This is a genomic window from Streptomyces sp. NPDC047002, from assembly GCF_040704505.1.
Taxonomy (GTDB): Bacteria; Actinomycetota; Actinomycetes; order Streptomycetales; family Streptomycetaceae; genus Streptomyces.
Genome location: NZ_JBEYWC010000012.1, coordinates 115,344 through 171,490, shown reverse-complemented (window position 1 = coordinate 171,490; position 56,147 = coordinate 115,344). Strand labels below are relative to the sequence as shown.

General features: G+C 75.0%; 51 protein-coding genes (2 of these 51 cut by a window edge). 31 read left to right on the top strand and 20 right to left on the bottom strand.

What is annotated here, in order from left to right; translation table 11 throughout:
• From AB0910_RS14580 to AB0910_RS14565, 4 genes are all read left to right on the top strand, one after another.
• Positions 1-880, top strand: partial view of an ABC transporter ATP-binding protein gene (locus tag AB0910_RS14580; RefSeq protein WP_366744937.1) — the 3' portion only. It extends 179 nt beyond the left edge of the window; 880 of the gene's 1,059 nt are visible here — the last part of the coding sequence; the start codon falls outside the window, past its left edge; its stop codon occupies positions 878-880.
• Positions 861-2,663, top strand: coding sequence for a gamma-glutamyltransferase family protein (locus AB0910_RS14575; protein ID WP_366744936.1), 1,803 nt, complete (start codon positions 861-863; stop codon positions 2,661-2,663). Before AB0910_RS14580 ends, AB0910_RS14575 begins: the two co-directional genes overlap by 20 nt.
• Positions 2,664-2,668: 5 nt before the next feature.
• Positions 2,669-3,973, top strand: coding sequence for an alpha/beta fold hydrolase (locus AB0910_RS14570; protein ID WP_366744935.1), 1,305 nt, complete (start codon positions 2,669-2,671; stop codon positions 3,971-3,973).
• Between the two features lie 69 nt (positions 3,974-4,042).
• Entirely contained in the window at positions 4,043-4,171 is a 129-nt protein-coding gene (locus AB0910_RS14565) for a hypothetical protein (protein WP_366744934.1), read from the top strand.
• A 58-nt stretch (positions 4,172-4,229) separates the two neighbouring features.
• On the opposite strand, the gene AB0910_RS14560 is transcribed toward AB0910_RS14565, so the two are convergent.
• The 8 genes from AB0910_RS14560 to AB0910_RS14525 all read right to left on the bottom strand — a co-directional run bounded on the left by AB0910_RS14560 (position 4,230) and on the right by AB0910_RS14525 (position 12,464).
• Positions 4,230-5,846: a metallophosphoesterase family protein gene (locus AB0910_RS14560; RefSeq protein WP_366744933.1), complete on the bottom strand. Its 1,617-nt coding sequence runs from the start codon at positions 5,844-5,846 to the stop codon at positions 4,230-4,232.
• 102 nt (positions 5,847-5,948) lie between these two features.
• Positions 5,949-6,431, bottom strand: coding sequence for a hypothetical protein (locus tag AB0910_RS14555; RefSeq protein WP_366744932.1), 483 nt, complete (start codon positions 6,429-6,431; stop codon positions 5,949-5,951).
• 102 nt (positions 6,432-6,533) lie between these two features.
• Positions 6,534-7,535, bottom strand: a complete 1,002-nt coding sequence (locus AB0910_RS14550) for a proline racemase family protein (RefSeq protein ID WP_366744931.1) — start codon at positions 7,533-7,535, stop codon at positions 6,534-6,536.
• Positions 7,535-8,479 carry a dihydrodipicolinate synthase family protein gene (locus tag AB0910_RS14545; protein WP_366744930.1) on the bottom strand — a complete coding sequence of 315 codons (945 nt, stop codon included), beginning with the start codon at positions 8,477-8,479 and terminating at the stop codon, positions 7,535-7,537. Before AB0910_RS14545 ends, AB0910_RS14550 begins: the two co-directional genes overlap by 1 nt.
• A gap of 262 nt (positions 8,480-8,741) precedes the next feature.
• Positions 8,742-10,166, bottom strand: a complete 1,425-nt coding sequence (locus AB0910_RS14540) for an FAD-dependent oxidoreductase (RefSeq protein WP_366744929.1) — start codon at positions 10,164-10,166, stop codon at positions 8,742-8,744.
• Entirely contained in the window at positions 10,163-10,501 is a 339-nt protein-coding gene (locus AB0910_RS14535) for a (2Fe-2S)-binding protein (RefSeq protein ID WP_366744928.1), read from the bottom strand. Before AB0910_RS14535 ends, AB0910_RS14540 begins: the two co-directional genes overlap by 4 nt.
• Complete coding sequence (locus AB0910_RS14530; RefSeq protein WP_366744927.1) at positions 10,498-11,718, bottom strand: FAD-binding oxidoreductase; 1,221 nt, start codon at positions 11,716-11,718, stop codon at positions 10,498-10,500. The genes AB0910_RS14535 and AB0910_RS14530 overlap by 4 nt, the downstream gene beginning before the upstream one ends.
• 149 nt (positions 11,719-11,867) lie before the next feature.
• Complete coding sequence (locus AB0910_RS14525; RefSeq protein WP_366744926.1) at positions 11,868-12,464, bottom strand: XRE family transcriptional regulator; 597 nt, start codon at positions 12,462-12,464, stop codon at positions 11,868-11,870.
• Positions 12,465-12,682: 218 nt separating this feature from the next.
• On the opposite strand from AB0910_RS14525, the gene AB0910_RS14520 reads away from it, so the two are divergent.
• A complete protein-coding gene (locus tag AB0910_RS14520) occupies positions 12,683-13,762 on the top strand; it encodes an NAD(+)/NADH kinase (RefSeq protein WP_366744925.1) in 1,080 nt (359 codons plus the stop codon).
• Between the two features lie 6 nt (positions 13,763-13,768).
• On the opposite strand, the gene AB0910_RS14515 is transcribed toward AB0910_RS14520, so the two are convergent.
• From AB0910_RS14515 to AB0910_RS14500, 4 genes are all read right to left on the bottom strand, one after another.
• On the bottom strand, positions 13,769-14,269 hold the full coding sequence (locus AB0910_RS14515; protein ID WP_366744924.1) for a DUF4190 domain-containing protein: 501 nt from the start codon (positions 14,267-14,269) through the stop codon (positions 13,769-13,771).
• A gap of 83 nt (positions 14,270-14,352) precedes the next feature.
• A complete protein-coding gene (locus tag AB0910_RS14510; protein ID WP_366744923.1) occupies positions 14,353-15,357 on the bottom strand; it encodes a PHP domain-containing protein in 1,005 nt (334 codons plus the stop codon).
• 349 nt (positions 15,358-15,706) lie between these two features.
• Positions 15,707-16,333 carry an LAETG motif-containing sortase-dependent surface protein gene (locus AB0910_RS14505; protein ID WP_366744922.1) on the bottom strand — a complete coding sequence of 209 codons (627 nt, stop codon included), beginning with the start codon at positions 16,331-16,333 and terminating at the stop codon, positions 15,707-15,709.
• A 326-nt stretch (positions 16,334-16,659) separates the two neighbouring features.
• The gene (locus AB0910_RS14500; RefSeq protein ID WP_366744921.1) at positions 16,660-17,937 is read right to left on the bottom strand and encodes an aromatic acid exporter family protein; all 1,278 of its coding nucleotides are present in this window, start codon (positions 17,935-17,937) and stop codon (positions 16,660-16,662) included.
• A gap of 91 nt (positions 17,938-18,028) precedes the next feature.
• Between AB0910_RS14500 and AB0910_RS14495 the strand changes: the two genes are divergently transcribed.
• Both AB0910_RS14495 and AB0910_RS14490 read left to right on the top strand, forming a co-directional pair.
• Positions 18,029-18,796 (top strand): uracil-DNA glycosylase, encoded by a 768-nt coding sequence (locus AB0910_RS14495; protein ID WP_366744920.1) that lies wholly within the window; start codon positions 18,029-18,031, stop codon positions 18,794-18,796.
• A 121-nt stretch (positions 18,797-18,917) separates the two neighbouring features.
• Positions 18,918-19,130 (top strand): hypothetical protein, encoded by a 213-nt coding sequence (locus tag AB0910_RS14490; protein WP_366744919.1) that lies wholly within the window; start codon positions 18,918-18,920, stop codon positions 19,128-19,130.
• 68 nt (positions 19,131-19,198) lie between these two features.
• On the opposite strand, the gene AB0910_RS14485 is transcribed toward AB0910_RS14490, so the two are convergent.
• Positions 19,199-19,543 (bottom strand): DUF6479 family protein, encoded by a 345-nt coding sequence (locus AB0910_RS14485; protein ID WP_366744918.1) that lies wholly within the window; start codon positions 19,541-19,543, stop codon positions 19,199-19,201.
• Between the two features lie 168 nt (positions 19,544-19,711).
• On the opposite strand from AB0910_RS14485, the gene AB0910_RS14480 reads away from it, so the two are divergent.
• Positions 19,712-19,963, top strand: a complete 252-nt coding sequence (locus tag AB0910_RS14480; RefSeq protein WP_366744917.1) for a hypothetical protein — start codon at positions 19,712-19,714, stop codon at positions 19,961-19,963.
• 124 nt (positions 19,964-20,087) lie between these two features.
• Positions 20,088-21,209, top strand: a complete 1,122-nt coding sequence (locus AB0910_RS14475) for a cation diffusion facilitator family transporter (protein WP_366744916.1) — start codon at positions 20,088-20,090, stop codon at positions 21,207-21,209.
• A 54-nt stretch (positions 21,210-21,263) separates the two neighbouring features.
• Here AB0910_RS14475 and AB0910_RS14470 read toward each other — a convergent pair whose 3' ends face one another.
• Positions 21,264-21,722: a nuclear transport factor 2 family protein gene (locus tag AB0910_RS14470; protein ID WP_366744915.1), complete on the bottom strand. Its 459-nt coding sequence runs from the start codon at positions 21,720-21,722 to the stop codon at positions 21,264-21,266.
• 108 nt (positions 21,723-21,830) lie between these two features.
• Here AB0910_RS14470 and AB0910_RS14465 point away from each other — a divergent pair, with 108 nt between their 5' ends.
• The 12 genes from AB0910_RS14465 (at position 21,831) to AB0910_RS14410 (ending at position 36,511) form a co-directional block, all read left to right on the top strand.
• A complete protein-coding gene (locus tag AB0910_RS14465) occupies positions 21,831-22,415 on the top strand; it encodes a TetR/AcrR family transcriptional regulator (RefSeq protein WP_366744914.1) in 585 nt (194 codons plus the stop codon).
• A 140-nt stretch (positions 22,416-22,555) separates the two neighbouring features.
• Positions 22,556-24,691 (top strand): SpoIIE family protein phosphatase, encoded by a 2,136-nt coding sequence (locus AB0910_RS14460; protein WP_366744913.1) that lies wholly within the window; start codon positions 22,556-22,558, stop codon positions 24,689-24,691.
• Positions 24,692-24,812: 121 nt separating this feature from the next.
• Positions 24,813-26,027: a D-mannonate dehydratase ManD gene (manD, locus tag AB0910_RS14455; RefSeq protein ID WP_366744912.1), complete on the top strand. Its 1,215-nt coding sequence runs from the start codon at positions 24,813-24,815 to the stop codon at positions 26,025-26,027.
• A gap of 161 nt (positions 26,028-26,188) precedes the next feature.
• Positions 26,189-26,443, top strand: coding sequence for a hypothetical protein (locus AB0910_RS14450; protein ID WP_366744911.1), 255 nt, complete (start codon positions 26,189-26,191; stop codon positions 26,441-26,443).
• Positions 26,444-26,456: 13 nt separating this feature from the next.
• Complete coding sequence (locus AB0910_RS14445; protein ID WP_366744910.1) at positions 26,457-27,653, top strand: methyltransferase; 1,197 nt, start codon at positions 26,457-26,459, stop codon at positions 27,651-27,653.
• Between the two features lie 100 nt (positions 27,654-27,753).
• Positions 27,754-28,149: a helix-turn-helix transcriptional regulator gene (locus AB0910_RS14440; RefSeq protein WP_366744909.1), complete on the top strand. Its 396-nt coding sequence runs from the start codon at positions 27,754-27,756 to the stop codon at positions 28,147-28,149.
• Positions 28,150-28,244: 95 nt separating this feature from the next.
• A complete protein-coding gene (gene modA, locus AB0910_RS14435; protein ID WP_366744908.1) occupies positions 28,245-29,060 on the top strand; it encodes a molybdate ABC transporter substrate-binding protein in 816 nt (271 codons plus the stop codon).
• Positions 29,061-29,165: 105 nt separating this feature from the next.
• Positions 29,166-31,106 carry an ABC transporter permease gene (locus AB0910_RS14430; RefSeq protein ID WP_366744907.1) on the top strand — a complete coding sequence of 647 codons (1,941 nt, stop codon included), beginning with the start codon at positions 29,166-29,168 and terminating at the stop codon, positions 31,104-31,106.
• 45 nt (positions 31,107-31,151) lie between these two features.
• Entirely contained in the window at positions 31,152-32,084 is a 933-nt protein-coding gene (locus tag AB0910_RS14425) for a LysR family transcriptional regulator (protein ID WP_366744906.1), read from the top strand.
• A 163-nt stretch (positions 32,085-32,247) separates the two neighbouring features.
• The gene (locus AB0910_RS14420) at positions 32,248-33,408 is read left to right on the top strand and encodes an NAD-dependent formate dehydrogenase (protein ID WP_366744905.1); all 1,161 of its coding nucleotides are present in this window, start codon (positions 32,248-32,250) and stop codon (positions 33,406-33,408) included.
• A 189-nt stretch (positions 33,409-33,597) separates the two neighbouring features.
• Positions 33,598-35,367, top strand: coding sequence for an NAD-binding protein (locus AB0910_RS14415; RefSeq protein ID WP_366744948.1), 1,770 nt, complete (start codon positions 33,598-33,600; stop codon positions 35,365-35,367).
• A gap of 97 nt (positions 35,368-35,464) precedes the next feature.
• Positions 35,465-36,511 (top strand): phosphatidylinositol-specific phospholipase C domain-containing protein, encoded by a 1,047-nt coding sequence (locus AB0910_RS14410; protein ID WP_366744904.1) that lies wholly within the window; start codon positions 35,465-35,467, stop codon positions 36,509-36,511.
• A gap of 64 nt (positions 36,512-36,575) precedes the next feature.
• On the opposite strand, the gene AB0910_RS14405 is transcribed toward AB0910_RS14410, so the two are convergent.
• Positions 36,576-38,108 (bottom strand): ATP-dependent DNA ligase, encoded by a 1,533-nt coding sequence (locus AB0910_RS14405; protein ID WP_366744903.1) that lies wholly within the window; start codon positions 38,106-38,108, stop codon positions 36,576-36,578.
• Between the two features lie 224 nt (positions 38,109-38,332).
• On the opposite strand from AB0910_RS14405, the gene AB0910_RS14400 reads away from it, so the two are divergent.
• Positions 38,333-40,753 (top strand): tetratricopeptide repeat protein, encoded by a 2,421-nt coding sequence (locus AB0910_RS14400; protein ID WP_366744902.1) that lies wholly within the window; start codon positions 38,333-38,335, stop codon positions 40,751-40,753.
• A gap of 53 nt (positions 40,754-40,806) precedes the next feature.
• Entirely contained in the window at positions 40,807-42,357 is a 1,551-nt protein-coding gene (locus AB0910_RS14395; protein ID WP_366744901.1) for an NAD(P)/FAD-dependent oxidoreductase, read from the top strand.
• Between the two features lie 44 nt (positions 42,358-42,401).
• Here AB0910_RS14395 and AB0910_RS14390 read toward each other — a convergent pair whose 3' ends face one another.
• On the bottom strand, positions 42,402-44,216 hold the full coding sequence (locus AB0910_RS14390) for a serine hydrolase (RefSeq protein WP_366744900.1): 1,815 nt from the start codon (positions 44,214-44,216) through the stop codon (positions 42,402-42,404).
• Between the two features lie 149 nt (positions 44,217-44,365).
• Between AB0910_RS14390 and AB0910_RS14385 the strand changes: the two genes are divergently transcribed.
• The 3 genes from AB0910_RS14385 (at position 44,366) to AB0910_RS14375 (ending at position 47,573) form a co-directional block, all read left to right on the top strand.
• A complete protein-coding gene (locus AB0910_RS14385; RefSeq protein WP_366744899.1) occupies positions 44,366-45,043 on the top strand; it encodes a GntR family transcriptional regulator in 678 nt (225 codons plus the stop codon).
• Positions 45,040-46,260, top strand: coding sequence for an MFS transporter (locus AB0910_RS14380; RefSeq protein ID WP_366744898.1), 1,221 nt, complete (start codon positions 45,040-45,042; stop codon positions 46,258-46,260). Before AB0910_RS14385 ends, AB0910_RS14380 begins: the two co-directional genes overlap by 4 nt.
• 128 nt (positions 46,261-46,388) lie before the next feature.
• Positions 46,389-47,573, top strand: a complete 1,185-nt coding sequence (locus AB0910_RS14375; protein ID WP_366744897.1) for an ionic transporter y4hA — start codon at positions 46,389-46,391, stop codon at positions 47,571-47,573.
• A gap of 30 nt (positions 47,574-47,603) precedes the next feature.
• Here AB0910_RS14375 and paaK read toward each other — a convergent pair whose 3' ends face one another.
• On the bottom strand, positions 47,604-48,896 hold the full coding sequence (paaK, locus tag AB0910_RS14370) for a phenylacetate--CoA ligase PaaK (protein WP_366744896.1): 1,293 nt from the start codon (positions 48,894-48,896) through the stop codon (positions 47,604-47,606).
• A 170-nt stretch (positions 48,897-49,066) separates the two neighbouring features.
• Between paaK and AB0910_RS14365 the strand changes: the two genes are divergently transcribed.
• Positions 49,067-49,312 carry a DUF397 domain-containing protein gene (locus tag AB0910_RS14365; protein ID WP_366744895.1) on the top strand — a complete coding sequence of 82 codons (246 nt, stop codon included), beginning with the start codon at positions 49,067-49,069 and terminating at the stop codon, positions 49,310-49,312.
• 97 nt (positions 49,313-49,409) lie between these two features.
• A complete protein-coding gene (locus AB0910_RS14360) occupies positions 49,410-49,910 on the top strand; it encodes a hypothetical protein (protein WP_366744894.1) in 501 nt (166 codons plus the stop codon).
• Between the two features lie 151 nt (positions 49,911-50,061).
• On the opposite strand, the gene AB0910_RS14355 is transcribed toward AB0910_RS14360, so the two are convergent.
• Positions 50,062-51,165, bottom strand: coding sequence for an aminoglycoside phosphotransferase family protein (locus AB0910_RS14355; RefSeq protein ID WP_366744893.1), 1,104 nt, complete (start codon positions 51,163-51,165; stop codon positions 50,062-50,064).
• 231 nt (positions 51,166-51,396) lie between these two features.
• Here AB0910_RS14355 and AB0910_RS14350 point away from each other — a divergent pair, with 231 nt between their 5' ends.
• Positions 51,397-52,893, top strand: coding sequence for a hypothetical protein (locus AB0910_RS14350; protein ID WP_366744947.1), 1,497 nt, complete (start codon positions 51,397-51,399; stop codon positions 52,891-52,893).
• Positions 52,894-52,931: 38 nt separating this feature from the next.
• On the opposite strand, the gene AB0910_RS14345 is transcribed toward AB0910_RS14350, so the two are convergent.
• Together AB0910_RS14345 and AB0910_RS14340 are read right to left on the bottom strand one after the other, a co-directional pair.
• The gene (locus AB0910_RS14345) at positions 52,932-54,329 is read right to left on the bottom strand and encodes a SpoIIE family protein phosphatase (protein ID WP_366744892.1); all 1,398 of its coding nucleotides are present in this window, start codon (positions 54,327-54,329) and stop codon (positions 52,932-52,934) included.
• Between the two features lie 159 nt (positions 54,330-54,488).
• On the bottom strand, positions 54,489-54,986 hold the full coding sequence (locus AB0910_RS14340; protein WP_366744891.1) for an SRPBCC family protein: 498 nt from the start codon (positions 54,984-54,986) through the stop codon (positions 54,489-54,491).
• Positions 54,987-55,106: 120 nt separating this feature from the next.
• Here AB0910_RS14340 and AB0910_RS14335 point away from each other — a divergent pair, with 120 nt between their 5' ends.
• Both AB0910_RS14335 and AB0910_RS14330 read left to right on the top strand, forming a co-directional pair.
• Entirely contained in the window at positions 55,107-55,904 is a 798-nt protein-coding gene (locus AB0910_RS14335; RefSeq protein WP_366744890.1) for an alpha/beta fold hydrolase, read from the top strand.
• A 179-nt stretch (positions 55,905-56,083) separates the two neighbouring features.
• Positions 56,084-56,147: the beginning of a family 16 glycosylhydrolase gene (locus AB0910_RS14330; RefSeq protein WP_366744889.1), read on the top strand. 1,178 nt of this gene lie beyond the right edge of the window; the window shows 64 of its 1,242 coding nt (coding positions 1-64); it begins with the start codon at positions 56,084-56,086; its stop codon lies off the right edge, out of view.

The following is a 56,147-nucleotide window of genomic DNA, read 5'->3' as shown; positions in this document are numbered from 1 at the left end:
CGGCAAGTCCACCGTCGGCAAGTGCGTCTCCCGGCTCACCGAGCCCACGGCCGGGCGCATCGAGCTCCTCGGCCGCGACATATCCACCGTCAGCAGGCGGCAGATGCGGCCCCTGCGCAGGGACGTCCACGTCGTCTTCCAGGACGCCTACTCCTCCCTCGACCCGCGGATGAAGATCGGGGACATCGTCGGCGGGCCGCTGCGCAGGCACGGCGAGGGCACCCCAGCCGAGCGCCGCCGCCGCGTCACCGAGATGCTCGAACGCGTCGGCTTCCGCGCCCGGATGGCGAGCCGCTTCCCGCACGAGCTCTCCGGCGGCCAGCGCCAGCGCGTCGCGCTCGCCCGCGCCCTCGTCATGAACCCGCGGCTCGTCGTCGCCGACGAACCCGTCTCCGCGCTGGACGTCTCCGTCCAGGCATCCATCCTCAACCTCCTCCTCGACCTCCAGTCCGACCTGGGCTTCTCCTGCCTGTTCATCACGCACGACCTGTCCGTCGTCGAGTTCATCAGCGACCGCATCGCCGTGATGTACCTCGGCAGGATCGTGGAGACCGCCACCCGCGAAGAACTCTTCGCGCACCCCCAGCACCCCTACACCCAGGCGCTGCTGTCCGCGGCGCCCGTGCCCGACCCGAGCGGCACCAGGGCCACCGGGCGGATCGTGCTCGGCGGCGACCTGCCGAGCCAGTCCGCCCGCGTCCCCGGCTGCGCCTTCCACCCGCGCTGCCCGGCCGCCGTGGACCGCTGCCGCACCGAGACCCCCCGGCTCACCGGCGTGACGGCGGCCGACCACCCGGTCTCGTGCCATCTCGTGGACGCCGAGACCGGCGGACCCGACATCACCCAGGGAAGGAACAGCGTTGTTCACCACACGTCCTGAACTCGTGGGCGACTTCGGCATGGTCGCCTCCACCCACTGGCTCGCCTCCGCCACCGGCATGAGCGTCCTGGAGCGCGGCGGGAACGCCGCGGACGCCGCCGTCGCCGCCGGCTTCGTCCTCCAGGTGGTGGAGCCGCACCTCAACGGCCCCGGCGGCGACGTGCCGATCCTGCTGTTCGACCCGGAGGACGAGAAGGTCCACGTCGTGTGCGGCCAGGGCACCGCCCCCGCCGCGGCCACCGGCGAGGCGCTCGCCGCGCTCGGCCTCGACATCGTGCCCGGCACCGGCTTCCTGCCGAACGTGGTGCCCGGGTCCTTCGGTGCCTGGCTGCTCCTGCTGGAGCGCTGGGGCACCTGGTCCGTACGGGACGTCCTCGAACCCGCCATCCACTACGCGGACAAGGGCCACCCGCTGCTCGGCCGGGTGGCATCGGCGCTGGAGACCGTCGCGGACATGTTCCGCACCCACTGGCCCACCTCGGCCGCCACCTGGCTGCCCGGCGGCCGGGTCCCCGAGGCGGGCAGCCACTTCACCAACCCCGTGCTCGCCGCCACCTACCGCCGCATCGCCGACGAGTCCGAGGCCGCGGGCGGCACCCGCGAGCAGCGCATCCGCGCCGCGCGCGACGCCTGGTACAAGGGGTTCGTCGCCGACGCCATCGGCGCGTACTGCGGCGGCACCGAGGTGATGGACACCTCGGGCACCCCGCACCGCGGCCTGCTGACCGCCGACGACCTCGCCGCCTGGGAGCCCGCCGTCGAGGAGCCCGTCACCTTCGACTACCACGGCCACACCGTCTGCAAGACCGGGCCCTGGGGCCAGGGACCCGTCTTCCTCCAGCAGCTCGCCCTGCTCGAAGGGTACGACCTGGCGGCCATGGGCCCGGGCTCGGCCGACTGGGTGCACACCGTCGTCGAGGCGGGCAAGCTCGCCTTCGCCGACCGCGAGGCCTGGTACGGCGACCCGCACTTCACCGACGTGCCACTCGGCGACCTCCTCAGCCGCCCCTACGCCGCCGAGCGCAGGAAGCTCATCACGGACACCGCCTCGCTCGAACTGCGCCCCGGCGCGCCCGGCGGCCGCACGCCCCGCCTGCCGCACTACCCGGACTACCCCGACGGGCCCACGACCGCGGGCGCGGGCGAGCCGACCGTCGCCGCGGGTGCGGGCGAGCCCACCGTCGCCGCCTCCGGCGAGGTGCGCGGCGACACCTGCCACCTCGACGTCGCCGACAGCGGCGGCATGATGATCTCCGCCACGCCCAGCGGCGGCTGGCTCCAGTCCTCGCCGACCGTGCCGGGGCTCGGCTTCTGCCTCTCCACCCGCGGCCAGATGTTCTGGGTCGAGCAGGGCCTGCCCAACTCGCTGCGCCCAGGCGCCCGTCCGCGTACCACCCTGACCCCGTCGTTCGCGCTGCGCGACGGCAAGCCGTGGCTCGCCTTCGGCACCCCGGGCGGCGACTTCCAGGACCAGTGGACGCTGCACTTCTTCCTCAACGTGGTGCACGGCGGTATGAACCTCCAGGAGGCCGTCGACTTCCCCGAGTTCCACACCACCCACATGCCGAACTCCTTCTACCCGCGCGACACCCACCCCGGGCACATCCTGCTCGAAGACCGGCACGACCCCGCCGTCGTCGCGGAGCTGCGCAGGCGCGGCCACCTCGCCGACACGGGCGACAGCTGGTCGCTCGGCCACGTCAGCGCCGTCGCGCGCGAGGACGGCTGGCTCAAGGCCGCGGCCAACCCCCGCGGCATGCAGGGCTACGCGGTGGGAAGGTGACCACGATGATCACAGCCGAATACACACTGCCCGGGATCCACGTGCGGGACCACCTGGTCGACGTGCCACTGGACTGGGGGGACCCGGAAGGCGCCACCCTGAAGGTCTTCGCCAGGGAGCTCGCCGACCCGGAGCGCCGCCACGAGGACCTGCCGTACCTCGCCTACCTGCAGGGCGGCCCCGGCGGCAAGTCGCCGCGTCCCCTGGCCGCGGTCGGCTGGATCGGCGCGGCGCTCAGGACCCACCGGGTCGTCCTGCTCGACCAGCGCGGCACCGGCCGCAGCACGCCGGTCGACGGCGCCGTGATGAGCGCCCTCGGCAGCGGCGAGGCGGGCGCCGCGTACCTCGCGCACTTCCGCGCCGACGCGATCGTCGCCGACGCGGAGCACCTCAGGAAGACGGTCTTCGGCGGACGGCCCTGGACCACGCTCGGGCAGAGCTACGGCGGCTTCCTCACCCTGACCTACCTCTCGCAGGCGCCCGAGGGGCTGCACGCCTGCCTGGTCACCGGCGGCCTCGCGTCCGTCACCCCGAGCGCCGACGCCGTCTACCGGTGCACCTATCCGCGCGTCGAGGCGAAGAACCGCGCCTACCGCGAGCGCTACCCGCACGACACCGGCCTGGTCGCCAGGATCGCCGACCGCCTCGCCGCCGGCGGCGTCACCCTGCCGGACGGCGACGCGCTGACCGTCAGGCGGCTGCAGACCCTCGGCCTCGACTTCGGCATGAAGCCGGGGTACGAGCGGGTGCACTGGCTGCTCGACGAGGCGTTCGCCGAAGGTCCTGGCGGCGAGCGGCTCACGGACACGTTCCTCGCCGGGGTCAGGGACCGTACGGCCTTCGACACCAACCCGCTGTTCGCGGCGCTCCAGGAGTCCATCTACGCCGGCGGCGGGAACGGCCCCACCGGGTGGGCCGCCGAGCGCGAGCGCGCCCTCAGGCCGCAGTTCGGCGAGGACGCGAGGCCGCTGCTCTTCACCGGCGAGATGATGTACCCCTGGATGTTCGAGGAGATCAGGGCGCTGCGGCCGTTCCGCCCCGCCGTCGAGCTGATGGCGGCCCGCGAGGAGTGGCCGGAACTCTACGACCTCGGCAGGCTCGCCGCCAACGACGTGCCGGTGGCCGCCGCGGTCTACTTCGACGACATGTACGTCGACTCGGGGCTCCAGCTGGAGACCGCGGACCGGGTCGGCAACACGCACGCCTGGGTCACCAACGAGTACGAGCACGACGGACTCCACGAGGGCGACCACGTCTTCACCCGTCTGACGGGCCTGCTCAAGGAGAAGGGCGCCTTCACGGCCCGCTGACCGGCCCTCCCGCACCGCGTGCCGGCCCCCGCCACCCGACGGGCGCCGGCACGCGGCGTCGCGCCGCCCGTGGTCACCGAGGGCGCCGAGGGCAGCCGCGACCCGTACGGCGAGTGGACCCGCGCGGCGGCGCCCGCCGCCGACGCGAAGGCCGCAGCGGGGCTCGGCGGGGCCCTGCGCGCCGTGCAGGCCCGCTGAACACACCGGCGGCCGCCGGAATTTCCCTCCTCCCGGCGGCCGCGGCGCCGTGCGCGGCTCAGCGGTGGCCGTGGCCGTCCGACCGCTTGCGGTGCAGGGTGAACCGCTCGAACACCGACAGCTCGCCGCCCGGCTTGTTCACGTTGTAGTACGTCACGTGCATCGTGGTGGTGTCACCCGGGTGGCGTCCCGGGTCGACGGTGAACGCCGCGAACCCGTAGGGGTGTTCGACGTCCCTGCTGCCCATCCAGACGGCCTGCTCCCGCACGTAGGTGGGTGCCCGCTTGCCGTCGGGCCCCGCCGTCGCCGACACCGCGGTCAGCACCTTGGCCGTGCCGTCCTTGAAGAACGACTGGTTCGTGGTGCCGGACACACCGCCACCGCCCAGCACCATGTGCACCGTGCCCTGGGAGGTGTCGATCGAGTCGGTGCGGTGCGACGCCGGGTTCGGCGTCAGCGTCTCGCTGCCCGCGACCACCCCGCGCACCGCGAGCGACCTCTCGTAGTTGTGCTCGTGGCCGCAGACCACCAGGTCGACCCCGTACGTGTCGAACAGCGGCCCGTACGCCTGCCGCAGCCCGAGGTCGGCACCGTTGGCGTCGGAGGAGCTGATCATCACCTGGTGCATCGCGACGACGACCCAGTCGATGTCACGTGACGCCCTGGCCTTCTTCAACTCGGCTTCGAGGAAGGCGAGCTGGCGTCCGCCCGAATAGCCGTGCACATACACGTCGCCGCCGTCCTGGAGGGCCAGGTCGTCGTTCTGGAGCACGATGACGCGGACCGCGCCCGCCGTGAACGCGTACCAGAGGTTCTTCAGCTCCGGGTCGGTCTCCCGCGACGGCAGGTCGAAGTACGTCTGGTAGGCGCCGAGTCCGATGGGGCCGTTGGCCGCCTCGATCTCGTGGTTGCCCGCCGCGGGCATCCACGGCCTGAACCGCGCGGAACGGGTGTTGTTGGTGAAGAAGTTGTTCCAGGTGCGGACCCGGTCCACGTCCAGGTTCGCATAGCACAGGTCGCCGTTGAGCAGGTGGAACAGCGGCGCGACCTGCTCGATGCCGGTGACGATGTCCTTCGTGGCGGGCGTCGAGTTGGCGTCGAGCGCCACCGTGCCGTCCGCCGCCCAGGTCACCTGCGGCGCCGACTGGTCGCCGAAGCTGGTGAACGTCAGCGGCGCCCGGCCGCGCGGCGCGGTCCTGAACATGCCGCTGTCGGGGGCCGCGCCGTCGTGCGAGACCAGGTACACGTAGTCGGTGCCGGGGGAGAGCCGCGCCAGCTCCGCGTGGTGCACGTACACCGTCCGGCCGGACCTGCCGTCCCGGTAGGTGCGCGTCACGGCGGCGGCGCTCGACCCGAGGCCGTGGTCGAGCGTCCCGTACAGCACCCGCGGCCGCTTGACCGCGCCGTCCGTCAGCCACGACACGGTCATCTGCGTGCTCGGGTCGGCGCCGAAGGTCAGGTGCAGGCCCTGCACGGGACAGGCGCCGCCGGAGTCGGGCGACGGGTGGAAGGCGGGGGCCGCGTGCTGCGGGGCGGCGGCCGCGGGTGCGGACCCCAGCAGCGGTACGGCGGCGGCGCCCGCGCCCGCCGTGCCGAACAGGCCGATCGCGTGGCGGCGGGACAGCCCCCCGCCTTGCGCCTCGTCCCGCGGCTCCACACCGTTCGCTGTGTCCATGTTCGTCCCCTCCCGGGTGTGCGGTGAACGCACGAACACTGGCGCACCGCCGCGACCACCCGGTGAACGGGACCTTGCCGCGGCGCGTCGGCCCCCGCCCGGTCAGCGCCCGTTGTCCGGCAGCACCTCGACCGCGGCGAGGGTGGCACGGCCCCGCCATTCGAGCGCGGCGGCCTCGGAGTGCGCGGCGAAGTCCACGGGCCACCCGCCGTCCGGCAGCTGCGCCCGTGCGAGCCGGTCCAGGTCGTCCGAGACCGCACGCGGATCGAGCAGGGCCCGCAGCGGGCGCCCGGGCCCTGGCGCGTGGCGGACGGCGCCTCCTCCATCCCGCCGATGGCGTCGAAGCAGTACCGGGTCGCGGCCGCGAGCCACGGATGGCGCCGCACCCCCTCGCCCCCACCGGGCGGCGCGGTGCGCCAAGCCGGGGGCGAGCCGTAGTCCCCAGGTCGCCTCGCCCGGCCGGGTCCGCACCACCGCGCTGCGGGTGTCGGCGCCCGCGACGACCAGGCGGCCCGGGAACCACATCAGGTCCAGCACACCGTCGGAGGCGACGCGGTGCTCCGTCCCGACGGTGTCGCGCGCCACAGCAGCGCGCCCGGCAGGGCGCCCCGCCGTGCCGCGTGACCCGCCCCGCCGCCCTCCCCGGTCTCCGAAGGGGCACCGTGGGCCCCGGGCCCGCTCCGGCGCCTACAGCACGAAGCCGTGCGGGAACGGGTCGTCCGGGTCGAGCAGATACGTGGCCGTGCCGGTGATCCACGCGCGCCCGGAGAACTCGGGGACCACCGCGCGCACCCCTGCGACCTCCGTCTCGGCCAGCAGGCGCCCGGTGAACCGGGTGCCGATGAACGACTCGTTGACGAACTCCGCGCCGAGCGGCAGCTCGCCGCGCGCGTGCAGCTGCGCCATCCGCGCCGACGTGCCCGTGCCGCAGGGCGACCGGTCGAACCAGCCGGGCTGGATCGCCATCGCGTTGCGCGAGTGCCGCGCGTCGGACCCGGGGGCCAGGAACTGCACGTGCTTGCAGCCCCTGATCGCCGGGTCCGCCGGATGCACCGGCGCGCTGCGGGCGTTGACCGCGTCGGAGATCGCGAGCCCGGCCGCCAGGATCTCGTCCTTGCGCGCCCGGTCGAACGGCAGCCCGATCGACGCCAGGTCGACCACGGCGTAGAAGTTCCCGCCGTACGCCATGTCGTAGCGGACCTGCCCGAGCCCGGGCACGTCCACCTCGGCGTCGAGTTCGAGCGCGAAGGCGTCCACGTTGCGCAGGGTGACGCGCTCCGCGACGCCGTCGCGCACGGCGACCCTCGCCTCCACGAGCCCCGCGGGCGTGTCGAGCCGTACGACGGTCTCCGGCTCGGTGACCGGCACCATGCCGGTCTCCACCAGGACCGTCGCCACCCCGATCGTGCCGTGCCCGCACATCGGCAGGAAGCCGCTCACCTCGACGTACAGCACGCCCCAGTCGGCGTCCTCGCGCAGCGGAGGCTGGAGCAGGGCACCGCTCATCGCCGAGTGCCCGCGCGGCTCGTCCACCAGGAACCGCCGCAGCTCGTCCAGGTGCTCGATGGCGTACAGGCGCCGCTCCGCCATGGTGGCGCCGGGGACCGGCGGCACACCGCCGGTGACGACCCGGGTGGGCATGCCCTCGGTGTGCGAGTCGACGGCGCTCAGCGCGCGGACGCTGCGCATCAGGCCTGCTGTCCTTCGGCGCCGAGCGCGGCCAGCGCGTCGATGGCGCGCCGCATGTCGGCGGTGACCTGCTCGCGGAAGGCGGGCACCAGCGGGCCGCGCGGCGGGCGGCAGGGGCCGCCGAACCTGCCCACCATCTCCATGCCCAGCTTGATGGCCTGGACGAACTCCGTGCGCGAGTCCCAGCGGAACGCGGCGACCAGCGGCTCGTACAGGGCCCGCGCCTCCTCCAGCTTCCCGGCGCGCGCCAGCTCGAACAGCCGCGCCGACTCGGCGGGGAAGACGTTCGGGAAGCCGGCGAACCAGCCGGTCGCGCCCATCAGCAGGCTTTCGAGTACGACGTCGTCGGCGCCGCTGATCACGTCGAGCCCCGGCGCCTGCTCCTTGATCTCCAGCACGCGCCGCACGTCGCCCGAGAACTCCTTGACGGCCCGTACGTTGTCGATCTGCGCGATCTCCTTGAGGAGCGCGGGCGTCAGGTCGACCTTGGTGTCGAAGGGGTTGTTGTACACCATCACCGGCAGGCCCACCGCTGCGACGGCCTCGAAGTGCGCGACGACCTCGCCCTCGTTGGCGCGGTACATGGTGGGCGGCAGGCACAGCACGCCGTCGGCGCCGTCCTCGGCCGCCGCCTCGGCCCAGCGCGCCGCGAGGTGCGAACCGACGCCGTGCACACCGACGATGACCTTGCCGCGCCCGGCGACGGCCTCGATCGCCGTACGGGCCACGGCGCGGCGCTCCTCGTCGGTGAGCGACGAGTACTCGCCGAGCGAGCCGTTGGGGCCGACGCCGTCACAGCCGCTGTCGACGAGCCAGGCGCAGTGCTCGGCGTACCGGTCGAGGTCGACCGCGAGCCCGGCGGGCGCCGACGGGTCCTCGCGGTAGGGGAGGGCGGTGGCGACGACAACGCCGCCCAGGACGCTGTCGGTTGACGTGGTGGCCATGGCGGGAACTCCTTCGGGAAGGCGGACGACACAGGACGGCACAGGGGGATGGCGGACGGGACAGAGGAGGACGGACAGAGGAGGACGGACAGAGGAGGACGGACGGAGGGGGAGGGGCGGCGGAGTCAGGGGGCAGGGGACTGGGGCACAGTGCGGTGCTCGGGCGGGCCGCGTCAGGCGCACGCGGCGCGGCAGGCGCGGGGATGTCGGCCGCGGTGCGCGGCCGCCCGCGGATCCCGGCGCGCGGGCCGCGCGGCCGGGGTCACGGCGCGGCCTCCCTTGCGGGGGCGGCGAGTTCGCCGAGCCGTACGGGTTCGGCGAGCGGCCTGCGGTGCGGGGCCGCAGGGTCGGCGTCGGGGGCGCCGAGCCGGGCGCGCAGCTCGGCGACCGTCACCCCGCACATCCGGCCCTGGCAGGGGCCGAGCCCCGCCCGGGTGCCCAGCCTGGCCACGCGCGCCTCGGTGGTCGCCGGGTGCGTCGCGGCGGCCCGCAGCGCCGCGTAGTCGGTCTCCTCGCACCGGCACACGACGGTGTCGTCGCGCAGCCAGCCGGGCCACTCGCCGCCCACCGGGTGCGCCGCCGCAAGCCGGGCCGCGAACGCGCGGCCCTGGTCGCGTGCGCGGCGCAGCGCGGCGAGCGGCCGGGCGGCCGGGTCGCCGCCCGCCGCGTGCCAGCCCGCGACGGCGCCCTCGGCGCGTGCGGCCGGCGCGCCCGCGACACCGGTCACCTCGCCCGCCGCGTACACGCCGGGACTCGTGGTGCGCTGCGCCCCGTCGACCGTCGCGAACACCTCGGCGGGGGTGCGGCCGCGCACCGTGCACCCCGCGGCGACCAGCAGTTCCAGGCGCGGAGTGAACCCGTGGCCGACGCACACCGCGTCGACCGCCGTCACCCGCTCGCTGCCCGGCACGACCGACCAGTCGTCCCGCACCCGCGCGCTCACGACCTCCTCGACCCGGCCGTCGCCGCGCGCCTCGACCACCGCCCTGCCCAGCAGATACGGCACCCGGGCCCGCGCCAAGGCAGCCGTGTACGCGACCAGTTCACCGGTCTTGCCGGTCTGCGCGGCCAGCTCCCACGGCCTGCGCAGCCAGCCGCGCGCCGCCGGGCCGCCCCTGCGGGCCTCCAGCACCTCGGCGACCCGCGCGCCCGCCTGGAGCAGCGAGACGGCGACCGGCAGCAGGAAGGGGCCGGTCCCCGCGACCGCGACCCGCTCGCCGACCGCGACCCGCTCGCCCTTGGCGAGGGCCTGCGCGGCGCCCGCCGTGAAGACCCCGGGCAACTCCCAGCCGGGGAAGGGCAGTACGCGGTCGTGGGCGCCGGGTGCCAGGACCAGCGCGTCCGGGGCGAGGACACTCCTGCGGCGGGGCGCACCGCCGATGACGTGCAGCAGCGGCGCCGCCTCGGGGTCCTCGCGCTCGACGGCCCACACCGTGGTGCCCGCGAGCCAGACACACCGCTGATGGCCGAGCACCCGGTGCGCACGGCGTCGGAAGGCGTCCCAACCGTGGTGCAGCACCTCGGGGTTGGACGCCTCGTACGCCTCGGGCAGCATCCGGTGGTACTGGCCGCCCGGCTGCTCGGCCGAGTCCACCAGCGTGACCCGGGCGCCCGCGGCGAGCGCCGCGTCGGCCGCCGCGAGCCCGGCGGGTCCTGCCCCCACGACCACCACATGGCGACGGCTCACGGCCCCTCCTTCTTCCGTGCGCCGGGCGCGCCCGGCGCCTGCCGCGACTGCGTGACCACCGCGTCGCCGTCGCACGCCCGGCGCCCGCAGGCCCGCACGTCGCGCTCGCCGTTGACGGTGACGAGGCAGTCGAAGCACACTCCGATCCCGCAGAACACACCGCGCGGCGCGCCGGAAGGACCGGCCCGCCAGGAGCGCCGCCCCGCGGCAAGCAGCACACCCGCGATGGTCTGGCCTGCGACACCCGGCACGGCCTGCCCGTCGACGGTCACCGTCAACGGCCGCTCGGTGCGGCGCACCGGGTCGGACCCGGCGGGTACGAGCCTGCCGCTCATGCTTCCTCCTCGGCGCGGCCCCCGGCCTGCGCGCTCTCGTGCGGTGCGTCCGCGGAGGCCACCGTGCCGAGCACGGCCGGGCGGTCCACCCGGAACGGTGCCGCTTCGACCTCGGGCTTCTCGCCCGCGAGCAGCGCGCGCACCAGCCGCGCCGTGGCCACGGAGAGGCCGATGCCCGCGCCCTCGTGGCCGCCCGCGTGCCACAGCCCCGCGAGCCGCGGGTCGGGGCCGATCACCGGCAGATGGTCGGGGACGTACGGGCGGAAGCCGCCGTACGCGCGCATCACCGGCACCCCGGCGAGCGAGGGGAACAGCTTCAGCGCCTTCGCCGCGATCGCGGAGAGCACCTCGGGCCTGGTCCGCGCGTCGAAGCCGACGCGGCGGCGCGACGAGCCGAGCAGCACACTGCCGGCGAGGGTCGCCTCCACCACCGCGGAGGTCTGCAGGTCGCCTGCGCCGCTGCCGACCGCGCCCACGTAGTCGGCGTCGTACACCTTGTGGAACACCGTCGGCGGCAGCGGCGCCGTCACCAGCACCTCGCCGCGCCGCGGCCTGATGTCGACGGGCGCGCCGAGCCTGGCGGCCAGCTCGCCCGCCCACGGGCCGCCCGCGTTGACGAAGACGTCGGCCTCCAGCGTGCCGTGCGTCGTGCGCACGCCGGTGAGACGGCCGCCGCGCTCCACACCGCCGAGCACCTCGCGGCCGGTGCGCAGGGCCGCACCGGCCGCGAGGGCGCCTGAGAGGAGGGCCGTGGCCGCGCCCGCCGGCTGCACCTGGGCGTCCTCCGGATAGGAGACGGCGGCCGTGTGGTCGCGGGTGACATACGGTTCCGCGGCGCGCAGCGCGTCCGCGTCGAGCGGCTCGGCGCGCACCCCCGCGGCGCGCTGGGCCTCGGCGAACGGCACGAGCCCCGCGGCCCCCGCATCGGTGGTGGCGACCACGATCCCGCCCTTGGGCTGCCACTCGGCCTGCTCCGCCGCGTCCCCGAGGGAGGCGAGCACCTCGGGCCACAGCCGTCTCGACCAGCGGGCGAGCTCAAGCTCGGGGCCGGGGCCCTTGTCGGAGACCAGGATGTTGCCCTCGCCGTGCGACGTGGTCGCGGCGGCGGCGCCCCCGCGGTCGACCACCAGCACGTCGAACCCCGCGAGGGACAGCTCGCGTGCGCAGGCGGAACCGACGATGCCGGCGCCGAGGATCACCACGCGCGTTCGGTCCACCCGTCCTCCTCGTTCTGTAAAGCGAACGACATGAGACTAGGTCGCCCACCGGGGGGTGTCAACGGTCGCCCGCCCGTCGCCCGTACGGGCGATCTGGCGTGCGCGCCCGCCCCGGCCGCGGCCCCGCCCTGCGGGCCGCCGCGCCCGCCTCAGTGCGGCGCGTTGCGCGGGTCCTGCGCCTCCCGCAGCCCCGAGGGGTAGTGCAGCAGCAGCACCGAGCGCACCGGCCCTTCCGGCGCCGCGTAGCAGTGCGGCAGCGAGGCGTCGAAGGACACGTAGTCGCCGGGACCGAGCTCCACCCGGTGCCCGTCCACCTCGACCGCCAGGGTGCCGCTCTGCACCACCGTGTGCTCGGTCCCCGCGTGCCCCAGCGATGGCTGGCGCGCCTTCTCGCGTACCTGCTGGTCGTAGAGCTCCATGATCACGCCGCCGGTCTCGATCCGCTGGAGCGGGCGCAGGTCCACACCCTCCCCGCTGAGCACGTCGGCCTCGGCGGCGCGCACCACCGTGACCGTGTCGGCGTGGCGCGTGTCCAGCAGGTCGGAGATGGGCATCTCCAGCGCGCGCGACAGGCTGAAGACCGTCTCGATCGTCGGATTGCCGGTCGCGGACTCCAGCTGGGAGAGCGTCGCCTTGCCGATCTTCGACAGCCGGGACAGCTCCGAGAGCGACAGGCCGCGGCGCGTGCGCTCCCGCCGCAGATTGGCGGCCAGGACATCCCTGACGGAACTGTTGGCGGGCTTCACTCGGTACTCCTAGAGCGGTCGGGCGCGTTCGCTTCAGCGTACGGGCGGCGGAAAAGTCCCGTTCGGCATAGTGAACGAACGCCGGGGTGGCGCGACACGTGCCTGGGCTCGGAGTGTAAGGGCCCTCGCCGTACCGCCTGCCCCCGGCCCGGTGAGGGGGCAGAGTGGGAGGGCGGCACCCGCCAGGAGACACCCACTCTCGCCAGGGGAGCGCACGGATGACGGTGAAGCGGATGGGGCTCGTGGTCCACCACGGCCGCAGGGAGGCGGCCGAGGTCGCGGCGGCCGTCCACACCTGGGGCGCCCTGCACGGCGTGCAGTGCACCGAGATCGACGTGTGGGACCGGGACAGGCCCCGGCACGGGGAGAAGGCCGAGCAGGCCGCCGCCGGCCACCCCGACCTCGTCGTCACCCTGGGCGGCGACGGCACCTTCCTGCGCGGCGCCAGGATCGCGGCGAAGGGTGAGGCGGCCGTCCTCGGCGTCGACCTCGGCACGGTCGGCTTCCTCACGGAGGTGCCCGCGGAGGACGCGGTGCCCGCGCTCGACGCCGTCGACCAGGGCCGCGCCATCGTCGAGCGCCGGATGACGCTCGCCCTGCGCGCCTCGCGGCCGCTGCGCATCCCCTCCCGCATGGAGGCGTTCCTGCGCTACGGGCGCGCTCCCGCGCTCCCGCCGCCCGACGTGCGCGAGGACGCGGGTGGCATCGACGACTGGGGCGTCGCCCTCGACACCATGGCGCTCAACGACATCGTGCTGGAGAAGCTCGCCCGCGACCGCCAGGTCAGCATCGGCGTCTACCTCGCGGGCCGGCTGTTCGCCTCGTACTCCGCCGACGGCGTCATCGTCGCGACCCCGACCGGCTCCACGGCCTACAGCTTCGCCGCCGGCGGGCCCGTGCTCTCGCCGCACATGGACGCCGTGGTGTTCACGCCCGTCGCCCCGCACATGAGCTTCGACCGCACGGTCGTCGCCGCCCCCGACGAGCCGGTGGCGCTGCGGGTCCTGCCGCACTCGGGCGCCGCCGCCCTCAGCATCGACGGCCAGCTGCGCGGCGTGCTCGACCCGGGCGACTGGATCGCCGTGTACGCGGGCCGCTACCGGCTGCCGCTGATCCGGCTCGCGCCCGTCGACTTCTACCAGCGGCTGCGCCACCGCTTCCGCATCGAGGACGCCCCGGCCACTGACGTCGACGCGCGGGTCGCCCCGCTGGCGAGGCCGCCGGGCCCCGTGCCCGACGACCTCGCCCACCTGCGCCTGCCGCCGGAGAGCGCGCGGCGCGAGGGCACGGGGGGCTGAGCCGGCTCAGTTGCCGGTGGTGCGGTGCGAGAAGTCGTCGGCGCACTGGCGCCGGTCGGCGGTGCTGTGCGCGTGCTTGACGCAGTCGCTGTAGCTCTTGAAACTGTCGGAGTTCAGAAAGGAGACGCCGAGCGCGAGGATCAGGCCGCCCGCGATCAGCCCGAGCGCGCCGAGGACCACGCCGGTGATCGCCATGCCGCGCCGGGGCGCGCCGTCCCTGCGGGCCCTGCGCGAGCCCAGGGCGCCGAGCACGATCGCGACGAGCCCGAGCACGATGCCGCCGAAGACCGTCCAGAACAGCACGATCGCGGCGATGCCGAGCACCAGCGCCGCCACCGCGAGGCCGTTGCCGCGCGCGGGCCGCGCCGGCTCGGCGTACGGCGGCGCCGCGGGCGCCCCGTACGCGCCGCCGGAGGCGTCCCCCGGGCCCCACTGGCCCGGTCGGCCGGGGCCGCCCTGCGGGTCGGACGGGTCCCGGGACTCGGAAGGACCGGACGGTGACGTCATCGGGCACCACTCGCTTTCGCGTCGGACTAACGGTCGTCGCTGCGAGTCTGCCCCCGGACACCGGCCGCAGTCCGCCCGTGCGTTCAGTGCGCCCAGGCGAGCAGCTCGCCCACCGGCCAGGTGTTCACGACGCGTTCTGCGGGCACCCCGCACTCCTCGGCACGCGCGCAGCCGAAGCCCTGCCAGTCGAGCTGGCCCGGCGCGTGCGCGTCGGTGTCGACGGCGAACAGGGTGCCCGCCGCGAGCGCGGCGCGCAGCAGCCGCAGCGGCGGATCGAGGCGCTCCGGACGGCAGTTGATCTCGACGGCGGTGCCGGACTCGGCGCACGCGGCGAACACCGCGTCCGCGTCGAACTCCGACTCGGGCCGCCCGCGCCCCGACAGCAGCCGCCCGGTGCAGTGGCCGAGCACGTCGGTGTGCGGGTCGCGCACGGCGGCGACCATGCGGCGCGTCATGGCCGCGCGGTCCATCCGCAGCTTCGAGTGGACCGAGGCCACCACCACGTCGAGCCGCGCGAGGAGTTCGGGGTCCTGGTCGAGTGTGCCGTCGTCCAGGATGTCGCACTCGATCCCCGTCAGCAGCCGGAACGGCGCCCATCGCGCGTTGAGTCCGGCGACGGCGTCGAGCTGCTCCCGCAGCCGCTGCGCGGAGAGCCCGCTGGCCACCGTGAGTCTGGGGGAGTGGTCGGTGAGCACCGCCCACTCGTGGCCGAGGGCGATCGCCGTACGGCCCATCGCCTCGATCGGGCTGCCGCCGTCCGACCAGTCGGAGTGCAGATGGCAGTCGCCGCGCAGCGCCGCGCGCAGCCGCCGGCCGCCGGCCGGCCGCCGGTCCGCGCCCTCGGTCTCCAGCCGGGCCAGATAGCCGGGCACCGCGCCGTTTGCCGCCTCCCGCACCACCTCGGCGGTGCGCGGCCCGACACCCGTGAGGCGCGTCAGCGTGCCCGCCGCGAGCCTGCGCGCGAGCTCGCCCTCCGGGAGCGCGGACACCACCGACGACGCGGTGCGGAAGGCCCGCACCCGGTACGTCTCCGCGCCCGAGCGCTCCAGCAGGAACGCGATCCTGTCGAGTGCGGCCACCGGGTCCATGGACGCCATTGTGGGCGCGGCGCCCGGGGCCCGCACCCGGCGGCGCGCCCCACGGCCCTGTCCGGACGTGCGAGGGCCCCGCGGCGCGCACGCCGCGGGGCCCTCGTGTGCCCTGCCTGTCCCGATGAGCCGCCGCGTCCCCCGCCGCGCCGCTCCGTACCGTGCGAAGCAGCCGGGGTGCCCCGGGAGGGGGCGCCCGGCCGCTTCCTGCCTGTGGCCGCGGTCCGGCGGTCCTGCCGCCGCCGGGTCCCGGCGGCGGAAGACCCGGCCGTTGACCGGTGCGGCCGGTGGAGCGGGGCAGTCCCGGCCATCGCTGACCGGTCGCGCGGCGCCGCCCACCGGGGAGGCGTCAGTGCTGGGCGGCCCTGCGCCTGCGCGAGGCCCACATGATGCCCGCGCCGGCGAGCACGACGACCACGGCGCCACCGGCGATGATCGGCGTGGAGCTGGACGAACCGGTCTCCGCGAGGTTGTCGCCCGACGGGCTCGGCGCGGCGGCCGGGACGGCCGGAGCCGAGGAGGACGCGGGGGCGGACGGCGACGCGGGGGCGGAGCTCGCCGGGGCCGACGGCGAGGCCGGCGCGCTGGACGGCGGCGTCGACGGCGGGGTCGAGTGGCCCGGGCACACCGGAGCCGTCTCGGTCTGGTCGACGTCGTACTGCTTGCCGTCGCCCGCCGTCACCACGAGGCGCACGGCAAGCGGCGAGCTGTGGTCGGGCAGCTTGATGTCCTTGTGGAACACGCTGCCGAAGACCTGGTCGACGTCGAGCGACGCGTTGCCCTCGACCGTGACCTTCACGTGGTTGGTGACGCCGCCGTTGTAGGCGGACAGGTCGACCGACGCACTGGTGCAGTCGACCACGAGATGCGGCGTGTGCGCGGACGCAGAGCCGGCCGCGAGGCCCACGCTCAGCACGCCCGCAGCCGCGACCGATATCAGGGCACCGGGGCGCCTGAGCGATCCGAAACGAGTCACAGATTTCCTCCGCGTAATGACTGCGCCGCCGACGGTGGCGGTCGCGCGCGCACAGTACCGCCCTCCCCACGCGCGCCTTCAATCCCGGTGGCCCGCCGGGCCCCTGACGCACCGGATGTCCCGGCTTGAGCAGGGCGGAAACGGCCTCGGACCCCGCCCGCCAGGGGTGAAATGAACCGAACTCTCCCTCGTCAGGCGTCGTTTGTCACAACTAAACGATAGGTGAGTAAAGGATGAGTCAAGGGTCTCGGTGGCGGCCTGGACGGCCCCCGCGGACGGGGGACGGGCCGCCTGGACGCCCCGCGAGCCACTCGGCCGACACACCGTCAGAAGCCGCCGCGCCCGCTGCTCCCGGACCGCTCGCGGCGCCCCGCGCGGCGCCCCTCCCACCCGTCGCGGGCCCGCCGCGCCGACCGCCTCGCCCGGGATCGCGCCTCGGTCAGCCGTGGATAGCGCTCGCGCTGCTCGCGCGCCGACCTGTCCAGCTCCTCCATCAGCCGCTGCGACCGGTTCTCCAGGTCGAGCTCGTCGAGGATCCGGTCCAGCTCCGCGAGCAGCGCCCCGTACAACTGCCACTGGCGCGGGTGCTCCTGGACCACCGAGAGCAGCAACTGCGCCGCGTGTTCGCGCTCCTGGCGCGCCTGCGCGAGGTCCTCGGCGAGCCGGGTCTCCGCACGCTCCGCGCTCACGCTCACCGACGACGTCACCAGCACGGCGAAGCTGACGATGGCGTCCGCGACCCGGGCGATCGCGTTCTCCAGCGCGGCGCCGGTCTCCGCGGGGAACAGCGGCTCGTCCGTGCGCTCGCGCGCCAGGTCCGTCAGCGACCTGGCGAGCACCCGCACCACCACCGCGCAGATCTCCAGCGTGTCCAGGCCGGTGCGCAGCACCACCCGGTGCAGCAGCCCCTCCCGTACGCGCGGATTGAGCCGCAGGCTCTCCTCCGCCTGCCGCAGCTCCGCGTCCACGTCGGTGATCTCCTGGTCGATGCGGCGCGCCTCGTGCAGCCTGGCCGCTGCCGTCTCCACCGTCGTACGGTCCGTCAGCCCGTCGCTGACCCGCAGCAGCAGCTGCCGCATCCGGCGCGCGAGGCCCTCGATGGACTCGCCCGCCGTCTCCACCCACACCGGCGGGATGAACAGGAAGTTGAACAGCAGGCCCACGCCTGCGCCGATCAGTGTGTCGAGCACCCGCGTCCACGCCGTCGACTCCACCTGTACCTGGGTCACACCGAGGACGAGCATGGCGCTGATCGCCACCTCGACGACGAAGTCGCCGGCCCGCACCAGCCGCCCCACGATCAGCGCGAGCAGGATGATCGACGCCAGGCTCCACCAGGCGAGGCCCACCAGGGAGCTGAAGCCCACGGCCACCAGCACGCCCGTCACCACGGCGTTGACCCGGGTCAGGCTGAGCCTGATGGTCGAGTACAGCGTCACCTGCGTCACCAGCAGCGCGGTCAGCGGCGCCGTCAGCGGCGCGGCCTCCTTGGACAGCCGCTCCGCCACGACGAACGAGATGGTCGCCGCCGCCGTCGACCGCAGGATCTGCACGGCCACCGGCTGCCTGCGCAGCTTCAGCAGGCGCGCGAACGCGGCCCTCATACTCTCCCGGACGTCGGACACCTCACGTCCCTTCCCTCTCGTGTGCCTCCCGGAACGGCGGGGTCCGCCCGCCTCGGGTACCGTCACCCGAATGCGAGCCCCGGACGACCCCGCCTACCCCCGTGCCGCGGCTCCCGCCGCCGCCACCGTGGCGGACCTGGACGCCCGTGTGCCCCGCTGCGCCGCCTGTCCTCGGCTGGTCGCGTGGCGCGAGGAGAAGGCCCGCGACGACCTGCCCGCCCACCGCGGCCAGGAGTACTGGGCGCGCCCCGTGCCCGGCTTCGGTCCGCCCGACGCCCCCCTGCTGATCGTGGGCCTCGCCCCGGCCGCGCACGGCGCCAACCGCACGGGCCGCATGTTCACAGGCGACCGCTCGGGCGACGTCCTCTTCGCCGCGCTGCACGACCTCGGGCTCGCCTCGCACCCCGACCCGGTGGCCGCCGGCGACGGCCTCACCCTGCGCGGGGTGCGCATGAGCTCGCCCGTGCGGTGCGCGCCGCCGCAGAACCGCCCCACGCCGGGCGAGCGCGACACCTGCCGCCCCTGGCTGGCCAGGGAGCTCGAACTCCTCGCGCCCGCCCTGCGCTCCGTCGTCGTCCTCGGCGCGTTCGGCTGGCAGGCGCTGCTGCCGGTGCTCGCCGCGGCGGGCTGGGCCGTGCCCCGGCCGCGGCCCGCCTTCGGCCACGGCGTACGGATCGCCCTGGACGGGCCCCCGGGCGGTCGGCCACTCGACGTCTTCGGCTGCTACCACGTGAGCCAGCGCAATGTCTTCACCGGCCGCCTCACCCCTGCCATGCTGCGCGAGGTACTCGCAGAGGCCGCCCGCGCCGCCGGCCTCGGGCCGACCGGCCCCCGGTAGGGCCCCGTGCCGAGCGCAGCGGCGCGACCTGGGCATTCAGCGGCTCGCTGTGGGTACCCGACCCGGACGTGACGCCGAGCGCGCCCGGACAGGGCGCGCGGAACCGGGGGGACCCGTGGACATGCCCGAGGCCGGGCGCGATACCGGCACCGAGGGAGCACTCACCACACTCACACTGTCGGCCCTGGTGGGCGCGCTGGTGGCCGCCGTGGTGAGCGGCGCCGTCCTGCGCCGCCGCGCGACCCGGCCGAGGAGAGCCCGCACCAGGCCCCCCGCGCTCCGCGCCGAGCGGGACACCCGGCTGCGGACCGCACGCCACCACGCGGGATCCTGAGGCCCCCGGGCGCACCGGGCCGGTGCGGCCGTACGGCCGGCGCCGTACGGCCGCACCCTGCGGCAGGGTCAGGCCAGGGGCGGCGGCCCCTGAGGCCGCTCGCCGTGCTCGTCGCGCGGTTTGACCTCCTCGCCGTGGCCGCCGAGCTCGTGCGGGAGGAGCCGTCCGCCGTCCTCGGGGAAGGTCTCGTTGGAGTCGGCCGAGCCCTCCACATGGCTCGGGCGCTCCGGCCTGCGCGGGTGGTCGTCGGGCCCCGGGTGGCGGTTGAACTCGGACCTGCGGCGGAACCCCAGCCAGAAGCCGCCGACCAGGATGACCACCACGACCAGTCCGATCACGAACGCCCAGACGCCTGCCGAATTGCCCGCGGCGAGCACGATGTCCTGCGCGTGAAGTGTGTGCGGTGCGTTCATGGCAGCCGGGTACCCGGTCGGCGCCGGATGATGACCATGGCTCGGCCGCGAGCGGCGATTTCTTCACCCGGCCGAGCGAAAAGCGCGCTGGGGGCGTGTTTGCACCCCGTCCGCCGAGGCACTCGAAGGAAGCCGGAACCGCCCGCCGAACCAGGAAGGGGCTGGGCCATGGGTCTCATACCCATGCTGTGCGGCGTTCTCTTCCCTCCCGCGATGCTCGGAGTCGTCGTCGCGATGGGACGCTTCGAGGACGCGATGATGCGCGACCCCAAGAACCGTCCGCCCCGCCCCGCCCGCGCGGCGCGAGCCGCCGCAGCCGTCGGCGAAGGCCCGGTGCCACCGCGGGCCCCGTGGTACCGCAGGACCCTGCCGTACGCCCCGCACCGCGCCCTGGCCACCGCCGCCCGCCGCACCCGCTGACCGGCGTTTGCCCACCGGGGGCGGGGGCACGCGGTCGCCGTGCGCGCCCGGCCGCCGGCCGGACCCTCGCGTACGGCCGGGCGGCGACGGCCCCGGACACGGCGGGGCGGAGACGGGGTGGGCGATGGAGCACCAGGGGACCGAGGCCGCGGAGACGCGCCACCGCGCACCGGCGGACGAGGACACGACCGCCCCCGCCGACAGCGGCGACGGCACACCGGACGACGCCGCCGGAGAAGGAGAAGGAGCCGCACCGGGCGGCAAGGCGACCGGGGACGCGCACGACGCGGACGGCGGGCGCGGGAGCGCCGCCGGGGCCGAGGGCGGCGGCCACGAGGAGGCGGACGGGTCGACGCGGGTCACGGTGCTTGTGGCGCTCGCGGCCAACCTCGTCATCGCCGTCGCCAAGGCGGTCGGCGGCCTGCTCTCCGGTTCCCCCGCGCTGCTCTCCGAGGCGGCGCACTCCGTCGCCGACTCGCTCAACGAGATCTTCCTCCTGGCCTCGCTGCGGCGCAGCCGCAAGGCGCCCGACGGGGACCACCCCTTCGGCTACGGCAAGGAGCGCTACTTCTGGGCGCTCCTCGCCGCGGTCGGCATCTTCGTGATGGGCGGCTGCTTCTCCTTCTTCCAGGGCTTCGAGGCCCTCGGGTCCGACGAGAACGAGGGCTCAACCGGCTATCTCGTCGGCCTGATCGTGCTCGCCGTCGCGCTGCTCGCCGAGGGCACCTCGCTCGCCAGGGCGCTGCTCCAGTTGCGCGCGGCCAAGAAGGGTGCGGCCGAGGACCCCACGCTGCGCACGGTGCTCGCCGAGGACTCCACCGCCGTGCTCGGTGTCCTCCTCGCGATGGCGGGCATGGTCCTGCACTGGGTCACCGGCGAGATCGTGTGGGAGGCGAGCGCCTCCTTCGCGATCGGGGCCCTCCTCGTCTACATCGCCTACCGGCTCGGCTCCGAGGCCCGCGCCCAGCTCATCGGCGAGGCCGTCGACGAGGAGACGCGCCACCGCATCAGGAGCCTGATCGAGGACCAGGCGGAGATCGACAACGTCGCCGCCCTGCTCACCATGAAGCTCGGCCTCGACTCCGCGCTGGTGGCGGCCCGCGTCGACCTCGTGCCCGGCATGGACAGCGAGCGGGTCGAGCTGGTCTGCGAGCGCATCAAGAGCAGCATCAGCAGCACCTGGCCCGAGGCCGACCAGGTGTTCCTGGACATCACCGAGGCCCCGGCGGGTGGCGGGCGCGGCTGAGTCCCGGCACGCGCCGCCGCACCCGGCCGACGGGGAGCGGCGGCGCCCCCGCGGCTACCTGACGGGGAAGGGCACCCCGCGCTCCGCCTCGGGCCGCGGCCCGTGGATGCGCCGCTCGGACTCCTCGATGCGCACGTCGTTGATGCTGGCCTCCCTGCGCGTCATCAGTCCCTGCTCGTCGAAGTCCCACAGCTCGTTGCCGTACGAGCGCCACCAGCGGCCCTCGGCGTCGCGGCACTCGTACTGGAAGCGCACCGCGATGCGGTTGCCGGTGTACGTCCACAGCTCCTTGCGCAGGGCGTAGTCACGCTCGCGGTTCCACTTGTCCGTGAGCAGCGCCACGATCGCCTCGCGGCCCGTGACGAACCGGTCGCGATTGCGCCACACCGAGTCCTCCGTGTACGCGAGCGACACCTTCTCGGGATCGCGGGTGTTCCAGGCGTCCTCCGCGGCCTGGACCTTCTGCCGCGCGGTCTCCTCGGTGAACGGGGGGAGCGGGGGTCGGGGACTCATAGGGCACACACCTTCCGACATGCGGAGAACGTACGTTCTCCGCTCCGCTGATACGGTAGAGACCCACCGGACGCCCGGTCAAGCGCGAACGAGGAGTGGGACGGCACCATGGATGGCACGACCGCCCGGCAGCAGGCGCTGGACGCGGCGGAGCGGCTGTTCTACGGGCGCGGGATCCAGACCGTGGGCATGGACGAGATACGGACCGCGTCCGGCGTCTCGCTCAAGCGGCTCTACCAGCTCTTCCCGGCCAAGGACCAGCTCGTCCAGGCGTATCTGGAGCGGCGCGACGTGGCCTGGCGCCGCAGGCTCGCCGACCGCGTGGACCGCGAGAGCGACCCCGTCGAGCGCGTCCTCGCCGTCTTCGACCACCTCGGCGCCTGGTTCCGCGAGCCCGACTTCCGCGGCTGCGCCTGGATCAACTCCTACGGGGAGCTCGGCGCGACGAGCGAGGGCGTCGCCGCCCTCGCGCGGGCCCACAAGGCGGCCTTCCGCGCCTATCTCGTACGGCTGGCCGACGCCGCAGGCCTGCCGGGCGGCCTCGCCGACCACCTGCTGCTGCTCGCCGAGGGCGCCATGGTCACCGCAGCCATCTTCGGCACGCCGGAACCGGCGGCGCAGGCCCGCTCGGCGGCGGCCCTGCTCGTCGCGGCGCACACGGGCTCCGCGGTCTCCGCCGGCGAACGGGTCTGACCCCCGCACTTCCGAGCCGTCCGCCCCTCCCGGTCCCGGGCCGCCTGCCGCAGTATGGAACGCGGGGGCATTCACGTACGAACAGGGATGAAAGGGGCGGCGCAGCGGCCGCCCGCACACCGGGTGACGGGACGCAGGTGATGGCCGTAACGACGGGAGAGCAGACGGCAGGGGCCACGCGGCTCGCCGAGGCGGCGACGGCGGTGGTCGACGACGGGGGCACCGTGATCGCCTGGACGGCGACGGCACGCGAGCTGCTCGGCCACCGCGCGCCCGACGTGGTCGGCCGCCCGGTCACGGCGCTGGTCGCCGGCGCGACAGAGGGCGGCGGGGGAGCCGGCTGGATGCGGGCCTGGCGCACCAGGGCCAGGGCGCGCGAGCCCTGGTCCGGCCGGCTCGACCTGCGCCGCAAGGACGGCTCCGTACTGCGCGGCGCCGTCGAGGCCGTGCCGCTCACCGGCGAGGGCCGCACCGACTGGCTGGTCTGCGCGCGCGACCCCTCGGGCGCCTCGGCCTGGCCGCCCGCCCGCTCCCCGGTCTCGGTGGCGCTCCTCGCCCGCGCCCCGGTCGGCCTGTCGATATGGGACACCGACCTGCGGTGCATCTGGCTGAACGGCACAGCCGAGCGGCAGGACGGATTCCTGCGCAGAGGACGCCTCGGCCGCCTGATGACCGAGGTGCAGCCGGGAGCCGCGGGGGAGGCGATCGCCGAGGCGATGCGCCAGGTGCTCAGGACCGGTGAGCCGGTGATCGAGCGCGAGTACACCTGGCGGGTGCCCGGCGAGTCGGAGGACCGCGTGCTGTCCGCCTCGTACTTCCGCCTCGACGGCGCCGACGGGCGGCCCATCGGCATCTGCAACATGGCGACCGACATCGGCAAGTCGCTCGCCCGCCAGCACCTCCTCACCCTCGGCCGGGTGAGCGGCAGCATCGGCACCACGCTCGACGTGCCCAGGACGGCCCAGGAGCTCGCCGACGCCGCCGTGCCACTGCTCGCCGACTACGTCACCGTCGACCTCGGCGACACCGTGCCGCTCGGGGACGAGCCGCTGAAGCGGCTGCCGTCCTCCGAGGCGAGCATCCCCGTCTTCCGCAGGGCCGGGGTCGCCTCGGTGCACGAGGGCACGCCCGAGTCCATCTGGCGAATCGGCGAGGCGGTGTTCGTCCCGCCCTCGTCCCCGTTCACCCAGGCCCTGATGACCGGCAGGACCCACTACGAGCCGGTCCTCGACACCTCCCTCGACACCTGGTTCGCCCGGGACCCGCAGCGCGCCAGAGTGGCGGCCGCGACGGGCATGCACTCGCTGATCATCGTGCCGCTCAAGGCGCGCGGCGCGGTCCTCGGCGTCGCCGTCTTCGTGCGCTCGGAGAACCGCAACCCGTTCTCCAGGGACGACCAGCTCCTGATCGAGGAACTGGTCGGGCGAGCCGCGCTCAGCCTCGACAACGCCCGCCGCTACACGCGGGAGCGCGAGGCGGCCGTCGCGCTCCAGCGCAATCTGCTGCCGCGCGCCCTGTACGGAGGCCCCGGGGTCGAGCTCGCCTCGCGCTACCTGCCCGCAGACATCCACGAGGGCGTCGGCGGCGACTGGTTCGACGTGCTCCCCCTGCCGGACGCCCGCGTCGGTCTGATGATCGGCGACGTGGTGGGCCACGGCATCAACGCGGCAGCCCTCATGGGGCAGCTGCGCACCGTCATGGGCACCCTGGCCGACCTCGACCTGCCCCCGGCCGAACTCCTCGCGCGCCTGGACCGGCGCGTCCTGCAGATGTCGGGCGAGCGCGACCTGGCGGGCGGGCCCGGCCCCGTCATGAGCTGTACCTGCGCCTACGCGGTGTACGACCCGGTCTCCCGGCGCTGCCGGCTGGCGTCGGCCGGGCACCCGCCGCCCGCCATCAGGTCCCCGGGAGGCGAGGTGGCCTTCGCCGACGTGCCGACCGGGCCGCCCATCGGCCTGGGCACCGCCGCGTACGAGTCGGTCACCGTCGAGCTGGGCGAGGACAGCGTGGTCGCGCTCTACACGGACGGGCTGATCGAGACCCGCACCGCGGACATCGACGCGGGGCTCGACCGGCTCGCCGCGGCGCTCTCCTGGCCCGCACCCACCCTCCAGGCGCTGTGCTCGCACGTCACGGACACCCTCACGCCCCGCAGGGCGCGCGGGGCGCCGCCGGGCCCCGGCGGGCGGCGCTCGGCCGAGGACGACGTCGCGCTCCTGCTCGCCGGCACCCGCGTCATGAGCCCACGCGAGGCCGCGGGCGCCGACCGGCCCTGAACCCACCCCGCCGCGGGATTCCGCCGGGAGATCACCGGGGGCATGCTGGTCGCGCGCGGCCGCCCCGCGCACCGGGCCGCCAGGTCCGCGTGATCACGTTCCCGACAGGAGCCGCGCCCGAATGAAGATCGCCGCAGCCGACACCGTCGTCACCGGCCCAGGCCGCAACTTCGTCACCCTCCGCGTCACCACCGACGACGGCCTCACCGGCGTCGGCGACGCCACCCTCAACGGACGCGAGCTCGCCGTCGCCTCGTACCTGCGCGACCACGTCGCCCCGCTGCTCGCCGGGCGCGACGCGGGCCGGATCGAGGACACCTGGCAGTACCTGTACCGGGGCGCCTACTGGCGGCGCGGCCCGGTGACGATGGCCGCGGTCGCCGCCGTCGACACCGCCCTGTGGGACATCAAGGCGAAGGCCGCCGGCATGCCGCTCTACCAGCTGCTCGGCGGCGCCTCCCGCACCGGCGCCCTCGCCTACGGCCACGCGTCGGGGCGCGACATACCCGAGATACTCGACTCCGTGCGCGCGGTGCGCGCCGACGGATACCGGGCCGTGCGCATCCAGTCAGGTGTCCCCGGCCTCGACTCCGTCTACGGCGTCGACGACCCCACGCGCACGAAAGGCGCGGCGGCAGGCGGCCACCCGAGGCCCCACGAGGAGACCTGGGACACCGCCGCGTACCTGCGCCACATCCCGCGCGTCTTCGAGGCCGTGCGCGCCGAGTTCGGCCCCGAGCTGCCGCTGCTGCACGACGGCCACCACCGGCTCACCCCCATCCAGGCGGCGCGCCTCGGCAAGGACCTGGAGCCCTACGACCTCTTCTGGCTGGAGGACGCCACCCCCGCGGAGGACCCCACGGCGCTGCGCCTCGTGCGCGGGCACACCACCACCCCGCTCGCCCTCGGCGAGGTCTTCAACTCCCTCTACGACTACGGGCCGCTGCTCTCGGAGCGGCTCATCGACTACGTGCGCTCCGCGGTCACCCACGCAGGCGGCGTGACCGGGCTGCGCAAGCTCCTCGACCTCGCCGCCGTGCACGGGGCCAAGTCGGGCATCCACGGCCCCGCCGACATCTCACCCGTCGGCATGGCGGCCGCGGTCCACCTCGACCTCGCCGTCCACAACTTCGGCATCCAGGAGTACACCCGGCACACCGCCGAGACCCTGGAGGTCTTCCGGCCCTCGTACACCTTCGAGGGCGGCGCGCTGCGCCCCTCCGAGCAGCCGGGCCTCGGCGTCGACTTCGACGCGCAGGCCGCGGCGCGCTTCCCGTACGAGCCCGCCTACCTGCCCGTCAACCGGCTGCTCGACGGGACCCTGCACGACTGGTGACGCGCTGCGCTGGGCGGCGCAGCGCGGCCGGCCGCCGTGCCGCGGTGCTCGAACGGGCACCGCGGGTTTGCCGGAAGAGGCGGTACGGGCGGACCTCGCGTGCGATCCTCGTCACGGAAGGTGGCGGACCGTCCACACGGGGAACGAAGGAAAGTGACGCCATGCCCGCCCTCTGGCTCCAAGTGCTGCGCTCGCTCTCGCGGCCCGGCACGGCCCCCGACGACGACATCCTGGCGCGCGCCGCGGCGGACATCGCCCTGCGGGACGACCCGCGGCCCCCGGCAAGCGCCGACGTGGTCCTGGAGATCGCCAGATCCGAGTTCGCCGCCGTGCTGGGCCGCCCCCAGGCGCAGGCCGCCCTCGACCGGGCCCGCAGAGCCGCACGCGGCCACGGGCACGGGGACCGCGGCGGCTAGCCTGCTCACCACCATGAACGATTTGACGACGCCCTGGGGCGAGTACGTCCTCACCCGCTACCCCGAAGACCCGCGCGACCCGCTGCGCGCCTGGGACGGCGCCGACGCCTACGCGCTCGAACACCTCGCGGAGACCGGCGCCGACCTGACGGGCCCGACCGCCGTACTCGGCGACCGGTGGGGAGCCCTCACCACGGCGCTCGCCGGCGCCAGGATCGAACAGCTCGCCACCGGGCGGCTCGTCCAGATCACCGACTCGTACCTCACCCAGTGCGCCACCCGCGCCAACCTGAACCGCGCCGGGATCGGCCACGAGGCGGTGCGCCTCGCGTCCACCCTCGCCACTCCGCCCCAGCGTCTCGACGTCCTCGTCGTCCGCGTCCCCAAGAGCCTCGGCCTGCTGGAGGACCAGCTGCACCGGCTCGCCCCCGCGCTGCACCCCGGCACCCTGGTCGTCGGCACCGGACGCACCACCGAGATCCACACCTCGACCCTGAGCCTCTTCACGGACATCCTCGGGCCCACCAGGACGACCCTGGCGCGGCGCAAGGCCCGCCTCATCCTCACCACCCCCGCGGCCGACCGGGTCGGCGCGGCCGCCGCGGGCACCGCCGCCCCCTGGCCCGTGCGCTACGAACTGCCCCGCGACACCGGGCCCCTCGCGGGGCGCACGGTCGTCGCCCACGCCGGGGTCTTCAGCGCCGAGCGGCTCGACATCGGCACCCGGTTCTTCCTGCGCCACCTGCCCGAGCGGCACGGCCCCGACCACGTGGTGGACCTCGGCTGCGGCAACGGCGTCGTCGGGACCGCCGCCGCGCTCGCCAACCCGCGCGCCCGCGTCACGTTCGTCGACGAGTCGTACGGCGCACTCGCCTCGGCCGACGCCACCTACCGGCTCAACCTCGCATCGCCCCAAGAGCCCGCTGCCGCAGCCGACTTCGTGCTCGGCGACGGGCTCGCCGGCACGCCGCCAGGCAGTGTGGACCTCGTCCTCAACAACCCGCCGTTCCACAGCCACCAGGCCACGAGCGACAGCACGGCCCGGCGGATGTTCGCCGGGGCGCGCAGTGCGCTGCGCCCCGGCGGCGAACTGTGGGTCGTGGGCAACAGGCACCTCGGGTACCACGCCAAACTGCGGCGCCTGTTCGGCAATTGCGAGGTCGCGGCGAGCGATCCCAAGTTCGTCGTCCTGCGGTGCGTCAAGAACTGACAAACACTTCCTGTGTCTTTCTCCGTGCCGGGCCGCAGGTGCGATGTGCCATTCCACAACGGCTTGTAAATGCCAGGCCACGCGGCCTATGTTGGCGCGTATGCAGTCGTACACAATCGGTCAGGCGGCCAGGCTGCTCGGGGTCAGTCCCGACACGGCGCGCCGCTGGGCCGACGCAGGCAGGGTCGCCACGCACCGTGACGACACCGGCCGCCGCCTCATCGGCGGCCGCGACCTCGCCGCCTTCTCCGTCGAACTGGCCCAGGGCGACGGCGAGGAGGACGAGGCGTCCGTCACGTCGGTGCGCAACGCGTTCCCCGGCATCGTCACCGCGGTCAAGCTGGGCGACGTGGCCGCCCAGGTGGAGATCCAGGCGGGCCCGCACCGCCTCGTGTCGCTGCTGACCCGGGAAGCCGTCGAGGAACTCGGCCTGGAGGTCGGCATGCGGGCCACCGCCCGCGTCAAGGCCACCAACGTGCACGTCGACCGCGCCTGAGCCGCCGTCGTACGACCGGCGTCGCCCGTCCCCGGCGCCCCGCCCCATCCCCCCGCGGGCCCGGTGGCCCGCACCGCCGAAGGAGTCACCCGCCCATGGATCGTGTCATCCGCCGCCGTGCCGCGGCCGCCGCCGTGGCCGCCCTCGTGCTGCCGCTCGCCGCGGCCTGCGGCAGCAGCGACGACAACGGGAAGAAGGCCGACTCGTCGTCCGCGTCCGCGTCGGCGTCGGCCCCCGGCAAGGCGCCCGCGGCCGACCTGACCGTGCTGGCCGCCGCGTCCCTGACGGACGTGTTCAAGACCGCGGGCGACATGTACATGAAGGAGAACCCCGGCACGAAGGTGAAGTTCTCCTTCGCCGGCTCCCAGGACCTGGTCGCCCAGGTGAAGCAGGGCGCTCCCGCCGACGTGCTCGTCACCGCCGACACCAAGACCATGGACAGCGCGAAGTCCGAGGTCGGCGCCCCGACGGTCATCGCCAAGAACCGCCTGGTGATCGTCACCCAGAAGGGCAACCCCGACCACGTCGCGTCCCTCAAGGACCTCGCGAACCCCAAGCTCGACGTCGTGCTCGCCGCGCCCTCGGTGCCCGTCGGCAACTACGCCGCGCAGGTCCTGAAGAAGCAGCACGTCACGGTCCACCCGAAGTCCGAGGAGACCGACGTGCGCTCCGTCCTGACGAAGGTGGAGACCAGCGCGGACGCGGGCATCGTCTACAAGACCGACGCGGCCACCGCGCCCGGCAAGGTCGACACCGTCACCATCCCCGACAGCCAGAACGCCGTCGCCTCCTACCCGGCAGCGGCCATCAAGGACTCCAAGCAGTCCGCCGCCGCGCAGGCGTTCGTGAAGTGGCTCAGCACCCCCGAGGCCCAGTCCCTCCTCCAGAAGGCCGGCTTCCAGCAGCCCTAGTACGGCCCCGCAAGCGCCGCGCCGCCCGGCCCCGCTCGCCGGGCGGCGCCACGCTGCCCGCACCTCAGCCGCACCTCAGGCGCACCCCAGGTCAGGACCCACCGGATGAACAGGACCACGCGCTCCCGCACGCGCGGCGCCGGCGCGCCGATCGCCCTCGCACTGCCCGCGCTGCTCGCGGTGGCGTTTCTGCTGCTGCCGCTCGTCGCCGTCGTCACCCAGACCGAGTGGGGCGCGCTGTGGCACCACCTCACCAGCCACGACACCGTCCTCGCGCTGAAGCTCTCGCTGGTCGTCTCCTTCAGCGCGCTCGGCCTCTCGCTGCTGTTCGGGGTGCCGCTCGCCTGGCTGCTCGCCCGCGTCGACTTCCCCGGCAAGACCCTGGTGCGCTCCCTGGTGCTGCTGCCGATGGTGCTGCCGCCCACCGTGGGCGGCGTGGCGCTGCTGCTCGGGTTCGGCAGGCGCGGCCTGATCGGCCCCTTCCTGGAGCACACCTTCGGCATCGTCCTGACCTTCCACACCTCGGGCGCCGTGGTCGCCGCCGCCTTCGTCGCGATGCCGTTCCTGGTCATCAGCCTCGAAGGCACCCTCGCCGGGCTGCGGCCCGCCTACGAGGAGACCGCCGCCTCGCTCGGCGCCTCGCCCTTGCGGGTCTTCCTCACCGTCACCCTGCCGATGGTCGCCCCAGGACTCGCCGCCGGCTCCGCCCTGACCTGGGCCCGCGCCCTCGGCGAGTTCGGCGCCACCATCACCTTCGCGGGCAACCTCCCCGGCACCACCCAGACCCTGCCCCTCCAGGTCTACCTGCTGCTCCAGGACTCGCCCGAGGCCGCGACCTCCGTCTCGCTGCTGCTGCTCGTCATCGCCATGGTCGTCCTCGTCGGGCTGCGCGGCCGCTGGGCGGGCGTGGGCGGCGGCCGGGGCCCCGCCGAGGCCCCCCAGGCCGCGGAGCCCGCCGAGGCACACACAGCGCCCCCGCCCGCCGCCGACGCGCCGCCCCCGCCGGCCGAACGGTGGGACCTGCACGCCGACGTCACCGGCTTCAACCGCCTCGCCCTCGCAGCGGACGGCGGCACCACCATCGCCGTCGTCGGACCCAACGGGGCGGGCAAGACCACCCTGCTGCGCGCCCTGCTCGGCCTCACCCCGCGCGCCCACGCCGCGCTGCGCCTCGGCGGGCAGGACGTCACCCGGCTGCCCCCGCACCGGCGGGGCGTCGCCTGGGTGCCGCAGAGCGGCGCCCTGTTCCCGCACCTGAACGCGCTCGCCAACACCGCCTACGGGCTGCGCGCGCACGGCGTCGCCCGCGCCGAGGCACGCGCCGCGGCCCAGGACTGGCTCGACCGGCTCGGCGTCGGCCACCTCGCGCACCGCAGGCCCCACGAGCTCTCCGGCGGCCAGGCCCAGCGCGTCGCCCTGGCCCGCGCGCTCGCCGCACGGCCCCGCCTGCTCCTCCTCGACGAGCCGCTCGCCGCACTCGACCAGACCACCCGCGCCCAGGTCCGCCACACGCTCAGGGGCCACCTCGGCGGCTTCGGCGGGGTCTGCCTCATCGTCACCCACGACCCCGTCGAGGCCGTGTCGCTCGCCGACCGCGTCCTCGTGCTCGACGCCGGCAGGACCCTCCAGGACGCCGAGCCCGCCGAGGTCAGCCGCCACCCGCGCTCGCCCTGGGTGGCCAGGATGCTCGGCCGCAACGCCTGGTCCTGCACCAGCAGAAGCGGCGCGCTCGACGTCGCGCCCGCAGGCCGCCTCGTCGTCGCGGAGCCGCCCCCCGAGGGTGCGGCCGCGCTCGCCGTCATCAGCCCCGAGGCCGTCGCCGTGCACCGCACGCGCCCCGAGGGCAGCCCGCGCAACGTCTGGCCCGGCACCGTACGGGAGATCACCGCGAGCGGCAGCAGGCTGCGTGTCCTCGTCACCTCCGACGAGGTGCCCGACCTCGTCGCCGAGATCACCCCGGCCGCCGCAGCGGAACTCGGCCTCGCCGACGGGACGCGGGTATGGACCAGCGTGAAGGCCACCGACGTCACCCTCGTGGCACTCTGAACCAGGCCGCCGGCCGGGCGCCGGTGGGGGAGTGGGGAGAGGGCCGTGCTGCTGCGTCAACTGGAGTACCTGGTCGCCCTCGCGAGGGAGCGCCACTTCGCCCGCGCCGCCGCGGCCTGCTACGTCTCGCAGCCCTCCCTGTCCGCCGCCATCCGCAAGCTGGAGCGCGAACTCGACGTGCCCATCGTGCGCAGGGGCCGCCGCTTCGAAGGGCTCACCCCCGAGGGCGAGCGGGTGCTGCTGTGGGCCCACCGCATCCTCGCGGAGCGCGACGCGCTGCAGCACGAGCTCTCCGCCCTGCGCGGCGGCCTCGTCGGCACTCTGCGGCTCGGCGCCATCCCCACCGCGCTGACCGTCGCCTCCCTGCTCACCACCCCCTTCTGCGAACGGCACCCGCGCGCCCGGGTCGTCATCGACTCGCTGCCCTCCCGCGACATCACCCACCGCCTCGCCGAATTCGAACTCGACATCGCCCTCACCTACCTCGACGACGACAGCCTCGGCAGGGTGCGCAGGACCCCGCTGTACGAGGAGCGCTACCTCCTGCTCACCCCGAAGGACGGGCCGCTCGCCGCCGAGAGCGGCGTCCAGTGGTCCGAGATCGCGCGGCTCCCGCTGTGCCTGCTCACCCCGCAGATGCGCAACCGACGCATCATGGACGAGTACTTCGCCGCCGACGGCGTCGGCGCCGTGACCCCCTCGGTCGAGACCGACTCCGTCGCAGGACTGTACGCCCACCTGTCCACGGGCCACTGGTCCAGTGTCATCTCCCACGCCTGGCTGCACATGTTCGGCGTCCCCGAGGGCATGCGCGTCCTGCCGCTCGCCCGCCCCCACCACGGGCCGCGCGTCGGACTCGTCGTCGCCGACCGCCACCCCGAACCCCTGCTCGCCCGCGCCCTCCTGGAGACCGCACGGCAGGCCGGGGTCCGCGAGGCGCTCGACCAACTCCTCGACGTCTACCTGCAACGCCCCTGAGACGCACCCGGGTCGACGGGCGAAAGCGGGCGGCCTGCGCTGATAGCCGCCGGCTATGCCCGTACAGGTACTTTCACTTTGACCCGCACCGCACGCCGCCGCCACGGTGAAGACACGTTCCCGCAACGAACGGACGACACGACCCCCGGATGAGGAGCCTGCCATGGCGAAGGTGCTGTGCGTGCTGTACGACGACCCGGTCGACGGATATCCGACCACCTACGCCAGGGACGACATCCCCGTCATCACCCGCTACCCCGGGGGTCAGACCGCGCCCACGCCCGAGGCCGTCGACTTCACGCCCGGCCGGCTGCTCGGCAGCGTCTCCGGCGCCCTCGGCCTGCGGGACTGGCTGGAGTCGAACGGCCACACCCTCGTCGTCACCTCGGACAAGGACGGCGCGGACTCGGTCTTCGAGCGGGAGCTGCCCGACGCGGACATCGTCATCTCCCAGCCGTTCTGGCCCGCCTACCTCACCGCTGAGCGCATCGCGAAGGCGAAGAACCTCAAGCTCGTGGTCACCGCGGGCATCGGCTCCGACCACACCGACCTGGACGCGGCCGTCGCCCACGGCCTCACCGTCGCCGAGGTCACCTTCTCCAACAGCATCAGCGTCGCCGAGCACGTCGTCATGATGATCCTGTCGCTCGTGCGCAACTACCTCCCCTCCCACCAGTGGGTGCTGGACGGCGGCTGGAACATCGCGGACTGCGTCGCGCGCTCCTACGACCTGGAGGGCATGCACGTCGGCACCGTCGCGGCGGGACGCATCGGACTCGCCGTGCTGCGCCGCCTCGCCCCGTTCGACGTCGTGCTCCACTACACCGACCGGCACCGGCTGCCCGAGGAGGTCGAGCGCGAACTCAACCTGACCTGGCACGCCAGCGCCCAGGACATGGTCCCGCACTGCGACGTCGTCACCGTCAACGCGCCCCTGCACCCGGAGACCGAGGGCCTGTTCGACGACAAGCTCCTCTCCACGATGAAGCGCGGCACCTACCTCATCAACACCGCACGCGCGAAGATCGCCGACCGGGACGCCGTGGACCGCGCCCTGCGCAGCGGCCAGCTCGCCGGCTACGCGGGCGACGTCTGGTTCCCGCAGCCCGCCCCCGCGGACCACCCCTGGCGCACCATGCCCCACCACGGCATGACCCCGCACATCTCCGGCTCCTCGCTCTCCGCGCAGGCACGCTACGCGGCCGGCACCCGCGAGATCCTGGAGTGCTTCTTCGCCGGCAGGCCGGTGCGCGACGAGTACCTCATCGTCGACAAGGGAGCGCTCGCCGGCACCGGGGCCCACTCGTACTCCGTCAACAAGTGACCCGCGCACGCTGACGCGCCGCACCACCCGCGCACCCGCGCCACCGCCCCGGCCGCCGTCCACGGCCGGGGCGGTCCCGGCGCGCTGACGGGGATTCGGCAGACTGGGGCCGTGCCCCCTCTTCCCCGACAGTCCCAGCGCCCCGCCGCAGGCCGCGGCGGCGCGAGCGCGGGCGACCACGACGGCCACATGATCGTGTGCGGCGACGACGGGCTGGCCAGGCGGCTCGCCGACGAACTCCACGAGCTCTACGGCGAACGCGTCGTCCTCGTCATGCCGTCCACCGCCACCGTCGAGTCGCGGCGCGCGTGGTTCGCCGCCCGCAGGGGCGATCCCAGCCTCCGGGTGGTCGAGGCGGCCGAGCCGCGCGAGGACGTCCTGGCCGACGCGGGCATCGCGGAGGCCTCCGCCCTCGCCCTCGCCTACGAGGACGACGAGGCGAACATCAGGGCCGCCCTCGCGGCCCGCCGCGCCAACCCGGGCCTGCGGCTGGTCATCAGGCTGTACAACCGCAGGCTCGGCGAGCAGCTCGCCGACCTCCTCGACCAGGCGGGCGCGGCCGCCGACGGCGGCCGGGACGCGGAGCCGGAAGCCGCGGGCTCCCTCACCACCGTGCTCTCCGACATCGCCACCGCCGCACCCGCGCTCGCCGCGACCGCCGTCGCCGGCACCAGCAGGGCCATCGTCGCAGGCGGCGTCCTGCTGCGCGCCGTGGAGCGCGGCGCCCCCACCGAGGGCGGCGCCGCGCAGCCCCCGCTCGCCACACTGGCCCTGCTGTCCACGGGCACCACCGGCGCGGGCATGCCCTACCGCGGCGGCGACAGCCCCGAACTCCTGCCGGACGAAGCGGCGGTGGCCGGGGCCGCGGAGCGCGGCCGGGTCGTGCTCGAACAGGTCGCCTCGGCGGGGGAGGGAACCGCCAGACGGGGGACCGGCCGTGGCGCGCCGCTCGCCGCCCTTTTCTCCCGGCAGGTGCGCTGGTCCTTCGCGGGCGTCATCGTCGCCGTCGTCGCCCTGGCGTGCGCCACCTGGGGCCTCACGGGCACCACGCCGCAGGGCGCCCTCTACCTGGTGCTGCTCGACCTGTTCGCCATCGACGACCCCGCCATCGGCTCCACCCTCAGCCGCCAACTCCTCCAGCTCCTCGCCGGGTTCGCGGGACTCCTGCTGCTGCCGCTGGTCACGGCCGCCGTGCTCGAAGTGTTCGGCACCTACCGGACGGCCTCGTCGCTGCGCCGCCCGAGCCGGGGTGTGTCGGGCCACGTCGTACTCCTCGGCCTCGGCAAGGTCGGCAGCCGGGTCCTGCGCGAACTGCGCGCCCTCGACATCCCGGTGGTCTGCGTGGAGGCCGACCCGAACGCGCGCGGCATCCCGGTGGCCAGGCGCCTGCGGGTGCCGACCGTCATCGGCGACGTCACCCAGGAGGGGGTCCTTGAGGGCGCGGGCATCGAACGCGCCGCCGCGCTGCTCGCCCTCACCAGCAAGGACACCACCAACCTGGAGGCGGTGCTCAACGCGCGCTCCCTCGCGCCGAACCTGCGGGTCGCGCTGCGGCTGTACGACGACGACTTCGCGACGGCCGTCTACCGCACGATGCGCACCGCCTACCCGGCGGCGCTGACCCGCAGCCGCAGTGTGTCCGCGCTCGCCGCCCCGGCCTTCGCCGTGGCGATGCTGGGCCGGCAGATCGTCGGCGCGATCCCGGTCGAGCGGGGCGTCCTGCTCATCGCGACCCTGGAGGTCGAGGGCCACCCGCAGCTCGAAGGGCGCACCGTGGACGACGTGTTCACCCCCGGCGCCTACCGGGTGGTGGCGGTGGAGCGGCCGGCCGAGCGCAGGGGGCCAGGCGCCCCCGTGCCGCCGGGCGACTACGTCCTGGCGGCAGGCGACCGGGCCGTGGTGGCCGTGACCCAGCGCGGGCTCGCCGAACTCGTCGGCCGCAGAGCCGCGGCCCGGTAAGGCCGCGTCCTCCCGCTCGTCACCGAACTCGCTTACTCTCTTGGCTGTTTGGCACCACCGGCATGCCCCATCCATGCTTACCTGAGGACGTACCCCCATGGCCAGATCCGTCCGCACCGCCGCCGTCGCAGGCGCCGCCGCCCTCGTCGCCCTGCTCGGCTCCCCGGCCTCGGCCGCCGACGTGCAGCAGCTGCCGTACTCCCAGTCGACGGCCGTCGGCATCCACAACACCTACGACCCGGCGGCCTTCCCCTACCTCGCCGACGGGCTCGACACCGGGGCCGGGCTGATCGAGCTCGACACCTGGACCAACCTCGTCGGCCCCGCCTTCCGGGTCTCCCACGACCCCGTCGGCAACAGCAGCAACTGCACGGGCGCCACCACCGTCGCCGGGCTGACCTCGGGCTCCACCGACAAGGACCTGGCCGGCTGCCTCACCGACCTGAAGACGTGGAGCGACGCGCACCCCGACCACGCGCCGGTCGTCGTCAAGGTCGAGATGAAGGACGGCTTCCTCGCGGACCAGGGCCGCGGCCCCGCCGAGTTCGACGCGCTCGTCAACAGCAGGCTGGGCGGCTCCGTCTTCCGTCCCGCCGACCTGACCGGGGGCACGTACGCCACCCTCGACGCCGCCGCGACCGCCGGCGCCTGGCCGACCAGGGCCCAGCTGCGCGGCAAGTTCGTCTTCGAGCTGATACCCGGCACCGTCGAGGAGCAGAACCCCTTCGACCACCTGTGGACCGACCAGGAGTACGCGACGCACCTGCGCGACCTCCAGGCCGCGGGCAATCTGGCGCAGGCCGCGGCCTTCCCCGCCGTGCACACCGTCAACACGCCGGGCGACCCGCGCACCCGCTACGCCGACGCCACCCTGCGCCCCTGGTTCGTGTTCTTCGACACCGACGCCGACGGCTTCGTCACCAACGGCATCGACCTCGACTGGTACGACCGCAACCACTACTTCGTGGTGCTGACCGACGCCCAGAACGTGGCCCCCGCCATCGACGGCACCAACCCCACGGAGCAGCAGGCGAAGGACCGCCTCGACCTGCTCGCCCAGGACCACGCGAGCATCGTGTCGGCGGACTGGCGCTCCCTGCCGTCGGTCGACTCGGCCGTCGTGCCGCGCGGCTCCGCCCAGTAGCGGTGCCCGGCCCGCCCGCCCCGCGTGCGGGCGGGCCGCTCGGCGCGCGTGCCGGCGGGCCGGGTCAGTCCCGGCCCGCCAGCACCGTCTCCACCGTGTCCGCGTCCTGGGGCCGCTTGTCCGGCCGGTGGCGCAGCACCCGCGCGAACCGCAGCGCCACCCCCGCCGGGTAGCGGGTGGAGCGCTGGAGTCCGTCGTACGCGATCTCCACCACCAGCTCGGGACGCACCCGCACGGTGAACCCGTCGTCGTCCACGGCCAGTTCGCGCAGCCGTTCGGTCTGCCACGCCAGCATCGCGTCCGTGAGGCCCTTGAAGGTCTTGCCGAGCATCGCGAACGAGCCGTCGGGACGCAGCGCCCCCAGGTGCAGGTTGGACAGTGTGCCGGTGCGCCGCCCGTGGCCCCACTCGGCCGCGAGCACCACCAGGTCGAGCGTGTGCACCGGCTTCACCTTCAGCCATCCGGCGCCCCGCCTGCCCGCCCCGTACACCGTGTCGAGGCCCTTGACCACCACGCCCTCGTGCCCGCGCCCCAGCGTCTCCCGCAGGAACGCCTCACCCGCGGCGCGCCCCGCCTCCCCGGCCTCGTCCACCACGACCCGCCGCACCCGCAGCTCCTCGGGCACCAGCCGGGCAAGCGCCGCGTGCCGCCGCGTGTACGGCAGGTCCAGCAGGTCGGCGCCGCCCTCGGCGAGCACGTCGAAGAAGACCGCGGAGAGGGGCACGGCCGCGGCCGCCTTCGCCACGTCCGTGCGCGAGCCGACCCGCCCCGCGACCTCCTGGAAGGGCCGGGGTCTGCCGTCCGCGCCCAGCGCGACGACCTCGCCGTCCAGCACGAACCCGTCCCCCGCGAGGGCCAGCGCCGCCGCCGCGACCTCCGGCAGCCGGTCCGTGATGTCGTCGAGCGTGCGGGTGAAGACCCGCACGGCCCCGCCGTCCCTGTGCACCTGCACCCGGATGCCGTCGAGCTTCTCCTCCACCGCGCACCCGCCGAGCCGCTCCGCCGCGTCCGCCACCGAGGGCGCCGACTGCGCCAGCATCGGCAGCACCGGCGAACCCACCGTCAGCCGGAAGGCGGCCAGCGCCTCGGGCCCCTCGGCGAGCAGCCGCCGCGCCACCCGCGACACGGACCCCGCGAGCATCACCGCCCTGCGCACCGCGGCGGGCCGCGCCCCCGCGGCGATCGCCAGCGCCTCCACCGCCACCGCGTCGAGCGCGCCCTGCCGCACCTCGCCCGAGACCACACCGGTCAGGAACCGCTGCTCCCGCTCCGTCGCCCTGCCCAGCAGACCGCCCACGAGACGCCTGCGCTCCGCCTGCGCCCCCGGCCCCGAGACCGCGGCGAGCGCCGTGAACGCCGCGTCCACCTCCCGTACCGTCAGCGACGCCTCCGCGGCGGGCGGCGGCGGGTCCTTCAGCACGCTCCAGCCCACCCCGATCCGGCCCTGCGGCAGCCGCCCCGAGAGATACGCGATCACCACCGGCACGTCTTCGGGCTCCGCGTCGCGGAACACCTCGGCGATCAGCGCGATCTTGCGGGAGGTGGCCGAGGTCTCGGCCACCTCCCCCGACACACGGGCGAGCGGTGCCAGCAGCATGACGCCATGGTGCACCCGCCCCCGCGCACCCGCCCTGTGAAGGGGGCCGGGCGGGTCGTAGGCTGGCCGCCACGGCGCGCCGGCGGCCCCCCGAAACATGTCCTCGGGGCGGTGGCCCGGCCCGGGCCCGCCGGCGGGTCAAAACCGTACCCGCCGCGCACGCGCGCGGCCATACTGGACGGGCCGGGAGGCGACCAGCGAAGCGACGGGGGCGACAGCGGGCCATGGCCGACACCAGGCTGATCCAGAGCCGGTACCGACTGCTCGAACTGATCGGGCGCGGCGGGATGGGCGAGGTGTGGGAAGCGCGCGACGAGGCCCTCGGCCGCCGCGTCGCCGTCAAGTGCCTCAAACCGATCGGGCCCGAGCAGAACGAGGCCGTGACCCGGGTGATGCGGGAGCGGTTCAGGCGTGAGGCGCGGGTCGCCGCGCAGCTCCAGCACCGCGGCGTCACCGTCGTGCACGACTTCGGCGAGTACGAGGGCGTGCTCTACCTCGTGATGGAGCTGCTCGCCGGGCGCAACCTCGGCCAGCTACTCGCCGACCACGGCGGCCCGCTGCCCGTCGCCGACGTCCTCGACATCACCGACCAGGTCGCCGACGCCCTCGCCTACACCCACGACCAGGGCATCGTGCACCGCGACCTCAAGCCCGCCAACATCATGCGGCTCACCGACGGCACGGTGAAGATCTGCGACTTCGGCATCGCGCGCCTCGGCCACGACGTCGGGCTGACCTCCAAGCTCACCAACACCGGCATGGCGATGGGCACCCCGCACTACATGTCGCCCGAGCAGATCTCGGGCGGCGAGACGGACCGCCGCAGCGACCTCTACTCCTTCGGCTGCGTGCTCTACGAACTGGCCACCGGGGCACCCCCGTTCGACAAGAGCCATGCCTGGGCCATCATGGTCGGCCACCGGATGACGGAGCCGGTACCGCCCCGCGAGCACCGGCCCGAGCTGCCCGCACGCCTCGACGCGCTCATCCTCGACCTGCTCGCCAAGAAGCCGGACGACCGGCCGGCGGAGGCCGCCGAGCTGCGCCGCAGACTCGCGGGCGGCGGCCCGGCCGCGCCCCCGGCGGGCGTCTCGTTCGTCCGGGCGCCCGTGCCGCAGCCCGCCGACAACTGGACGGGCGAGCGCGCCGCGCAGACCGCGCCGGACGGCGCGGACGACGGCCCCGACGACCGGCCGAGCGGCCCCCGGCCGCTGCCCGCCCGGATGACGGACCCCGCGCTCGCCACGACCCCTGCCGTCACCCCCGCGTCGGGCACCCCCGTCTCCACCCCGGTCGGCGCCGCAGCGGCGCCGCGCGACCCCCGGCTGCCCGCCTGGACCCGCGGCATGACGGCGGGCCACCGGCCCGCGGGCGCCGCCCCGCCGCGCCGGGCGCCCGGGCCCGCCGACGCGCTCACCGGCACCTGGACCCGCGCCCTGCCGGGCGGTCCGCAGGCCCCCGCCACCGGGCAGACCCCGAAGCGCCGCCCCACCCCCACGCCCGAGCGGCTCGCCGCCCTCGCCGACCGGCACAGGTCGGGACTCGGCCTCGGCAGGCTCGGCCGCTGGGCCGAGGCGGAGGAGGTGCACGGCGCGGTCGCGGCGGAACGCGAGACCTGCCTCGGGCCCGACCACCCCGACACCCTCGACAGCCGGTACGAGACGGCCTACGCGCTCAGCAGGACCGGCAGGCCCGCCGAGGCGCTCGATCTGTTCACCCGGGTCGCCGAGGGCCGGGAGCGCACGCTGGGACCCGACCACCCCGACGCGCTCGCGGCCCGCCAGGAGACCGCGTACGTGCTCGGCAGGCTCGGGCGCCACGCGGAGGCGCACGCCGTGTACGCCTCGGTGCTCGCCTCCCGCGAGCGCACCATGGGGCCCGACCACCCCGACACCCTGCGCTGCCGGCACAACCTCGCCTTCAGCCTCAGCAGGCTCGGCCGCGTCGAGGACTCCCTCGCCATGGCGCGGCAGGTCGCCGCGTCCCGCGCCCGGGTGCTCGGCGACGCCCACCCCGACACCCTCGTCACCCGCTACGAGGTCGCCTACGCGCTCGGCAGGCTCGGCCGCTGGCAGCAGGCGCTCGACCTGTACCGCGAGGTCGCCCTCGCCCGCGCCCAGGTCCTCGGCGCCGACCACCGGGACACGCTCGCCGCCCGCTACGAGATCGCCATCTGCCTCGGCCGCCTCGGCCGCAGCGAGGACGCGCTCGGGCAGTTCCGCGTCCTGATCGCCGACCGGTCGCGCAGCGGCGGCCCCGCAGACCCTGAGACCCTGCGCGCCCGGCACGGCTACGGCGTGAACCTCGGGCGGCTCGGCCGCTGGGAGGAGGCGCTCGCCGAGGCCCGCGACATCGCCGCCGTACGCGGCCGGGTCCTCGGGCCCGACCACTCCGACACGCTCGTCAGCCGCCGGGAGGTCGCCGTGGCGCTGGGCTGGCTCGGCCGCTGGTCCGAGGCGCTCACCGAGTACCGGGAGGTCTCGGCGGCCCGCGCCAGGGTGCTCGGCGAGGCGCACCCCGACACCCTGACCGCGCTCGGCGACGAGGTGCACTGCCTTGAGCAGCTCGGCAGCGCCGAGGAGGCGGAGCGGCTGCGGTGGCGTATCGCCGCGCTGCGCGAGGGGCCGGGCTCCGCCACGGCCTGAGGCGCCGCGCGCCGGGGCCTTGGCCGCAGGACGGGCGCGTGTTACGAAGGGCCATGCCCGCACTCACCACGTACGACGCCGTGATCGTGGGCGGCGGCCACAACGGACTGGTCGCCGCCGCCTACCTCGCCGGGGCCGGCCGCTCCGTCCTGGTGCTCGAACGCAGTCCGTCGACCGGGGGAGCCGCGGTCTCCTCCCGGCCGTTCCCCGGGGTGGACGCCCGCCTGTCCCGCTACTCGTACCTCGTGTCGCTGCTGCCCGACACGATCGTCGGCGACCTCGGGCTGCGGTTCTCGGTGCGGCGCAGGAGCGTCTCCTCGTACACCCCGCACGGGGACGGCGGGCTGCTGGTGGGGGAGGGGCGCACCCGCGCCTCGCTCGCGGAACTCACCGGCTCCGACGCCGAGTACATCGCCTGGGAGCAGTTCTACGGCACCACGGCGCGGGTCGCCGAGCGGGTCTTCCCCACGTTGACCGAGCCCCTGCCGACCCGTGCGGAGCTGCGCGAGCGGGTGGACGACGAGGGCGCCTGGCGGATGCTGTTCGAGGAGCCCATCGGCGTGGCCGTCGAACGCCGCTTCGCCCACGACCTGGTGCGCGGCGTGGTGCTCACGGACGCGCTGATCGGCACCTTCGCCGACGCGCACGACCCCTCCCTGCTCCAGAACCGCTGCTTCCTCTACCACGTCATCGGCGGCGGCACCGGCAGCTGGGACGTCCCGGTCGGCGGCATGGGCGCCCTGACCGACGCCCTCGCCTCCGCCGCACGCGCGGCCGGCGCCGAGATCCGCACCCGGCACGAGGCGGTGCGCGTCGAGACCGGCGCGGCGGGCGCCGAGGTGACCTACCGCGCGGGCGATCGCGAGGACACCGTCGGCGCCCGGCACGTGCTGGTGAACGCCTCGCCGCGGGAGCTCGCGGCACTCGTGGGCGACGAGCCGCCGCCCCCGGCCGAGGGCGCGCAGTTCAAGGTCAACATGGTGCTCGGCAGGCTGCCCCGGCTCAGGGACGCGTCCGTGGAGGCGCGGGACGCGTTCTCCGGCACCCTGCACGTCGCCGAGGGGTACGAGGCGCTGGCCGCCGCGCACCGGGAGGCGTCGGCGGGGCGCCTGCCGTCCGCTCCGCCCTCGGAGATCTACTGCCACACGCTGACCGACCCGTCGATCCTCGGCCCCGAGGAGGCCGCGGCCGGCCTCCAGACGCTGACCCTCTTCGGACTGCATACCCCCGCGCGGCTGTTCGCGGCGGACAACGACGCGGCCAGGGAGCGGCTGCTCGCCGCCACCCTCGCGCAGCTGGACGAGCGGCTGGCCGAGCCGCTGGCCGACTGCCTCGCACGCGACGCGGACGGCCGCCCCTGCGTGGAGGCGAAGACCCCGCTCGACCTGGAGCGCGAACTCGGCCTGCCCGGCGGCCACATCTTCCACCGTGACCTGTCCTTCCCCTGGTCGGAGGGGCCGGAAGGGCCGGAAGGGGCGTCGGGACGCTGGGGCGTGGAGACGGCGCATCCGCGGGTGCTGCTGTGCGGCGCGGGGGCGGTGCGCGGCGGCGGGGTCAGCGGGGTGCCCGGGCACAACGCGGCGATGGCGGTGCTCGGCCGCTGAGGGGGCGCGGCCCCTCAGCGGCCGCCGCGGCGCGCGACGGCGCGTCAGGTGGCCGAGCGGGCCCAGCCGTCCGCCGCCACGCGCCGGGCGTCGGCGCCGCGCCGCTCGTCGAAGGCGGTGCCCGCGCCGTCCGTGACGCGCTGGCCCGCCACGTACACACCGCGCCCCACGTAGAGCTTGTCGGTGGCGTACCGCCACCTGAGCCGCACGGCCCGGCCCCGGTGGGCCGACAGGTCGGCGCTGACGCCGTGCCAGACGCGGCCCGACCAGCCGGTGGCCGAGCCGTCCGCGTGGTCGAGTGCCGGGCCGCCGCCCGTGGTGACGAAGGGGACGGCGGTCCAGGTGCCGCCCGCGTCCGACGACGCCTCCAGGTACACGGCGTCGGAGGAGGGCTCGGTGTCCCACCACAGCGACGCCTCGTAGCGCGGGTGGGCGGACGACAGCGCCAGGTCGGGCAGGGTGAGCGTGGCACTTGCGGCGCTCGCCATCCCGGAGAACCAGGCGGTGCGGCCCTCGGGCGGCGCGACCGCCACGGCCCGCGCCATCCGGTCGCCCGTCGCCACCCGCGGCGCGCTGCCGGAGCGCCAGGTGCGCACCGGGTGCACGGAGTTGCCGAGCACGATCAGGAACGAGTCGGTCGTCGGGTCGATGACGATGCTCGTGCCGGTGAAGCCGGTGTGCCCCGCGGTCGTCGGCGTCGCCATGGCGCCCATGTACCAGTGCTGGTAGAGCTCCCAGCCGAGGCCGTGGTCGTCGCCGGGGAACGCGGTGTTGAAGTTGGTGAACATCAGCTTCACCGACTCGGGCCGCAGGATGCGCGCGGTGCCGTAGGCGCCGCCGTTGAGGAGCGTACGGGCGAGGACCGCCAGGTCGCCCGCGCGTGAGAACACCCCGGCGTGGCCCGCGACGCCGTCGAAGGCGTACGCGTTCTCGTCGTGCACCTCGCCCCAGACGAGGCCCCGCGAGAGCGCGGACCACGGCGGCCGCTCCACCTCTGTCGCCGCGATCCGCCGCTTCCAGGAGGCGGGCGGGTTGTAGCGGGTCGCGGCCATGCCGAGCGGCTCGGTGATCCCCTCGCGCACCAGCCGGTCGAGCGGGTGGCCGGTGATCTCCTCCAGCACCAGCTGGAGGGAGATCATGTTGAGGTCGGAGTAGAGATAGGCGGTGCCGGGCTGGTGGATCGGCGCCTCGTCCCACAGCATCCCGAGCCGGGCGGCGCGGTCGGGCGCCTCGTAGAACGGCAGGTCGGCCTGGAGCCCCGAGACGTGCGTGAGCAGCATCCGCACGGTGATGTCCTGCTTGCCGCCGCCCGCGTACGCGGGGAGGTAGCTCGCGACCTTCGCGTCGACGTCGAGGCGCCCGTGCTCGATCTGCTGGACGGCGACGACCGAGGTGAAGAGCTTGGAGAGGGAGGCCAGGTCGTAGACGGTGTCCTCGGCCGCGTCGATCTGCCGGTCGGCGGGGAACTCCGTGGCGGTGTCGGTGGCGGCGTCGTAGTCCGCGTACCTGACGGCCTTGCCGATGGCGCGGTGCAGCGCGATCGTGCCGCCACGCCCCGCGAGCAGCACCGCGCCCGCGTAGTACGGGTGCTGGGGCGACGGGCCGAGGTAGCTCTGCGCGTCGCTCACCAGCAGGTCGAGCTCATCGGCGAGGAGGCCCGCCTCGCGCGGGGTGCCGCGGCGCAGCGTGGTGGCGCCCGGTGCGCTCCGCCCGGCGGGCGCGGCGGCCCGCGCGGTGCCCGCGAACGGCAGCGGGCCGACTGCCAGGGCACCGCCGAGCGCGAGCGCCGCGCCGCCGAACAGCCGCCTGCTCACCGCTCTGCCCGCACCGGCATGATCCTCCGTCAGGGCCTTTGTCATCGGACGCCTTCCGCTGAAAGTATCTTTCGGTCCTCACCAAGCAGCTGAAACTTTCTTGCGGGAGAGCGGACATGTCAACCCTCGGGCGGTGAGTCCCCGGGAAACCCCTTGCATCCATGCATAGATGCAAGGCTGGTACGGTGGTGATCATGCCCGATCCCACGCGCGCGGCGCGGACCTCCGCGTCCGACACCGCCTACGCGCTCACCAAGGACCTCATCCTCACCGGCCGGCTCCCCGGCGGCAGCCTCATCAGCGAGGGCGAGATCGCCCACCGCACCCACCTGAGCAGGACCCCGGTACGGGAGGCCTTCCTGCGGCTGCAGAGCGAGGACCTGCTCGAACTCCACCCCAAGCGCGGCGCCGTCGTCGTCCCCGTCACCCCCGGCGAGGCCGAGGACGTGCTCGAACTGCGCCAGGCCCTGGAGAGCGCGGCGGCGGCCCGCCTCGCCGGACGCGGCCTCGCACCGCGCCACGAGGCACACCTGCGGGAGCTGGTCGACGACCAGCGCGCCCGCGCAGCCGCGCGGGACGTCGAGGGGTTCGCCGAGGTCGACGAGGAGTTCCACCGCGCCGTGGTCGACGCCTCGGGCAACGCCCTGTCCAGCAAGTTCTACGGCACCCTCACCGACCGCCAGCGCCGGATGAGCGTCTCGGCGCTCGTCCCCCGTCCCGAACGGCTCGCGGTGCTCGCCGACGAGCACGCCGAGCTGCTCGGCCTGCTGCTCGACCGGGACGCGGCCGCCTTCGCCGTCGCGCTCGCCGCGCACCTCACCGGCACCCACCAGCCGGGCGGCGCGGCCGGCCGGGACGGGGGAGCGGCATGACCGGCGCCGGGCGCGCGCGCACCGCGGCCGCCGCGATGTTCGCCTGCGGCTGGGGCGGCAACCAGTTCACGCCCCTCCTGCTGATGTACCGCCGCGTCGGCGGCTACTCCGTGCTCAGCGTCGACGCGTTCCTCGGCGCGTACGTCGTCGGCCTGATCCCCGGCCTGCTCCTCGCCGGCCCCCTCTCGGACCGGTGGGGCAGGCGCCGCGTCATGGTCGCGGGCACCGCAGCGTCCGCCGTCGCCAGCGCCGTCCTCGCCTTCGGCGCCGACGGGCCGCTGCCGATCTACGCGGGGCGGCTGCTCACCGGCGTCGCCGTCGGCATCGCGATGTCCGTCGGCAGCAGCTGGGTCAAGGAGCTGTCCGCGGACGCCGCCGACCCGACCACCGGAGCCCGGCGCGCCTCGCTCTGGCTCACCGCGGGGTTCGGACTCGGCGCCGGGGTCGCGGGTGTCCTCGCCCAGTGGGGTCCCTGGCCCATGGTCCTGCCGTACGTCGTGCACGTCGCGCTCACCCTGCCCGCCCTCGCCGGGCTGCCGCGCCTGCCGGAGACCCGCGCCGCCGCGCCGGGGCCGCGCGGCAGCCTGCTCGGCGACCTGCGGGTGCCCGCGCACGGCCGCAGCCGCTTCCGGCTGCTCGTGCTGCCGATGGCGCCCTGGGTCTTCGGCGCCGCCGGGCTCGCCTACGCGGTGATGCCCCAGCTGGTGGACGACAGGCTCGGCAGCTGGGGCCTGGTCTACGCGACCGCGCTGACCGTCCTCTACCTCGGCACGGGCGTGGCCGTGCAGCCGCTCGCCAAGCGCCTCGACCGGGCCGCGGGCGGCCCGAAACCCGGCGTCGTCGCCATGGCCGTGCTCCTCGCTGGCGCCGTCCTGTGCGCGGTCGACGCCGAGCTGCGCTCGCCCTGGCTCGCCCTCGCCGCTGCCGTCGTCCTCGGCGCCGGATACGGCATCGCCGTGGTCACCGGCCTGCTCGAAGTACAGCGCATCGCATCGGCCGACGACCTCGCGGGCCTGACCGGCGTGTACTACACCCTCGCCTACGCCGGGTTCCTGCTGCCGACCGTGCTCGCGCTGATCTCCTCCTGGGTGCCCTACCCGGTGCTGCTCACCGCCGTCGCGGTGATCGCGGCCTGCTGCCTGGCCGTCGTCGCCGCGGGCGCGCGCCGCGACGCCCCCCTGCCGGAGGCCGAGGCCCCCGTGCCGGTACGGGTCTGACGCCGACGCCGCCGTCCGCGGAACCCTTCCGGCGCTTGGGCGGCCCCGCCGCCCGGAGCGCGGCGGGGCCCGGCGCCCCGCCGCGCTCCGACGCGCGCGCGGCGCCGGGCTCTGGCAGCGTGTCGGACATGACGACGCGCCTCACCCTGCGGACCGTGCTGTCCCGCTGGACCGTCGCCGTGCCGGTCGTCGCCGTGATCGCCCTGGTCCTGAGCTGGGGCCGCAAGGGGCTGCCCGGCTTCGCTACGGCCCTCGTCGCGCTCTGCCTCGCCGGCGCGGTACTCGCCGCCGTCCACCATGCGGAGGTGGTCGCCCACCGGGTGGGTGAGCCGTTCGGCTCGCTCGTGCTCGCCGTCGCCGTCACCCTCATCGAGGTGGCCCTCATCGTCACCCTGATGATCGACGGGGGAGCCAAGAGCCACTCCCTGGCCCGCGACACCGTCTTCGCCGCCGTCATGATCACCACCAACGGCATCGTGGGCGTCTGCCTGCTCATCGGCGCGCTGCGCCGCCGCGTCGCCGTGTTCAGCGCCGAGGGGGCGAGCACCGCGCTCGCCACCGTGGGCACGCTCGCGACCCTCGGCCTCGTCCTGCCGACCTTCACCACCAGCACGCCGGGGCCGCGCTTCTCCGGCACACAGCTCACCTTCGCCGCGCTCACCGCGCTCGCCCTGTACGGGCTGTTCGTCAGCGTGCAGACCGTGCGCCACCGCGAGTACTTCCTCCCGGTCGACGACGCGGGACGCCCGCGTGCCGACCTCCGCGCGGACGGCGGCGAGGGCCACGGCCCGCAGAAGGGGCACGGAGCCGGCGCGGGGGAGGAGGACGACGGCGGCGAGCGGCACGTGCGACCCAGCGGGCGCGCCGCGCTGCTCAGCCTCCTCCTGCTGCTGGTGGCGTTGACCGCCGTCGTCGGCGACGCGAAGGCGGTCTCCCCGACCATCGAGTCGGGCGTGGAGTCCGCCGGGCTGCCGCAGGCCGTCGTCGGGGTGGTCATCGCCCTGCTCGTCCTGCTGCCCGAGACGCTCGCCGCGGTACGCGCCGCACGCCGCGACCACGTGCAGACCAGCCTCAACCTCGCGTACGGCTCCGCCATCGCGAGCATCGGCCTGACCATCCCCGCGATCGCGCTCGCCACCGTCTGGATCAAGGGGCCGCTCGTCCTCGGCCTGAGCCCCACCCACATGGTGCTGCTCGCGCTGACCCTGATCGTCAGCGGCCTGACCGTGCTGCCGGGCCGCGCCACCCTGCTCCAGGGCGGGGTGCACCTGGTGCTGTGCGCGGCGTTCGTCTTCCTCGCCGTCAGCCCCTGACCCCGCGGATCGCCCGCGCCGGGGCCCGGCTCAGGGGCGCGGCTCCCGCAGGTCGACGATGCGGCGGATCTTGCCCACCGAGCGCTCCAGCGTCTCCGGCTCGACGATCTCCACCTCCACGGACACCCCCACACCGTCCTTGACGGCCGCCGCGATCGACCGCGCGGCCTCGGCCCGCAGGCCGGGGTCGGCTCCGGGGCGCGCCTCGGCCCGCACCGTCAGGGTGTCGAGCCGGCCCTCCCGGGTCAGCCGCAGCTGGAAGTGCGGCGCCACGGCGGGCGTGCGCAGCACGATCTCCTCGATCTGCGCCGGGAAGAGGTTGACGCCCCGCAGGATCACCATGTCGTCGGAGCGCCCCGTCACCTTCGCCATCCGCCGGAAGGCGCGCGCGTCGCCCGGCAGCAGCCGGGTGATGTCCCTGGTCCGGTAGCGGATCACCGGCATGGCCTCCTTCGTCAGCGAGGTCAGGACGAGCTCCCCCTCCTCGCCCTCCGGCAGCACCTCCCCGGTGAACGGGTCCACGACCTCCGGGTAGAAGTGGTCCTCCCAGAGGGTGAGCGACCCCTTGGCCTCCAGGCACTCCTGCGCGATCCCCGGGCCCATCACCTCGGAGAGGCCGTAGATGTCGACCGCGTCCAGCGCGAACCGCTCCTCGATCTCGCGCCGCATCTCCTCCGTCCAGGGCTCGGCCCCGAAGACGCCGACCCTCAGCGACGTCGAGCGCGGGTCCACGCCCTGCCGCTCGAACTCGTCGAGCAGGGTCAGCATGTACGAGGGCGTCACCATGATGACCTCGGGCTCGAAGTCCCTGATCAGCTGCACCTGGCGCGCGGTCATGCCGCCCGAGGCCGGGATCACCGTGCAGCCGAGCCGCTCCGCCCCGTAGTGCGCGCCGAGGCCGCCGGTGAACAGGCCGTACCCGTAGGCGACGTGCACCCTGTTCCCCGGCCGCGCGCCCGCCGCCCGCAGGGAGCGCGCCACCATGTCCGCCCAGGTGTCCAGGTCGTGCGCGGTGTACCCGACGACCGTCGGCAGGCCCGTCGTACCGCTGGAGGCGTGGACGCGGCGGATCTCGGACCGGTCGACCGCGAACATGCCGAACGGGTAGTTCTCCCGCAGGTCCGCCTTGGCGGTCAGCGGGAAGTGCCCCAGGTCGGCGAGCGAGCGGCAGTCCTCGGGGCGCAGCCCCGCGGCGTCGAAGGCCCTGCGGTAGAAGCCGACGTGCTCGTAGGCGTGCCGGAGCGTCGCCCGCAGCCGCTCCAGCTGGAGCGCCCCGAGCTCGGCGCGGCTCAGCCGCTCCCCGGGGTCGAGCAGAAGTCCCACGGCGTACTCCCTTCCGTCGACCGATCATTCGGTAGAGCGGTACGCGACCACGTTATCCAGCCGCCGCGGCCGACCGTCAAGAGCCGCGCGGCCGCCGCCGTCCGCGCCCTGTCGGGGCGGTGCGGGCGTCGCTACGCTGGCCGGGGGACGGAGAACGGGAGGAGCACGCAGTGGCCGAGAGCACCACCGGGGCGCACAGGACGGGCCGTGGACGGGAGGCGCAGGATCTCGACCTGACCGGAGCGGACTGGCGTTCCGGCAGCCAGGGAGTGGGCGACGTGCAGATCGCCTTCGTCGAGGGCTTCGTGGCGATGCGCAACGCGCGCCGCCCCGAGAACCCCTCGCTGATCTTCAGCCCGGCGGAGTGGCGGGCGTTCGTCATCAACGCGCGCGACGGCGAGTTCGACCTCACCTGACCCGGCGGCGCGCCGCCCCGGTGCGCGCGGAAGGAGACCGCGCGGCCCCCCCCGCACCCCGCTCCGGGCGGTGCGGTGAAACCCTTACGATGGGGTGATGTCCTTCCTCCGCCGCCGCAGCGCAGCCACGCCCGCGGGCCCCGACTTCGACGTCCTGGCCATGGACCCCGGCGACTGGCCGGGCAATCTCGGCGCCGGTCTGCTGCCCGCTCCCGACGGCAGCTGCCAGGGCGTGTTCCTCCGCTACGACCTGTTCGGCGGCCGCGGCCCCGCGATGATCATCGGCAATCTGCCGGAGGGCTCGCCCGCACGGGAGCTCGGCGAGGGCCAGGTCCCCTTCGAGGTGGCGCAGCTGCTGCTCGCGCTGGAGAACGACGAGCCCGTCGAGGTCGCGGGCAGCGACGAGACCCCGGTGATGCAGGGGGACAACCTGCTGATCGTGCGCCGCCTCAAGCTCTCCGAGAGCCGCATCTCCTGCGTGCAGTTCGACCGCAGCGACAACGTCCTCGTGACGATCGCCAGCTGGGACCGGCCCATCACGGACGACCTCTACGCACTGCTCAAGCCGCTGCCCGCCGAGCTGTTCCAGCAGGGCTGAATCGCCCGCTGGGCGCGCTCGCGGCGGCGAAGCCCCCCTCGGGAGCGGCGAGTTCGCCGCGCCGCTCGCGTACGGCGCTGCCCCGCGTACGGTGCCTGGGCGGCGCGTCGGCCGGGCGCACCCGCCAGGCGGCCCGGCCCGTGCGGCGCGCTCAGCGCGTCCCGACCGCCGCGCGCACCGCGCGCCGCGCCAGGGCGCAGTCGTCGTGCAGGCGGCGCAGCAGCAGCCGCTGCTCCTCGCCCGGCGCGAGGCCGCTCTGCGTTGTTGCCGCCGCGCCCGTCGCGGGCGCCTCCCGCAAGGTCCGCTGCACCGCGGTCTCGTACATCCGGATCTCGCGGGTGAGGACCAGCATCAGGTTCACGAGGAAGGCGTCGCGCGCGGCGGGCCCCGCCAGCTGCGCGAGCCTGCTGATCTCGCGCCGCCCCTGCGCGTCGTCGCCGAGCACCGCCCACAGCGTCGCCAGGTCGTAGCCCGGCAGGTACCAGCCCGCGTGCTCCCAGTCGACCAGCACGGGACCGGTCGGGGACATCAGGATGTTGGAGAGCAGGGCGTCGCCGTGGCAGAACTGGCGCGAGGCGCCGCGCGCGGCGGCGATGCCGTGCAGCAGCTTCTGCAGGTCGCCGAGGTCCCGGTCGGTGAAGAGGCCGAGCTCGTGGTAGCGGGAGAGGCGAGCCGCGTAGTCGAGGGGCGCGTCGAAGCGCCCCGCGGGCGGCTGCCAGGCGTTGAGCCGGGTGATCGCGCCGAGCACCGAGCGCACGTCCGCGCGCGCCGGTGCCTGCAGCGGGTGCCTGGCCAGGCCCGCGGGGCGGCCGGGGACGCGTTCGAGCACCAGCGCTCCGCCGTCCGGATCGGCCGCCACCAGCCGGGGCACCCGCACCGGCGGACGGTGCCTCACGAAGGCGCGGTACGACGCTATTTCGTGGCGGAACCGTTCCGCCCACAGCGGCGACTGGTCGAGCAGGCACTTGGCGACGACGGTGGCCCGCCCGGCGGAGCCCACCAGCAGGACCGAGCGGCCGCTGCGGCGCAGCACCTGCGCCGGGTGGAACTCGGGGCAGATGCGCAGCACCGAGGCGACCGCCGTCCGCAGCTGCGCGCCCTGCGACCCCGACAGGTCGAGTCTCCCGCTGACCTGGTGCATGGCCGCGCCCGCCGGGCGCCGTCCCTGGCCGGGAGCGGCGTAGGGCCCGCCGCCCGGCATGATCGTGCGCGGCGGGCGTGAGGGGGCGGACACGGAGGCCGATGCTGTGTACATGGGCGAGACAGATCCCTTCGTGTGCCGACGAGTTGCGCGCGCCCTCCGCCCCTGCGCCCCGGCACCCTGGGGAGTACCCGGGGGCCGCGGGGGCGGGATGGCGCACTCCTACCCGACACCGGTGCGCGGGTGGCACACCATCTGGCGGGCCCTGGCGAACCCTGGCGAATAGTCGCGACGCATCTGCCAGGGGGCTACTGTCAAGTCAGCCGAGATCCTGGGGGCTTGATTGTGAGTGGAGAACCCAACACCCGCCTGTCCGACCTGTTCGGCCTGGCCGGCTGGTCGAAGGGCGAGCTCGCGAGGCTGGTGAACAAGCAGGCGGCGGCCATGGGCCACCCGCAGCTGTCCACCGACACCTCGCGCGTGCGGCGGTGGATCGACATGGGGGAGACCCCGCGCGATCCGGTCCCGCGGGTGCTCGCGGCTCTGTTCACCGAGCGGCTCGGCCGTGTCGTGACCATCGAGGACCTCGGGTTCGTACGCACCCGGCGCCCCGGGAAGCGGCAGGACGCCGGGAGCAGGGAGAAGAACCCCGACGAACTGCCGTGGGCGCCGGAGCAGACGGCGGCGGTCCTCACCGAATTCACGGGAATGGACCTCATGCTCAACCGACGCGGCTTGATGGGCGCGGGTGCCGCGCTCACCGCAGGTTCCGCACTCAGCGGCGCCATGTACGACTGGCTGCACACCGACCCCGTACTGGCCGCAGACGCCCCTGCGGCCACCCTCGCCCCGCACGCCGAGGCGGCCGGGTTCGACCGCTACGAGGCAGCGCCCGTCGGCTCCCAGGAGATCGACGCGCTGGAGCGGTCCGTCGAGGTCTTCCGCGCCTGGGACGCCGCACGCGGCGGCGGCCTCCAGCGCAAGGCCGTGGTGGGCCAGCTCAACGAGGTGGGCGGCATGCTCGCCTACCGCCACCCCGAACCCATCCAGCGGCGGCTGTGGGGCGTGGCGGCGAACCTCGCCGTGCTCGCCGGCTGGATGTCCCACGACGTGGGGCTCGAACCCACCGCGCAGAAGTACTTCGTCATCGCGACGCACGCCGCGCGCGAGGGCGGCGACCGGCCGCGCGCCGGCGAGGCGCTGTCCAGGGCGGCGCGCCAGATGGTTCACCTCGGCAGGCCCGACGACGCGCTGGACCTGATGAAGCTCGCCGCGTCGGGGTCCGGCGGCCGCGCGCTGCCGAGGACGCGGGCCATGCTGCGGACCGTCGAGGCGTGGGCCGAGGCGGCCATGGGCGACGGCCGGGCGATGCGCCGCACCCTGGGCGAGGCCGAGGAGCTGTTCGTCTCCGACCGCGGCGAGGGCGAGGACGCGCCCAGCTGGATGGAGATGTTCGACGAGGCGGACCTGCACGGCATGGAGGCGCTCGCCTTCCGCACGCTCGCCGACCACGACCCGGCCGCTGCGGCGACGGCGCGCGGACACGCCGTCAAGGCGCTCGACCTGCGGGCCAAGAGCCGCAAGAGGTCCACGATCTTCGACTACCTGTCGATGGCGTCGGCGTGCTTCATCGGCGGCGACCCGGAGGAGGCGGACCGCTATGCCCGCCTCGCGCTGGTGTCGATCGGGGAGACCTCCTCGCACCGCACCTGGGACCGGCTGCGCGAGATGTACCGGCTCACCGGCAGGTACGCGGGCCACTCCGCCACCGACGACCTGCGCGACGAGATCGAGACCGCCCTGCCGAAGGCACCGCAGCGCGCCCGCGGCGCGAGCGTGTAGCCGGGTCCCGGGCGGCGGCGCCCCGGCCGGTCCAGGGCTCAGGAGACCCGCGCGACCAGCACGCACGCGTCGTCCGTGCGCGGGCCGCCGAACGCGGCGGCGAGCACGGCGGCGCACTCGCGCGCGGAGCGGGCGGCCGAGAGCCGGGGCGCCAGCGCGAGCAGCCTGGGGTGCGCGTCGGCGGCGAGCGCCCGCGTGTACAGCACCAGCACGTCGCCCGGCAGCAGTCCGGCGTCCTCCTGCGCGTACGAGCCGCCGGCGGTCGCGCCGAGCGGCACGCCGTCGGGCCCCTCCAGCGGGGAGCCCGCGCCGCCACGGAAGCGGACCGGCGCCGGGAGCCCGGCCTGCGCCCAGGAGAACGTCCCGGTCTCCTGCCGGTGCCTGGCGCAGAGCGCGCCGCCGAGCGCGGGCTGCTCCTGCGCCTCGACGAGCCGGTCGAGATGGCCGAGCGCGTCCCCCGGTGCGATGCCCGCGACGGCCAGGCCGCGCAGCGCGCCGCGCACCATCGCGACGGACGAGGCCGTGGCCGCCCCGTGCCCGGTGAGGTCGCCCACGGCCAGCAGGGTGTCGCCGCCCGGCAGTTCGAACACGTCGTACCAGTCGCCGCCGAGGAGCGGCCCGCCCCCGCCCTGCGGGCAGTAGGCCGCGACGTCGAGCGGGGCGGGCCCCTCCGCCCGCGGCCCCGCGCCGCCGGGGTCCTGCAGCACCGCCTCGGGCAGCGGGGCGGCGGGCCCGCGCGGCCCCGCGGTCCCCGCGTCGTTGGGGACGAGGGCGCGGGAGGCCCTGACCACGCCCTCACCGCGGCGCAGGTCGCTCACGTCCCGCACGACGGCCCACATCGACGCGGCGCGTCCTGCGGCGTCGAGGACCGGCTCGCCCGTCATGTGCACCGTGCGGACCCGGCCGCAGGCGTGCACCACGCGGAACTCGCCGTCCACGGGGCGCCCGTCGACCAGGCACCCCGTCACCATCGAGGCGAGCAGGGCCCGGTCCTCGGCGAACACCAGCGAAGGCAGCTCGTCCAGCGACATGGGCCCGGCCGCGCGAGGGCGGTCGAGGATGCCGTACAGCTCGTCGGACCAGCTGACCTCGTCCGTCAGGAGGTTCCACTCGGCGCTGCCGACGCGGCCGGTCAGCGGCCCCGTGCGGGCAGCGGCGCCCGGGTCCGCCTCGCGCGCCTGCCCGGCGCGGGGGCCGGACCCGGTCGGGCGCCCGGCCCGCAGCTGGTCCAAGTGCGCCCCGAGATCGTCGAGTTGGTGTACGGCCAGGTCGCAGAGTGCCTGCTGCCAGCGCCACAGTGTGTCGTCGTCCGCCGCCGCGTCCTGCCGCACCGCGTCGACCTCGCCGCGCAGCCTGCGGGCCTGCGTGATGAGCGCGTCCACGGGACCGCGCCGGGACGGCGGGGTGGGAGGGTCCGCGAAGAGGGAGGACGGCATCGGGCAACTCCGGGTACGGGGCGCGCCGTCGGACGCGTCCGGGTGCTTGACCCCCCTGACTCTCGCACAGCGGCAGGTGCCCCGTAAGCCATTTGGCAACACTCGACACGTGCGTGCGCCTGGCATATGCCCAAGGCGGCCTGTGGGGGCGCGGACCGGCTAGACGGCCTCCAGCGCCGCCTTGAGGTTGCGCAGCGTGGTGGCGATGTTGCGCCGCTGGAAGTCGGCGAACGTGCCGCCCGTCGCGATCCGGTCGAAGGCGCGGGCCGCCGGGTCGGGCCAGCGGCGCCTGTCGTCGGTCCAGGTCTCGGTGACCCGGGTGCCGCCGGGCACCGCCTCGAAGCGGTACTCCCAGGTGGCGATGGGGCCGCGCAGCCGCGGGGTGCGGAGCCCGATCGCGCCGACCCGGAAGGCGAACCGCTCGCCGGGGTCCGCGGCGAGCACCGTGCAGCGGGTCGTCCACGAGGAACGGCCCCGCCGGTTGCGCCCGTCGAAGACCATGCCCACCTCGGCGGGCCGCTGCCCGCCCCGCACCCGGGCGCCCAGGTTCTCCGGGCTCCAGCGGTGCATCTGCCAGACGTTGCTGACCTCTTCGTAGACCGGCAGCGGCGGCCTGGCGACGACGACGCTGTCCGAAACGGTGAAGGTGCGCGGCATGGCGGCTCCGATCGTGTTACCGGCGGGTAGGGCGCTCCCTCGACCGTACCGCGCGCCCGCGCCGTGGGGCAGTGGTACCGCACCCTCGTGCGCTTCGCCGGCCCCTGAGAGGATGGCCGGGTGATCGATACCGCCGCTGCCTTGCACCACGACGTCGCGGGCCCGCAAGGCGCGCCCGCCCTGATCCTCGGGCCCTCGCTCGGCACCTCGCTCGACCTGTGGGTGCCCCAGCTCGCCGCCCTCGGCCGGGCCCACCGGGTGGTGCGCTACGACCTGCCGGGCCACGGGGGCACCCCGTCCGCAGCCCTGCCGCACCCCGAGCCGGGGGGCACCACCGTGGCGGACCTCGCACACCTGGTGCTCGGCCTCGCCGACCGGTACGGCATCGGCGCCTTCCACTACGCGGGGGTCTCGCTCGGCGGCGCCGTGGGCACGTACCTGGCGATCCACCACCCGGAGCGCGTCTCCTCGCTGGCGCTCGTGTGCACCTCCGCGCACTTCGGCGGCGCCGAGCCGTGGCGCGCACGCGCGGCGCAGGTCAGGCGGGAGGGGGTGGCGTCCCTCGTCGCCACCGCCCCCGGCCGCTGGTTCGCCGCCCCGGAGACGGCCACGACGCCGCGCGGCGCCGCCCTGCTCGCCGACCACGCGGCGGTGGACCCGGTGGGATACGCGGCGTGCTGCGACGCGCTCGCCGCCTTCGGCGTCCGCGACCTTCTCGGCTCGATCGCCGCGCCCACGCAGGTGGTCGCGGGGGCGGGCGACGTCGCGACCCCGGTGTCGCACGGCCGCGAGCTCGCGGACGCGATCCCGGGGGCGAGGCTCGACGTGGTGGAGGGCGGTCACCTCGCGTCGGCCGAGCGGCCCGCCGAGGTCACGGCGCTCCTGACGGCGCATCTGGAGCGGGTGGCGGACGGCTGAGGCTGGTCCATACCAGCGTCTTGACGTGCACATGCGCCATGCCTTAAATCAAGAACTGAAATAAGCGCCGACGGCCGGACCCCCGAGGGCCGGCCGTCGGCCGGCTCCGTATGTCATGCGCACGCCCTTCTCGCCCGTCCCCACCAGAAGCGATGTGATGACCTGTGCGAACCCGATGGATGCGAAGACTCGCGCTGTCCGCCGCGACCCTCCTGTGCTGCTCCGGCGCCGTCGCCGCGCTCC

What these genes read in the sequence shown, in the direction of transcription:
- AB0910_RS14570 (WP_366744935.1), top strand. Translation starts at nt 2,669, where the DNA reads ATGATCACAGCCGAATACACACTGCCCGGGATCCACGTGCGGGACCAC.
- AB0910_RS14560 (WP_366744933.1), bottom strand. Translation starts at nt 5,846, where the DNA reads ATGGACACAGCGAACGGTGTGGAGCCGCGGGACGAGGCGCAAGGCGGG.
- AB0910_RS14550 (WP_366744931.1), bottom strand. Translation starts at nt 7,535, where the DNA reads ATGCGCAGCGTCCGCGCGCTGAGCGCCGTCGACTCGCACACCGAGGGC.
- AB0910_RS14545 (WP_366744930.1), bottom strand. Translation starts at nt 8,479, where the DNA reads ATGGCCACCACGTCAACCGACAGCGTCCTGGGCGGCGTTGTCGTCGCC.
- AB0910_RS14535 (WP_366744928.1), bottom strand. Translation starts at nt 10,501, where the DNA reads ATGAGCGGCAGGCTCGTACCCGCCGGGTCCGACCCGGTGCGCCGCACC.
- AB0910_RS14520 (WP_366744925.1), top strand. Translation starts at nt 12,683, where the DNA reads ATGACGGTGAAGCGGATGGGGCTCGTGGTCCACCACGGCCGCAGGGAG.
- AB0910_RS14515 (WP_366744924.1), bottom strand. Translation starts at nt 14,269, where the DNA reads ATGACGTCACCGTCCGGTCCTTCCGAGTCCCGGGACCCGTCCGACCCG.
- AB0910_RS14510 (WP_366744923.1), bottom strand. Translation starts at nt 15,357, where the DNA reads ATGGACCCGGTGGCCGCACTCGACAGGATCGCGTTCCTGCTGGAGCGC.
- AB0910_RS14500 (WP_366744921.1), bottom strand. Translation starts at nt 17,937, where the DNA reads ATGAGGGCCGCGTTCGCGCGCCTGCTGAAGCTGCGCAGGCAGCCGGTG.
- AB0910_RS14495 (WP_366744920.1), top strand. Translation starts at nt 18,029, where the DNA reads ATGCGAGCCCCGGACGACCCCGCCTACCCCCGTGCCGCGGCTCCCGCC.
- AB0910_RS14490 (WP_366744919.1), top strand. Translation starts at nt 18,918, where the DNA reads ATGCCCGAGGCCGGGCGCGATACCGGCACCGAGGGAGCACTCACCACA.
- AB0910_RS14485 (WP_366744918.1), bottom strand. Translation starts at nt 19,543, where the DNA reads ATGAACGCACCGCACACACTTCACGCGCAGGACATCGTGCTCGCCGCG.
- AB0910_RS14480 (WP_366744917.1), top strand. Translation starts at nt 19,712, where the DNA reads ATGGGTCTCATACCCATGCTGTGCGGCGTTCTCTTCCCTCCCGCGATG.
- AB0910_RS14475 (WP_366744916.1), top strand. Translation starts at nt 20,088, where the DNA reads ATGGAGCACCAGGGGACCGAGGCCGCGGAGACGCGCCACCGCGCACCG.
- AB0910_RS14470 (WP_366744915.1), bottom strand. Translation starts at nt 21,722, where the DNA reads ATGAGTCCCCGACCCCCGCTCCCCCCGTTCACCGAGGAGACCGCGCGG.
- AB0910_RS14465 (WP_366744914.1), top strand. Translation starts at nt 21,831, where the DNA reads ATGGATGGCACGACCGCCCGGCAGCAGGCGCTGGACGCGGCGGAGCGG.
- AB0910_RS14460 (WP_366744913.1), top strand. Translation starts at nt 22,556, where the DNA reads ATGGCCGTAACGACGGGAGAGCAGACGGCAGGGGCCACGCGGCTCGCC.
- manD (WP_366744912.1), top strand. Translation starts at nt 24,813, where the DNA reads ATGAAGATCGCCGCAGCCGACACCGTCGTCACCGGCCCAGGCCGCAAC.
- AB0910_RS14450 (WP_366744911.1), top strand. Translation starts at nt 26,189, where the DNA reads ATGCCCGCCCTCTGGCTCCAAGTGCTGCGCTCGCTCTCGCGGCCCGGC.
- AB0910_RS14445 (WP_366744910.1), top strand. Translation starts at nt 26,457, where the DNA reads ATGAACGATTTGACGACGCCCTGGGGCGAGTACGTCCTCACCCGCTAC.
- AB0910_RS14440 (WP_366744909.1), top strand. Translation starts at nt 27,754, where the DNA reads ATGCAGTCGTACACAATCGGTCAGGCGGCCAGGCTGCTCGGGGTCAGT.
- modA (WP_366744908.1), top strand. Translation starts at nt 28,245, where the DNA reads ATGGATCGTGTCATCCGCCGCCGTGCCGCGGCCGCCGCCGTGGCCGCC.
- AB0910_RS14430 (WP_366744907.1), top strand. Translation starts at nt 29,166, where the DNA reads ATGAACAGGACCACGCGCTCCCGCACGCGCGGCGCCGGCGCGCCGATC.
- AB0910_RS14420 (WP_366744905.1), top strand. Translation starts at nt 32,248, where the DNA reads ATGGCGAAGGTGCTGTGCGTGCTGTACGACGACCCGGTCGACGGATAT.
- AB0910_RS14415 (WP_366744948.1), top strand. Translation starts at nt 33,598, where the DNA reads ATGATCGTGTGCGGCGACGACGGGCTGGCCAGGCGGCTCGCCGACGAA.
- AB0910_RS14410 (WP_366744904.1), top strand. Translation starts at nt 35,465, where the DNA reads ATGGCCAGATCCGTCCGCACCGCCGCCGTCGCAGGCGCCGCCGCCCTC.
- AB0910_RS14405 (WP_366744903.1), bottom strand. Translation starts at nt 38,108, where the DNA reads ATGCTGCTGGCACCGCTCGCCCGTGTGTCGGGGGAGGTGGCCGAGACC.
- AB0910_RS14400 (WP_366744902.1), top strand. Translation starts at nt 38,333, where the DNA reads ATGGCCGACACCAGGCTGATCCAGAGCCGGTACCGACTGCTCGAACTG.
- AB0910_RS14395 (WP_366744901.1), top strand. Translation starts at nt 40,807, where the DNA reads ATGCCCGCACTCACCACGTACGACGCCGTGATCGTGGGCGGCGGCCAC.
- AB0910_RS14390 (WP_366744900.1), bottom strand. Translation starts at nt 44,216, where the DNA reads ATGACAAAGGCCCTGACGGAGGATCATGCCGGTGCGGGCAGAGCGGTG.
- AB0910_RS14385 (WP_366744899.1), top strand. Translation starts at nt 44,366, where the DNA reads ATGCCCGATCCCACGCGCGCGGCGCGGACCTCCGCGTCCGACACCGCC.
- AB0910_RS14380 (WP_366744898.1), top strand. Translation starts at nt 45,040, where the DNA reads ATGACCGGCGCCGGGCGCGCGCGCACCGCGGCCGCCGCGATGTTCGCC.
- AB0910_RS14375 (WP_366744897.1), top strand. Translation starts at nt 46,389, where the DNA reads ATGACGACGCGCCTCACCCTGCGGACCGTGCTGTCCCGCTGGACCGTC.
- AB0910_RS14360 (WP_366744894.1), top strand. Translation starts at nt 49,410, where the DNA reads ATGTCCTTCCTCCGCCGCCGCAGCGCAGCCACGCCCGCGGGCCCCGAC.
- AB0910_RS14355 (WP_366744893.1), bottom strand. Translation starts at nt 51,165, where the DNA reads ATGTACACAGCATCGGCCTCCGTGTCCGCCCCCTCACGCCCGCCGCGC.
- AB0910_RS14345 (WP_366744892.1), bottom strand. Translation starts at nt 54,329, where the DNA reads ATGCCGTCCTCCCTCTTCGCGGACCCTCCCACCCCGCCGTCCCGGCGC.
- AB0910_RS14340 (WP_366744891.1), bottom strand. Translation starts at nt 54,986, where the DNA reads ATGCCGCGCACCTTCACCGTTTCGGACAGCGTCGTCGTCGCCAGGCCG.